At 39.3% G+C, this 57,671-nt stretch carries 56 protein-coding genes, 3 tRNA genes and 2 pseudogenes (1 of these 61 running past the window's edge); 25 read left to right on the forward strand and 36 right to left on the reverse strand.

The window, feature by feature from the left end:
- From A3G3_RS0111655 to A3G3_RS0111675, 5 genes and pseudogenes are all read left to right on the forward strand, one after another.
- On the forward strand, positions 1-267 hold a 267-nt coding region (locus tag A3G3_RS0111655; protein WP_019519561.1), incomplete at its 5' end, for an integrase core domain-containing protein.
- An 18-nt stretch (positions 268-285) separates the two neighbouring features.
- Entirely contained in the window at positions 286-447 is a 162-nt protein-coding gene (locus A3G3_RS0111660; RefSeq protein WP_019520702.1) for a type II toxin-antitoxin system RelE/ParE family toxin, read from the forward strand.
- On the forward strand, positions 440-724 hold the full coding sequence (locus A3G3_RS0111665; protein ID WP_019520703.1) for an addiction module antidote protein: 285 nt from the start codon (positions 440-442) through the stop codon (positions 722-724). Before A3G3_RS0111660 ends, A3G3_RS0111665 begins: the two co-directional genes overlap by 8 nt.
- A gap of 140 nt (positions 725-864) precedes the next feature.
- Positions 865-1,164 (forward strand): annotated as a pseudogene (locus tag A3G3_RS13775) (type II toxin-antitoxin system RelE/ParE family toxin); the annotation flags it as partial.
- Positions 1,161-1,460 (forward strand): helix-turn-helix domain-containing protein, encoded by a 300-nt coding sequence (locus A3G3_RS0111675; protein ID WP_019520705.1) that lies wholly within the window; start codon positions 1,161-1,163, stop codon positions 1,458-1,460. The pseudogene A3G3_RS13775 and the gene A3G3_RS0111675, both read left to right, overlap by 4 nt.
- 443 nt (positions 1,461-1,903) lie before the next feature.
- Here the strand turns inward: A3G3_RS0111675 and A3G3_RS0111680 are convergent.
- From A3G3_RS0111680 to A3G3_RS0111690, 3 genes are all read right to left on the reverse strand, one after another.
- Positions 1,904-1,980 (reverse strand) — tRNA-Asp (locus A3G3_RS0111680).
- A gap of 29 nt (positions 1,981-2,009) precedes the next feature.
- Positions 2,010-2,085 (reverse strand) — tRNA-Val (locus A3G3_RS0111685).
- A 129-nt stretch (positions 2,086-2,214) separates the two neighbouring features.
- Positions 2,215-2,697 carry a glutathione peroxidase gene (locus A3G3_RS0111690; protein ID WP_026213026.1) on the reverse strand — a complete coding sequence of 161 codons (483 nt, stop codon included), beginning with the start codon at positions 2,695-2,697 and terminating at the stop codon, positions 2,215-2,217.
- 195 nt (positions 2,698-2,892) lie between these two features.
- On the opposite strand from A3G3_RS0111690, the gene A3G3_RS0111695 reads away from it, so the two are divergent.
- Positions 2,893-4,323: a hypothetical protein gene (locus A3G3_RS0111695; protein WP_019520707.1), complete on the forward strand. Its 1,431-nt coding sequence runs from the start codon at positions 2,893-2,895 to the stop codon at positions 4,321-4,323.
- A 364-nt stretch (positions 4,324-4,687) separates the two neighbouring features.
- On the forward strand, positions 4,688-6,280 hold the full coding sequence (locus A3G3_RS0111700) for an aminotransferase class I/II-fold pyridoxal phosphate-dependent enzyme (protein ID WP_019520708.1): 1,593 nt from the start codon (positions 4,688-4,690) through the stop codon (positions 6,278-6,280).
- Between the two features lie 70 nt (positions 6,281-6,350).
- Here A3G3_RS0111700 and truB read toward each other — a convergent pair whose 3' ends face one another.
- Entirely contained in the window at positions 6,351-7,298 is a 948-nt protein-coding gene (gene truB / locus A3G3_RS0111705) for a tRNA pseudouridine(55) synthase TruB (protein ID WP_019520709.1), read from the reverse strand.
- Positions 7,299-7,685: 387 nt separating this feature from the next.
- On the opposite strand from truB, the gene A3G3_RS0111710 reads away from it, so the two are divergent.
- The 3 genes and pseudogenes from A3G3_RS0111710 (at position 7,686) to A3G3_RS13780 (ending at position 11,137) form a co-directional block, all read left to right on the forward strand.
- The gene (locus tag A3G3_RS0111710) at positions 7,686-9,182 is read left to right on the forward strand and encodes a SulP family inorganic anion transporter (RefSeq protein WP_026213030.1); all 1,497 of its coding nucleotides are present in this window, start codon (positions 7,686-7,688) and stop codon (positions 9,180-9,182) included.
- Positions 9,183-9,521: 339 nt separating this feature from the next.
- Positions 9,522-10,106, forward strand: a complete 585-nt coding sequence (gene rclC, locus A3G3_RS0111720) for a reactive chlorine resistance membrane protein RclC (RefSeq protein ID WP_019520713.1) — start codon at positions 9,522-9,524, stop codon at positions 10,104-10,106.
- 378 nt (positions 10,107-10,484) lie between these two features.
- A pseudogene (locus tag A3G3_RS13780) lies at positions 10,485-11,137 on the forward strand (IS1595 family transposase).
- A 43-nt stretch (positions 11,138-11,180) separates the two neighbouring features.
- On the opposite strand, the gene A3G3_RS0111730 reads toward A3G3_RS13780, so the two are convergent.
- A complete protein-coding gene (locus A3G3_RS0111730) occupies positions 11,181-12,041 on the reverse strand; it encodes a LysR family transcriptional regulator (RefSeq protein WP_019520714.1) in 861 nt (286 codons plus the stop codon).
- Between the two features lie 11 nt (positions 12,042-12,052).
- A complete protein-coding gene (locus tag A3G3_RS0111735; protein ID WP_019520715.1) occupies positions 12,053-16,198 on the reverse strand; it encodes an NACHT domain-containing protein in 4,146 nt (1,381 codons plus the stop codon).
- A gap of 181 nt (positions 16,199-16,379) precedes the next feature.
- Here A3G3_RS0111735 and A3G3_RS0111740 point away from each other — a divergent pair, with 181 nt between their 5' ends.
- Positions 16,380-17,336, forward strand: coding sequence for an NAD(P)H-dependent flavin oxidoreductase (locus tag A3G3_RS0111740; RefSeq protein ID WP_019520716.1), 957 nt, complete (start codon positions 16,380-16,382; stop codon positions 17,334-17,336).
- 87 nt (positions 17,337-17,423) lie between these two features.
- On the opposite strand, the gene A3G3_RS0111745 is transcribed toward A3G3_RS0111740, so the two are convergent.
- The 12 genes from A3G3_RS0111745 to A3G3_RS0111805 all read right to left on the reverse strand — a co-directional run bounded on the left by A3G3_RS0111745 (position 17,424) and on the right by A3G3_RS0111805 (position 29,186).
- A complete protein-coding gene (locus A3G3_RS0111745) occupies positions 17,424-17,978 on the reverse strand; it encodes a YagU family protein (protein ID WP_019520717.1) in 555 nt (184 codons plus the stop codon).
- Between the two features lie 394 nt (positions 17,979-18,372).
- Positions 18,373-18,765, reverse strand: coding sequence for a ribosome-binding factor A (locus tag A3G3_RS0111750; RefSeq protein ID WP_019520718.1), 393 nt, complete (start codon positions 18,763-18,765; stop codon positions 18,373-18,375).
- Positions 18,766-18,833: 68 nt separating this feature from the next.
- Positions 18,834-21,617 carry a translation initiation factor IF-2 gene (gene infB, locus A3G3_RS0111755; protein WP_019520719.1) on the reverse strand — a complete coding sequence of 928 codons (2,784 nt, stop codon included), beginning with the start codon at positions 21,615-21,617 and terminating at the stop codon, positions 18,834-18,836.
- Between the two features lie 14 nt (positions 21,618-21,631).
- Positions 21,632-23,116, reverse strand: a complete 1,485-nt coding sequence (gene nusA / locus A3G3_RS0111760; protein WP_019520720.1) for a transcription termination factor NusA — start codon at positions 23,114-23,116, stop codon at positions 21,632-21,634.
- Between the two features lie 77 nt (positions 23,117-23,193).
- On the reverse strand, positions 23,194-23,694 hold the full coding sequence (rimP, locus tag A3G3_RS0111765; RefSeq protein WP_019520721.1) for a ribosome maturation factor RimP: 501 nt from the start codon (positions 23,692-23,694) through the stop codon (positions 23,194-23,196).
- A gap of 122 nt (positions 23,695-23,816) precedes the next feature.
- Positions 23,817-23,893: transfer RNA gene (locus A3G3_RS0111770), tRNA-Met, on the reverse strand.
- 120 nt (positions 23,894-24,013) lie between these two features.
- Positions 24,014-25,066 carry a beta-N-acetylhexosaminidase gene (nagZ, locus tag A3G3_RS0111775; protein ID WP_019520722.1) on the reverse strand — a complete coding sequence of 351 codons (1,053 nt, stop codon included), beginning with the start codon at positions 25,064-25,066 and terminating at the stop codon, positions 24,014-24,016.
- A 133-nt stretch (positions 25,067-25,199) separates the two neighbouring features.
- Entirely contained in the window at positions 25,200-26,033 is an 834-nt protein-coding gene (gene queF, locus A3G3_RS0111780) for an NADPH-dependent 7-cyano-7-deazaguanine reductase QueF (protein WP_019520723.1), read from the reverse strand.
- 75 nt (positions 26,034-26,108) lie between these two features.
- Positions 26,109-26,264: a DMT family transporter gene (locus A3G3_RS14945; RefSeq protein WP_394261930.1), complete on the reverse strand. Its 156-nt coding sequence runs from the start codon at positions 26,262-26,264 to the stop codon at positions 26,109-26,111.
- Positions 26,265-26,355: 91 nt separating this feature from the next.
- Positions 26,356-27,885 (reverse strand): fumarate hydratase, encoded by a 1,530-nt coding sequence (locus tag A3G3_RS0111790; RefSeq protein WP_019520725.1) that lies wholly within the window; start codon positions 27,883-27,885, stop codon positions 26,356-26,358.
- A gap of 153 nt (positions 27,886-28,038) precedes the next feature.
- Positions 28,039-28,803: a rhomboid family intramembrane serine protease gene (locus A3G3_RS0111800; protein WP_019520727.1), complete on the reverse strand. Its 765-nt coding sequence runs from the start codon at positions 28,801-28,803 to the stop codon at positions 28,039-28,041.
- 44 nt (positions 28,804-28,847) lie between these two features.
- A complete protein-coding gene (locus A3G3_RS0111805; protein ID WP_019520728.1) occupies positions 28,848-29,186 on the reverse strand; it encodes a zinc ribbon domain-containing protein YjdM in 339 nt (112 codons plus the stop codon).
- 136 nt (positions 29,187-29,322) lie between these two features.
- Here A3G3_RS0111805 and ygfZ point away from each other — a divergent pair, with 136 nt between their 5' ends.
- Together ygfZ and A3G3_RS0111815 are read left to right on the forward strand one after the other, a co-directional pair.
- Positions 29,323-30,024, forward strand: a complete 702-nt coding sequence (gene ygfZ, locus A3G3_RS0111810; protein ID WP_019520729.1) for a CAF17-like 4Fe-4S cluster assembly/insertion protein YgfZ — start codon at positions 29,323-29,325, stop codon at positions 30,022-30,024.
- An 83-nt stretch (positions 30,025-30,107) separates the two neighbouring features.
- On the forward strand, positions 30,108-31,742 hold the full coding sequence (locus tag A3G3_RS0111815) for a CTP synthase (protein WP_019520730.1): 1,635 nt from the start codon (positions 30,108-30,110) through the stop codon (positions 31,740-31,742).
- Between the two features lie 67 nt (positions 31,743-31,809).
- Here A3G3_RS0111815 and A3G3_RS14565 read toward each other — a convergent pair whose 3' ends face one another.
- A complete protein-coding gene (locus tag A3G3_RS14565; RefSeq protein WP_156802170.1) occupies positions 31,810-31,971 on the reverse strand; it encodes a hypothetical protein in 162 nt (53 codons plus the stop codon).
- Between the two features lie 207 nt (positions 31,972-32,178).
- On the opposite strand from A3G3_RS14565, the gene rpe reads away from it, so the two are divergent.
- The 9 genes from rpe (at position 32,179) to dtd (ending at position 37,225) form a co-directional block, all read left to right on the forward strand.
- A complete protein-coding gene (gene rpe / locus A3G3_RS0111825; RefSeq protein WP_019520731.1) occupies positions 32,179-32,904 on the forward strand; it encodes a ribulose-phosphate 3-epimerase in 726 nt (241 codons plus the stop codon).
- Positions 32,904-33,239, forward strand: a complete 336-nt coding sequence (locus A3G3_RS0111830; protein ID WP_019520732.1) for a hypothetical protein — start codon at positions 32,904-32,906, stop codon at positions 33,237-33,239. The genes rpe and A3G3_RS0111830 overlap by 1 nt, the downstream gene beginning before the upstream one ends.
- Position 33,240: 1 nt before the next feature.
- Positions 33,241-33,549, forward strand: coding sequence for a hypothetical protein (locus A3G3_RS0111835; RefSeq protein ID WP_019520733.1), 309 nt, complete (start codon positions 33,241-33,243; stop codon positions 33,547-33,549).
- A 155-nt stretch (positions 33,550-33,704) separates the two neighbouring features.
- Entirely contained in the window at positions 33,705-34,316 is a 612-nt protein-coding gene (locus tag A3G3_RS0111840) for a hypothetical protein (RefSeq protein ID WP_228702733.1), read from the forward strand.
- A 71-nt stretch (positions 34,317-34,387) separates the two neighbouring features.
- Positions 34,388-35,194 (forward strand): RnfABCDGE type electron transport complex subunit B, encoded by an 807-nt coding sequence (locus A3G3_RS0111845; RefSeq protein WP_019520735.1) that lies wholly within the window; start codon positions 34,388-34,390, stop codon positions 35,192-35,194.
- Between the two features lie 70 nt (positions 35,195-35,264).
- Positions 35,265-35,909, forward strand: a complete 645-nt coding sequence (gene nth / locus A3G3_RS0111850; protein WP_026213032.1) for an endonuclease III — start codon at positions 35,265-35,267, stop codon at positions 35,907-35,909.
- 85 nt (positions 35,910-35,994) lie between these two features.
- Positions 35,995-36,255: an FAD assembly factor SdhE gene (locus A3G3_RS0111855; protein WP_019520737.1), complete on the forward strand. Its 261-nt coding sequence runs from the start codon at positions 35,995-35,997 to the stop codon at positions 36,253-36,255.
- Between the two features lie 20 nt (positions 36,256-36,275).
- A complete protein-coding gene (locus tag A3G3_RS0111860) occupies positions 36,276-36,758 on the forward strand; it encodes a protein YgfX (RefSeq protein WP_019520738.1) in 483 nt (160 codons plus the stop codon).
- A 29-nt stretch (positions 36,759-36,787) separates the two neighbouring features.
- Positions 36,788-37,225, forward strand: coding sequence for a D-aminoacyl-tRNA deacylase (gene dtd / locus A3G3_RS0111865; RefSeq protein ID WP_019520739.1), 438 nt, complete (start codon positions 36,788-36,790; stop codon positions 37,223-37,225).
- On the opposite strand, the gene A3G3_RS0111870 is transcribed toward dtd, so the two are convergent.
- The 4 genes from A3G3_RS0111870 to tsaB are packed head-to-tail and all read right to left on the reverse strand — an operon-like array spanning position 37,220 to position 39,769.
- A complete protein-coding gene (locus A3G3_RS0111870) occupies positions 37,220-37,465 on the reverse strand; it encodes a hypothetical protein (protein WP_019520740.1) in 246 nt (81 codons plus the stop codon). The genes dtd and A3G3_RS0111870 overlap by 6 nt on opposite strands.
- On the reverse strand, positions 37,450-38,268 hold the full coding sequence (locus A3G3_RS13785; protein ID WP_019520741.1) for a class I SAM-dependent methyltransferase: 819 nt from the start codon (positions 38,266-38,268) through the stop codon (positions 37,450-37,452). Before A3G3_RS13785 ends, A3G3_RS0111870 begins: the two co-directional genes overlap by 16 nt.
- A gap of 2 nt (positions 38,269-38,270) precedes the next feature.
- Positions 38,271-39,110: an undecaprenyl-diphosphate phosphatase gene (locus A3G3_RS0111880; RefSeq protein ID WP_019520742.1), complete on the reverse strand. Its 840-nt coding sequence runs from the start codon at positions 39,108-39,110 to the stop codon at positions 38,271-38,273.
- The gene (gene tsaB, locus A3G3_RS0111885; protein ID WP_019520743.1) at positions 39,110-39,769 is read right to left on the reverse strand and encodes a tRNA (adenosine(37)-N6)-threonylcarbamoyltransferase complex dimerization subunit type 1 TsaB; all 660 of its coding nucleotides are present in this window, start codon (positions 39,767-39,769) and stop codon (positions 39,110-39,112) included. The genes A3G3_RS0111880 and tsaB overlap by 1 nt, the downstream gene beginning before the upstream one ends.
- Positions 39,770-40,224: 455 nt before the next feature.
- Between tsaB and A3G3_RS0111895 the strand changes: the two genes are divergently transcribed.
- Entirely contained in the window at positions 40,225-41,037 is an 813-nt protein-coding gene (locus A3G3_RS0111895) for an oxygen-binding di-iron domain-containing protein (RefSeq protein ID WP_019520746.1), read from the forward strand.
- 3 nt (positions 41,038-41,040) lie between these two features.
- Positions 41,041-41,958, forward strand: coding sequence for a 4-hydroxybenzoate octaprenyltransferase (ubiA, locus tag A3G3_RS0111900; protein WP_019520747.1), 918 nt, complete (start codon positions 41,041-41,043; stop codon positions 41,956-41,958).
- A gap of 102 nt (positions 41,959-42,060) precedes the next feature.
- On the opposite strand, the gene A3G3_RS0111905 is transcribed toward ubiA, so the two are convergent.
- The 13 genes from A3G3_RS0111905 to A3G3_RS0111970 form a co-directional block, all read right to left on the reverse strand.
- Positions 42,061-42,822 (reverse strand): ABC transporter ATP-binding protein, encoded by a 762-nt coding sequence (locus A3G3_RS0111905; RefSeq protein WP_019520748.1) that lies wholly within the window; start codon positions 42,820-42,822, stop codon positions 42,061-42,063.
- Positions 42,815-43,777, reverse strand: a complete 963-nt coding sequence (locus tag A3G3_RS0111910) for a FecCD family ABC transporter permease (RefSeq protein WP_019520749.1) — start codon at positions 43,775-43,777, stop codon at positions 42,815-42,817. Before A3G3_RS0111910 ends, A3G3_RS0111905 begins: the two co-directional genes overlap by 8 nt.
- Before the next feature lie 9 nt (positions 43,778-43,786).
- Complete coding sequence (locus A3G3_RS0111915; RefSeq protein WP_019520750.1) at positions 43,787-44,593, reverse strand: heme/hemin ABC transporter substrate-binding protein; 807 nt, start codon at positions 44,591-44,593, stop codon at positions 43,787-43,789.
- 112 nt (positions 44,594-44,705) lie between these two features.
- Positions 44,706-45,842 (reverse strand): hemin-degrading factor, encoded by a 1,137-nt coding sequence (locus tag A3G3_RS0111920; protein WP_019520751.1) that lies wholly within the window; start codon positions 45,840-45,842, stop codon positions 44,706-44,708.
- Between the two features lie 59 nt (positions 45,843-45,901).
- Positions 45,902-48,157 (reverse strand): TonB-dependent receptor domain-containing protein, encoded by a 2,256-nt coding sequence (locus A3G3_RS0111925; RefSeq protein WP_019520752.1) that lies wholly within the window; start codon positions 48,155-48,157, stop codon positions 45,902-45,904.
- Positions 48,158-48,181: 24 nt separating this feature from the next.
- Positions 48,182-50,299 carry a prolyl oligopeptidase family serine peptidase gene (locus A3G3_RS0111930; RefSeq protein ID WP_019520753.1) on the reverse strand — a complete coding sequence of 706 codons (2,118 nt, stop codon included), beginning with the start codon at positions 50,297-50,299 and terminating at the stop codon, positions 48,182-48,184.
- Between the two features lie 13 nt (positions 50,300-50,312).
- A complete protein-coding gene (locus A3G3_RS0111935) occupies positions 50,313-51,224 on the reverse strand; it encodes a ChaN family lipoprotein (protein WP_019520754.1) in 912 nt (303 codons plus the stop codon).
- Positions 51,225-51,370: 146 nt separating this feature from the next.
- Entirely contained in the window at positions 51,371-51,892 is a 522-nt protein-coding gene (locus tag A3G3_RS0111940) for an Lcl C-terminal domain-containing protein (protein ID WP_019520755.1), read from the reverse strand.
- Positions 51,893-51,910: 18 nt separating this feature from the next.
- Positions 51,911-52,729 carry an Lcl C-terminal domain-containing protein gene (locus A3G3_RS0111945; RefSeq protein ID WP_019520756.1) on the reverse strand — a complete coding sequence of 273 codons (819 nt, stop codon included), beginning with the start codon at positions 52,727-52,729 and terminating at the stop codon, positions 51,911-51,913.
- Positions 52,730-52,901: 172 nt separating this feature from the next.
- A complete protein-coding gene (locus tag A3G3_RS0111950; protein WP_026213034.1) occupies positions 52,902-55,169 on the reverse strand; it encodes a heavy metal translocating P-type ATPase in 2,268 nt (755 codons plus the stop codon).
- A 189-nt stretch (positions 55,170-55,358) separates the two neighbouring features.
- A complete protein-coding gene (locus A3G3_RS0111960; RefSeq protein ID WP_019520759.1) occupies positions 55,359-55,571 on the reverse strand; it encodes a heavy-metal-associated domain-containing protein in 213 nt (70 codons plus the stop codon).
- A 45-nt stretch (positions 55,572-55,616) separates the two neighbouring features.
- Positions 55,617-56,084 carry a DUF441 domain-containing protein gene (locus tag A3G3_RS0111965; protein ID WP_019520760.1) on the reverse strand — a complete coding sequence of 156 codons (468 nt, stop codon included), beginning with the start codon at positions 56,082-56,084 and terminating at the stop codon, positions 55,617-55,619.
- 195 nt (positions 56,085-56,279) lie between these two features.
- Positions 56,280-56,579, reverse strand: a complete 300-nt coding sequence (locus A3G3_RS0111970; protein WP_019520761.1) for a hypothetical protein — start codon at positions 56,577-56,579, stop codon at positions 56,280-56,282.
- A 332-nt stretch (positions 56,580-56,911) separates the two neighbouring features.
- On the opposite strand from A3G3_RS0111970, the gene A3G3_RS0111975 reads away from it, so the two are divergent.
- Positions 56,912-57,671: the 5' end (the start) of a potassium/proton antiporter gene (locus tag A3G3_RS0111975; protein WP_019520763.1), read on the forward strand. The gene runs 983 nt beyond the window's last position; only the first 760 of its 1,743 coding nucleotides appear in the window; its start codon is at positions 56,912-56,914; its stop codon lies off the right edge, out of view.

A 57,671-nucleotide genomic window follows, 5' to 3' on the forward strand; every position in this document is an offset into this window, starting at 1 on the left:
CTTGCCCAGTGTAAAGGCATGAAGCATAGTATGAGCAGACGTGGTAATTGTTGGGATAATGCTCCAACCGAGCGGTTCTTTAGGAGCTTTAAAACAGAATGGATGCCCAAGAAAGGCTATGACGATTTATCTCAAGCAAGAGTCGATGTAGCGAGTTATATTTTAGGTTATTACTGTCAAGTTAGACCACATAGCTTTAATGATTATTTAACACCTGTTGAGAAAGAAAATCAGTTTTTTAACCAAAATCTCTTAAAAGCTGTCTAATTAAACTTGACCACTACAATGCGTATATTTAAGGGTAACGGCTATCGTGTATATTACGCACAACAAGGCGAAAAAATCTATTTGTTATTGCTAGGCGGTAGCAAAGACAAACAACAAACCGACATTAACAAAGCAACAGCCATGTGGCAAGCTATCCAACAGGAGTTACAAAATGAATAATACCATTAGCCGTTTTGATGTTGCAGACTATTTAACAGATGAAACACTTATTAACGCTTATTTAAATGAAATTCTAGCAGACGGCACGCCAAACGAGTTTATCCAAGCCCTTAATGACGTGGCAAGAGCTAGGGGTATGCATAATCTAGCAAAAGATACAGGCATTAAGCGAGAGAGCCTGTATAAAAGCCTAACATCTGAAAAACCACGATTTGACACGATTTTTAGAATTATACAAGGCATGGGGCTACAGCTTAGTTTAAGCCAAAAAATGTAGGGTTATTTTGCAAAAATGCCATATCTGATAATGATAAAGTGTGAAAACGTGAAAATAACCTTTACAAAGCTAGTAATAACAAGGGTTTTCACCATTTTCACGTTTTCTAGATAAATATATTTAAAAAGTGAAATACCCTAGATGATGATACTTTTGATGACGTGGAAGCCGTGCTTGAGTTGTTAAAAGAATATGGCTATAACCTTAACCGCCCCTATGCTGATACAATCAAGGGCAGTAAATTAACCAATTTAAAAGAGTTGAGAATACAAAGTAATGGTAAGCCGTTAAGGGCGTTTTTTGTATTTGACCCATTACGGCAAGCAGTTGTATTGTGTGGCGGTGATAAAACAGGGGATAAACGCTTTTATAAAAAGATGATACCGCTAGCACAAAGCATTTACCAAAGCTATTTAGACCAGTTGGAGTTAAGCAAATGAGTTTTATAAGTCATGATGAATTTATAGCACGTTTACCAAAAGAGCGACAAGAACGCATACAAGCAAAAGCCGAACAGCTAAAACAAGCCTATGAGTTATCACAACTTAGACAAACCGCCAAGCTATCACAATCAGAATTAGCGGTAAAAATGGGCGTATCACAAGCCAACATTAGCAAGATAGAAAACGGCAAAGATGTGCATATATCCACGTTAAAACGCTATATTAAGGCGTTGGGCGGTGATTTGCGTATTAACGCCATTATGCCAACAGGTGAGCAGGTAGCGATTGTATAGCACCAAATAAAGGTTATCAGATGATAGCCTTTTTTATTGTTTGGCGGTATTTGCAAAACAAACCCCATACAAAGAAAAAATCAAGCGGTTTTTCAAAGTTATAAAAAAGTATTTTCACAGGATAAAAAACAGACACGCCCGCCCACTAAAAGAGATATCTTTTTATCCCCAAAATAGCCCAAATTTGAAGTGACTTTGAAAATTGTTGGTATATTTGTTGGTATAAAAATTTTTATTTTTTTAAAATATTATATAAATCAATGATTTATATTATGAGTATGGTTTACGCCGTTCCGACCATACTGTTGTTTAAGGGTGTTCGTTATTGTTTGATAAATTATGACATTTTTACGTTATCTTGCCAAAAATCGACCTAAACGATGAACGAAAAAAACTCAAATCAGGGGAGATTTGAGCTAAAAACTAAAAATACGTTTTAAATATGGCGCAGCGGACGGGACTCGAACCCGCGACCCCCGGCGTGACAGGCCGGTATTCTAACCAACTGAACTACCACTGCAAGTAGTTTTGTGACGCCCACTCAGATAGTGGTGGGTCGTGACGGATTCGAACCGCCGACATTCTGCGTGTAAGGCAGACGCTCTACCAACTGAGCTAACGACCCATTGTCGTTGTGTGGTGCGTATTATATAGATTTTTTAGACAAGGTCAAGCATTATTTTTTGTTTTTTTGACAAATTTTATAAAATTTTTAAAAAATTGGTAAAAATCAAATAATTACGATCTGAAGTTTTTACAAATATTTTTCAATTTCGCTTGCCAAAGCTTCTGGTTTGGTGGTCGGTGCGTAACGATTTGCCACGTCGCCATTCCGATCGATTAAAAATTTGGTAAAATTCCACTTAATATTGTCAGTCAAAATGCCTTTGCCGTGGATTTGCGATTTTAAAAACTGATAAACAGGGTGTGTCTGCTCGCCATTCACGTCAATTTTTGCCATTATCGGAAAACCCACGCCATAATTTATCTGACAAAACTCGCCAATTTTGTCATTTTCATCGGGTTCTTGTTGTCCAAACTGGTTGCACGGAAAGCCGATAATCACCAAACCTTTGTCTTGGTATTTTTCAAAAAGTGTTTGTAAGCCTTGATATTGTGGGGTAAAACCGCATCTGCTCGCAGTATTGACAATCAAAACTACTTTGCCCGCCAATTGTGAAAATTCAAAATTTTGACCTGTTAAGTCGGTTGCTGATAATTGGTAAAAATTTGACATAACGCCTCGCTGTTTTTTTATTAAAAAATGTTTATCAATTTTAACACAAAAAGCTTTCACTTATGACCACAAAATGTTAAAATTAGAAGCTAAAATTTTTCCTTATCAATTTTTTACTACAATTATCCATAGATAGATTTAGTTCACTAGCTATGATTGTTTTTAAACCATATTTAATCTTGGAATACCTTGACTATGCGATATCAAAAATACTTTACTAAAGTTCTCACGACACTTACCTTGGGTGTCTTAGCCACTGCTACTCAGGCAGCCCCCCTTCCTTTTTTTGCAGGTTTAGGTACAACTGGTGGAGCAACCAGTCACGGAGACACGCTATCTTCTGATACCTCACCCTTACGTGGTCCTGCCTTTACATCAAAAGCACCACAACTTATTTCCTTATCAGCAGCCTGTCCTAATTTAATGGTCTTATCTGATGGTAAAGTAGCCGCATTATGTGTGGATTACTTAACACGACAACCAAAGCTGACATTATTTAGCCGTGATGGTAAACAATTATCACAGATTATGTTGAGTTCTGCTAGTCTATTAGGAAGTGTATATGCTTATGCCAATGAAAAAGATGAAATTGTTTATGTTGATGCTTTCCATAATTTAAAAACGGTCAGTATTTTGAATCAAAATGGTAAGTGGACATTGCATAATTCTCTAGTACCAATTGCCCAACTTGCACGCACCATCACTGCCCATTGTAATTATAAGCAACATTGTGATAGCGTGGTTGCAATTAATCCTGGTAGTAGTACCAATGATATCTGGTTTGCAACTCAGCACGGCGTTGTGGGTGTGGTTGATAGAGTTACAAAACGTGTCATTTCAAAGAAGTTAAACAAAGGGGAAAGTATTGCTAACTCTTTTTCTACAGCTTTAAACAACCGTGCTTCTGTGGTTACCACGCATGCAACTTATTTATTAGCTAAGGAAAACAACCAAATTGTTGTAAAATGGCGACAAGCCTATGATCGTGGTATTGCTCGTAAACCAGGGCAGTTAAGTTGGGGTTCGGGTGCAACACCGACATTTTTTGGCACAAATGCAAACAACGATGAATATATCACGATAACTGATAATGCTCAACGCATGAATTTGTTAGTTTATCGCACGCACGATGGTAAACAAATCTGTAAAGTCCCTTTGTTTAACAATAATAATTCAGGAACCGAAGACTCGTCAATTGCCTATGGTAGAGGAATTGTGACTACATCAACTTATGGTTACCCTTATCCAAAATACCCAGATGGGGCTGGAAAATCTATTCCAAAAAAAGCAGCCTTTATCGGTGGTATGACCCGTGTTGACGTTAGAGCGGATGGCATGGGATGTGAAACCAAATGGACAAGCCCAATACGTTCATCAGCCTTACCAAAATTATCGATTCCTGACAACCTGATTTACACTATTGAACGCACAGGTCCTAGCAAAGATGCCACTGCCTTGGATACCTATAACTTTGTTACTATGAATTGGGATACAGGATTAGTAAAATCTAGAAAATTTTGGAGTTTTGGTGCATTATCTAATCCATTACAAACTGCAGGTAATTTTGGTTTAGATAATAGTTACTGGCAAGGGACGATGAACGGTATTATTCGTATCAAACCATAATTTAGCCCTCTCAAACAAAGCCCTTGATTGACAAAGCTCAAACAAGGGCTTTCTTATATCCATTTAATGTAAGAATTTCTTGCGTTTTTAAAGTAATTGGTGTAATTTATACACTAATATAATGATTTAACCAACCTAGTAACATTTGTTTTGACAGAATAACTTAAAACATGTATTCATTAACATCTTGTTTATGATAAAAAGTGAAAGACATTACCTGTTTTCTCAAAAAAGACACCCATTAACAGTTATTTTCTCAAGTAAGTTTTTATACAATTGCAGACTTTTATTATCGTTTTATAGTAACTTTTGATTGTGTAAGATTGTGAATACAAGTTCTTAAATACAAAGGCTTAATGGATTTATGACAACAATTATTTTTGAAAACTCACTCAATGACCACAATGCTGACAAGCTCTCACAAGGCAAACGTCTAACCACGTTACGCAAAGCCAAGGGACTAACCACCGCCGAACTTGCACGGCTGATGACGGAAGCGGGGGCCAAAATCAGCCGTGCAGGGATTTCTAACTGGGAAAATGGCAAAAATGGTATTGTATCTAGCAAGCTGCCTGTGTTGGCAACGATTTTAGATTGTAGCGAAAGTTATTTGTTATCAGGCACGACTAAAAATGACTTTGGAAAAATAACACAAGAGCCTGTTGTTAAGCCAAGTTCTGAACATCATTTAACGCATTTTAGTCAAAATATTGAAGGTAGGCTTATGAAAACCTTAAAAAAATCATCAAAATTACAAAACGTTTGTTACGATATTCGTGGTCCTTTACTACAAAAAGCACAAGTAATGGAGGCACAAGGGCATAAAATTATCAAGCTAAATATTGGCAACCCTGCTCCCTTTAACCTTGATGCACCGCAAGAAATTCTGTCAGATGTTGCGGTTAATTTACCAAATGCCACAGGTTATTCTGATTCTAAGGGGATTTTTTCTGCTCGTAAGGCGATTTTGCAATATTATCAAGGCAAAGGCTTGCTCGATGCAGTGGATGTCAATGATGTGTATGTAGGCAATGGCGTATCTGAGCTGATTGTGATGACCATGCAAGCCTTGCTCGATGACGGTGATGAAATACTAATTCCGATGCCTGATTATCCTTTGTGGACGGCATCCGCGAATTTGGCGGGCGGTCGTGCGGTGCATTATTTGTGCAATGAAGATGATAATTGGCAACCTGATATTGCCGATATTGAAAGCAAAATCACAGAACGGACCAAAGGCATCGTGGTGATTAATCCCAATAATCCGACAGGGGCGTTGTATGCTACCGAAAATTTGCAAAAAATCGTGGCGTTAGCAGAAAAATACAATCTTGTGTTGATGGCGGATGAAATTTATGACCGTGTGTTGTATGATAATGCTGTTCATATACCGCTTTGTACATTGGCAAAAAATTGTTTGGTTTTAAGCTATAATGGCTTGTCAAAATCGCACCGTATCGCAGGATTTCGCTCAGGTTGGCTGATGATTTCTGGCAAAAAAGACCACGCCAGTGACTTTATTGAAGGCTTAACCATGCTTGCTAGTATGCGATTATGTGCCAACGTCCCTGCCCAACACGCCATTCAGACCGCCATGGGGGGCTACCAAAGTATGCAAGCCTTGACGGCACCAACAGGGCGGTTGTATAAACAGCGTGAAATTGCGATTAGCCGTCTTAATGCGATTAAAGGCATCAGTTGCACTATGCCACAGGGGGCGTTTTACTGTTTTCCCAAAATTGACCGCACGGTATATCCGATTGAAGACGATATGCAATTTTTAATGCAATTATTGGAAGAAGAAAAGGTGCTTATGGTACAAGGCACAGGCTTTAACTGGCACGAACCTGACCATTTTCGAGTGGTATTTTTGCCCAATGAAGTGGATTTAAACGAAGCCATGGATAGATTAGAACGTTTTTTTGCCAAAAAACGTCAAGAATTTGGCACAAACTGATTTTAAAAATCCAACAAAAAAGCCGTTTGATACGATTAAACGGCTTTTTATTTGCTAAAAATTTTCTTAATCACTGATGAATATTTACCAATTTTATCGGCTGTAAGCGTCCATTACTTTCCAACTTTGCCACGCCCAAAAATTCGTGATTGTGATTAAACAGGCGAATTTCTTGCACGTTTTCTGTTAAGCTATTTTCTATTAAAAGGCTTTGTTCGCTTGCCAAAGTTTTGACATTTAGGCGTTGCCCTTGTAAAATCCTAAAACTTTGCTCATTGTCTAACACAAGTTTTGGCAAAAACTTGACACATTCATCAGCAGGTTTTAACATCGCCAAACGCTTATCAAAATCCAACTTTTCAAAATCAGCAAGCGTGATAGCATTGGCAATGTCAAAATCACCTGTTTTAATACGGCGTAAAGCTATCAAATGCCCTACTGTACCCAATGCAACGGCAATATCTTCGCCAAGCACACGCACATAAGTCCCTTTAGAACAAGTAACAATTAATTTTAAAAAATACTTATCAATTAAGGATAACTCTAAGGCAAAAATCTCGATTTCACGCGCCTGCCTTTCTATCTCAATACCTTCACGAGCCAGTTCATACAGCTTTTTGCCGTCTTTTTTTAAGGCAGAATACATGGGCGGAATTTGAGCAATTTTTCCCAAAAATTGTTGGGTAACTTTTATCAAATCATCAGATGTTATGGCTAAAATTTCTTTGGTTTCAATGATTTGTCCCTCTGCATCGCCCGTGTCGGTTTTTTGCCCAAGCCTAACAATGGCCTCATACGATTTGTTAGCATCTAGTTGATAATGGCTAAATTTTGTCGCATCGCCCAAACAAATCGGCAAAAGCCCTGTCGCCATAGGGTCTAGCGTGCCTGTATGCCCTGCTTTTTTGCTGTCGTGATTGGGCGATTTGAGTAAATATTTTACTTTTGACACCACTTGTTGCGATGTCATGCCTTGTGGTTTGTCAATGAGTAATACGCCTGAAATGATTTTTTTCATGATTGATGATTTTTTATTGGTTATGTGATTGGGGTAAAAACAAAAATATGCGTGTGTTTTTAAACATTTGCACAAAATATCAAGGATTATTCACTAAAACGCCCAATATCCGATGATGTTATACTTTCTTTGACATTGCCGTTATCATCAGTAAATGCCGTTGGGTGAACTTGACTCTTAAGTTGGGTATAAGCCAATCGTTTGTGTTGCCAAAAACTGTTGCAATATTTTATTTTGTGTTCATTATAATACAGAATTTACCGTAAAACATCGCTTCAATGAAAATTTGGCAGGTGTTTTTAAATTAAACTCTAGACTGTGTTATAATTACTGTTTTTTTGGACAATTTGGGACATTATTTTGACGGCTTTATTTTCTGCTTTTTCTATAAGAAATTTCTCGCAAAACTGGCTTGCCAATCCTAGAGCAGATATTTTATCAGGGCTTGCGGTAGCGTTGGCGTTGATTCCAGAAGCCATTGCGTTTTCTATCATTGCAGGGGTTTCGCCACAGGTGGGCTTGTATGCGTCTTTTTGCATTGCCATTGTGATTGCCTTTTTTGGCGGTCGCCCTGCGATGATTAGTGCCGCTACAGGGGCAATGGCGTTGGTGCTGGCAAGTCTGGTTAAAAATCACGGTGTGGACTATATGCTTGCCACTACACTTTTAACAGGCATGATTCAGATTGTGGCAGGCTGGCTGAAAATGGGCAGTTTGATGCGGTTTATCTCGCAGGCGGTGATGATTGGTTTTATCAATGCTTTAGCGATTTTGATTTTTTTGGCACAACTGCCTGAACTCAACCCCAATTTAGCAGGCGTGTCTTGGCAAACTTATGCCCTAACCACTTTGGGGCTTTTGGTGGTGTATGGCTTTGGTTATTTGCCCAAAATTGGCAAAGTCATACCATCGCCTTTGGCAACGGTGGTGCTGGTTACTTTGGTGGCGGTAGGGCTTGGCTTTGATGTTCGCACGGTGGGCGATATGGGGCAGTTGCCTGACAGTTTGCCTGCGTTTTTGTTGCCTGATGTACCGTTTAATTTGGAAACTTTGTGGATTATTTTGCCTTATTCGTTTAGCCTTGCGGCGGTCGGCTTGCTTGAATCGTTATTGACCGCCAATTTGCTTGATGAAATGACCGAAAGCGACAGTAACAAAAACCAAGAATGCCAAGGGCAAGGCATCGCCAACATTGTCAGCGGTCTGTTTGGCGGTATGGCAGGTTGTGCGATGATTGGTCAGTCGGTGATTAACATCAAATCAGGCGGTCGCACACGGCTTTCTACGCTAGTGGCAGGGGTATTTTTGTTGATTTTGGTGGTGTTTTTGGGTGATTGGATTAAAATTATTCCAATGCCTGCACTAGTTGCCGTGATGATTATGGTGGCTCTTAGCACCTTTAAATGGCAATCCATCAAAGAGCTAAAAACGCACCCTTTGGGCTTTAATGTGGTGATGATAACCACCGTTGCCATTGTGGTGTACAGCCATAATTTGGCGTTGGGCGTGTTTTTTGGGGTGCTGTTATCGGCGTTGTTTTTTGCCAATAAAATTGGGCGTTATATGAAGGTGCTACATTTGCCGACCGCAGACGAGAGCGATTTGGCGTATGGGGTAACAGGGCAGGTGTTTTTTGCGTCCACCGATGAGTTTATCGCCAGTTTTGATTTTGACAAAAAAGCCGTCAAAACGGTGAGTATTGATGTCAGCCACGCCCATTTTTGGGACATTTCGGCGGTCAGTGCTTTGGATAAAGTGGTGGCACGCTACAAAAAACAGGGGGCAAGCGTGCAAGTTTTTGGCTTAAACGAAGCCAGCAAAACGCTGGTGGATAATTTTGGCGTGCACGACAAAACAGACGGCAATGTTATTTTTAGGTATTAATTGTAATAAGACCCAAGCTATGCCTTTACACAAGATTTCTGTCTTTTGTCTGCTTGATTGGCGTGCTGTGCAAGTGCCTGCCATGTTGTCTTTGGTGTGGTTTATTAATTGATAATCTTCAAAGTGATTGCTTTTGATGATGATTATCAAAACAATATGTATTAAACTATCTATTTCTTATAAAAAATTATAATAAGTTAATATTTGTATTGAATGCAGCATTAAAAAGATATACAATGAAACCAAGCCAAGTATGGCATGCCATAATTCTTAGCGGTGGTTATACATCTGGTATAGACATAAAGGGATTGTATGTGGACGCTAAGTATGGAGAATGTTATGAGTTTATACGATGCCTATCAAAGTTTTGTTGAAAAAGTAGCCCGCTCTGAAAACATCGGTGTGCATCTGTGCCGTATTTCTATTGCCATTGTGTTTTTATGGATTGGATGGCTAAAATTTATTCCCTATGAAGCTGACAGTATTGTACCATTTGTTGCTAATAGCCCCTTTATGAGTTGGCTTTATAATGACCCTGCTAATTATTTGCAGCACATGAATGGTGAGGGTGTGCTAAATGAGGCTAACCGTGCTTGGCACGAAATGAACAACACCTATGGCTATTCTAATGGGCTTGGTGTGGTGGAGATTACTTTTGCACTTCTTTTATTATCGCATTATATCTCGCCTAAGGTTGGCTTGGTTGGTGCAACACTGTGCTTCTTAACGCCATTTGTAACTTATACTTTTTTAATTTTTACGCCAGAAACTTGGGTACACGGAGCAGATGCCCATACAGGCTTTCCTTATTTATCAGGGGCTGGGCGATTGGTTTTAAAAGATGCCATGATGACAGCAGCAGGTTTTGTGGCGATGGTTGATTCTGCCAAAGCAATTTTACGCAACCAAAACAACTCTGTTTAAAAAAGCCTATCAAACCAAAACCCCAATTTTGTTAATTGGGGTTTTTGTTATAACTGTTTAAGAACCTAGGGTATATCAAAATTTGGTATTTGTGATTAAAAACTAGAAAAATCGCAGTTTTTTAAGAAAAAAACGCAGGTTGTGAGTTTTCTACCAAGCAAGTTTTTGACGAGTAAAGCAAGATTTAGCCATTTTTGGCAAAAAAAGCTATCACTTTGATTAAATATTCTAAAAAATATTAAAGCTTAATTAATTATAAATAGGTTTTTGTAACACAAAATCTTGTAGTAGGTTAGCTTTTGTAATCCACCAAAAATCAAATGATAATTTAAATTTTTTGGGGCTGTAGTAGATTACACAATGTGATATACTACAAGAATAAAGATAATTCGTTGTAAATTAACCAAAAAACAGCAACTAAAACTACTTGAATTCTTTGTAGCACAAGTTACCGCTAGAACAGCTTTGTGATTTATTAAGTGTTCAGTATAATTCATCTGCTCTATTCTACCATAAAATCTTAACTTTTATAGAATATCATCTTAATCAAGATGCCAAGGAACGCTTTGATGGTAAGATTGAACTTGATGAAAGCTATTTCGGTGGTGTCCGAAAGGGTAAGCGTGGGCGTGGAGCTGGTGGCAAAACAGCTGTGTTTGGTCTTTTAAAACGCAATGGTAACGTTTATACTGTTGCTGTTAAAGACACCAAAACAAACACGCTAATACCTATCATAGCCAGTAAAATAAAGCCTGACAGCGTTGTCTATACAGACAGTTATCGAAGTTATAATGCACTTGATGTGAGTGATTTTAAGCATTTTAGGATTAATCACTCTAAAGAATTTGCTCAAAATCATAACCACGGGGTGGCATTGAAAACTGCTGGTCGCAAGCCAAGCGTGTTTTAAGAAAATATAATGGTATTGACAAGAAAAACTTTTATCTTTTTATCAAAGAATGCGAGTTTCGTTTTAATGACGGCTCGCCTGTAATCAGCTTAAAATATTGAAAAAATGGTGTGGGATTTAGGGCTTATCTACTACAGCCCCTTAATAAAAAAGTTTGACACGCCCTAACCATTCTCCCAAACAAATTCAACAAACTTTCTGACTATCGCAGACGGATAACGCTGTGAAGCATAGAGCATAAACAAATCATAATTGGGCTTGGCAAGTTCTGGCAAAATTTCCACCAAACGCTTTTTGGCTATCCATTCATCAGCGGTAACAGCAGACATTTGTCCGATATATAGCCCCTGCACAATCATATATTCCACCGCATAGCTGTCATTGCTGGCAAATGCTATCGGCAAGGCGATTTTCTCTTTATTCATGTGAATGACAATTTCGTTTTCGCCATTTTTTGCCCAACTGGCAATCGGATAATTTGCCAAATCGGATACGGTTTTTGGTGTGCCAAGCCGTGCCAATAACTCGGAGTGAGCCACCCATTTTGTGCCAAGCGTGGCGACTTTTTTGGCGATAAAATGCTCGCCGTGAAGCTCGCCAATCCTAAACGCCACATCAATGCTGTCGGTACTCAAATCCAAAATGCGTTCAGTCATCGTGGCGTGAATTTGCACATTGGGGAATTTTTGCCCAAATTCGCTAACCCACGCCAGCACAGGCTCGCATTTGGGCGGAGCAGAAATCCGCAAAATGCCTTTTAAATTTTGCTCATCATCAAACAAAACCTGCTTGGCATTCAACAAATTATCAATGGAAAAATGCACTTCATCATAGAGTTTTTGCCCTGCCATTGTCGGTTTAACGCCTGATTTTTGGCGGTCAAAGAGTTGAATTTGTAAGTGTTTTTCCAGCTCGGCAATTTGACGGCTGATGGTGGCAATCGGCACAGAGAGTCGCTCAGAGGCTTTGGAGAGACTGCCGTGCTGGATAACGGCAACAAAAAGGCGGAGGGTGTTGAGGTTCATTGTTTTTCCCCCTAATGTTCGATTTCTTGAATAAAATGTTTAATACTGCCTTGGACTTGTTGGTTTTTACCATATAGATAATAAATTCCTGAAATTTTTTGGAAAAATTTACTTTCTTTATAAGCGTGTTTTTCACCCAATACAGTCCAAACCAACTTTAACTTATGTTCTTTTAAAAAATCCAAAAATTTGTCTTTTTTAACCAGTAAGCCATTTTGAAATTTTTCATTTATCTCTGGATTAAAGCAAACCAAATTATTTTGTAAATCAACCCAATAACCATCTTTAATCGCATTTTTCATTTTCATTCCGTGATAAAGCATAGGAATTGGTGCATAAAATGAAATGCCGTCATTGCCATAAGTAGATTCCCAAGTGTGAGAATCGACACTAGACATTACCTTAAATGAAGGCGATTCATTTTCCCTATGTCGATAAATTTCTTGCCACTCATTTAATGTATTTTCGGCAAAAAATTGATGAATATTCATTCCATAGTGTTCATTACCTTCTGGCATCCATCTCCCCATAAAATCTTGTTGTGCCAACCAATTTTTTGCTTTTGAAAATTGAGATTCTTTAACTAAATAACTTCTAATTTGTAACCACATTTGCCTATCATAAGTTTCTTTTTGTCCAAATTTTGCCAATTCACGAAAATCATCGTGTCTTTCTAGAACAAGCCACTGTTCATCATTAATCGTTACTTCCAAAAGATTACCAACATCAGGAAAATCATTTGTTTTTACCCAATCATCAATTAATTCATCATTTTGAATGGTAAAATAGTGTTTTGTTTTACATTGTTTTTGATTTATGTATTGAAAAAATACATCTGTTTTAGTTGGCGGTACAATTTTAATTTGGGTTTTGGGTAGATAAAAGTTGTCCAAATTAGTAATATATTCAAGCCCTATTTCATCGGCATAGCGATTAGAAAAAGCAGGAAAATTATCCATCACTCTTGCTAAAATTTCATATAAAGCCAGCCATTGATATTTTTTGCCAATTCGCTCAATTTTGCTGGCATCATCTCTTCGCCAATATCTTGAACGAGTTTCTTTATCAAATTTAAGGTGCTTCTTGTCATCATAGCCAAATTGCTCAAAAATCATTTGGCAAGCATAATTACTTAATAAATCAACATTGATGAGATTGCCAAATTTATAACTCTCCCAATTTCGGAATTTGGCTTCAAAAGTATATCTGCCAAAGTCGCCATATCCGCCACCACGACCATATTCAGTTGTCATTGAATGGATAATTATTTTTTGCCCATTAGAATGATATTTTTTATCAATCTCTTCATTGGTTGGTAAGTTTTGGGGAAATGAACTTCTATAAGGTGGCGTAATTCTTTCTTTGATTATCTCAATATCATCTGATGAATACTCATCTTTTTGCAAAGAATATTCAATAATATGGCGAGTATAATCACGAACCAAAACGTTGGGATAAATTTCTTCTTTTTCAGGTTGATTAAATATTTGATTATCTATTTCTAATGCAAGTGCTTTTAAGCCAGATAAATTTTCAGAATAAGCAACAGCTCCGTGAATGGCAGATAAAATACCTTCCATAACATAAGGGTCATTAACCTCTATAAATTCCTTAAATAACGCCAATGCAATTTCCAATCTATTCCATAATAAATGAGCCAGTGCATTAATATAGCCATTTCTACTTCGTTTATCGGTAGAAGTAAATAGCCAACTAACAGCAATTGCACCCAATAATAGTGCTTCAGGTTCAATATTTTCTTGACCACTTGATTTCTGACACCAAGTTAATAGTCGTTCAATTGCTGGGCATTGGTAAGACTCCAAAGCAATAAAAGTCGTCCAAACTGCATCTCTATCCGCCAAAGAAAAAGAATAAAGTTTGTTATGCAAATACTTTATATTTAATGGGTGGTTAATTTCGGTAGCCAGTTGATATAAAATATTAATCCAAGTTGCTTGATTAAAATATGAACTGTTTTTGAAAAATTGCCATAGTTTTTGCATATTGATTTTTTCAGGTTGCCTCCAAAAGAGATTTTCTACAATAATCTCAAACCAAGACCATTCCTTTGAATAATCAATCACTTCAAATACTTCAAAATCAAATCGTTCTGGCAACAATACACTTAATGCCTCCCATACGCCCTTATCATAGCCAACTCTACTATATAGCTTTTTTCCTTGTTCAGTGCCTAACCATTGAACAAAATCGTCTTGATTGTGAATATTTTTTAATATTAAATTGGCTTTTTGATAATCCCCAATTCGTTCATAATTAAAATAGATATACTCTTCATCTCTGTTATAGTAAGCATTTTTACTAATAACATTTTTTTTGATTAAATAATCAAGGAATTTTTTGGCATCAGATTCAGAAACATCTTCTATTAATTCATCACGAACTTTTCTCTTGGCTGTCATATAATCCAAACTATATTTATCTTCTTCCAATTGTAATTTTGTAATGACATTAATTGCTCTTTGAACCAGATGAGAGCCAATATCCTGTTCAATTTGTTCGCAAATGCGTTTTTCAACACCATCTAAATAAGATTTTACAATGTGATTAAATCCCTTATGACCTTTTGGAACACAGGTTTCCCCTTGATATTTTAAAGATTCACAAAATAATTTTAAATATAATGGGTTGGAAAATTCTGGATTAAGCAAAGGAATGCTTGGTAATTGCAAACCATAATAAGGAAAAAATATTTGAATGGCTTCAAATTCATTATCCATAAATCCAGTATGATTTACATAACATAATTTATCTTTATTTTTTGCATTTAATTTTTCCAAAATGATTTCTTGATAGCTATTTCGCACACTAAGAACAAGCCCAATATTTGGATATTGACTTACCAACTCAATCAATCCATTAAGTTGGTTATTCCATAAGGATTTTCCTTCACCTTCATTTAATGCATCTATGGCTAAAATAACTCGCTCTTTTTGCATTTCTCCTATGCTATCCAATGCGGACAAAAATACTTCGGGTGTGATATTAAGGTTTAGTTGTTTGGATAAGATTTGATTCCAAACATTCGATTTTTCTGTAAAATCTTGACCCAATAACAATAAAGCATATTTTCCATAAGATTTTCTTTTTTGGACAAAATCGCCTAATAAATGCGATTTTCCACTACCAGCCAAACCCGTTAAAACAAGCACTTTGCCATTAAATAGCGATAATTCAGATGATTCTAATAACTCAATAATGTTTTCTAAACCATTAATTAACTTTCTAAAATGATAGTAGTCATTATTATTGGGTTTTTCGTTATTTAGATTGTTTTTTGAAAAATCTTGAAGGTATTCTATGAGTGTATTAATTTTTTTAGTTATTAGATGAATATCAATTGTTGTTTCTAAGTTGTTTATATTTAATAAATTAAGTTTATTAATTAAAAGTTCATATACAGATTCAAAATGATTTTTCAACGCTTCATAATCATAAAGAGATTCGTATTGTGATGTGATTTCTATTAATAATTTATGAAATTTATCACTCAGATGTTTTTTGAAAATTTTGGTTCTTGCCAAGCTCTCTAATTGCATTGCAATAGGTAAATCAACATTAATTTCAGGTGTATAACGCACGCCAAGATTATTAATGGCTTGTTGATTGTATTGTTTAAACCATTTGTCAGATAATTCGCTTTCGTTAAACCAAAAGAATTTTTTGCCTGCATTTTCAGGTTTTGATAATAAGTCAGATAATTCAAAACTTCCCCAAAATTCAAATTCTATTTCACTACCTTGTGATTGAGCAAAGTCTTTCCATCTTTGGGTATGCTCCTCCCATTTGGTAAGAAATGATTTCTTTCCAGATACATTGGCATTTGCTCTATCGGTTGCCACACAAACATAGTATTTGGTTAGTTTAGGATAGTTTTTTAAAGATTCTTTAAAGGAATCTTCAATTTGTTGCCATTGTGATGAAGAAAATGAGCTTAAAAAATATTTGGCTTGCCAACCGTATACGGAACCATCTGGCAATTCACACATTGCTTCAATCCCACCATCAGGTGCAGAAATTCGAGTAAATTTTCCTTGAGATTTAAATTCTTGGCGTGCCAATTGGCATACTAGCTCTTCAAAAGCACCATTTTGAGAACCTTGTAAGGGCTTGATGTTTTCCCATCTAATAGACATTTTCTTTTACCATAATTAAATATTCAATTTTGTTGATATGAGGATTGGCGTGTGTATTTCAAGTATTTTAGTGTTGATAATTTTCCAAATCCAAAAACCATCTTCCCATTTTCACTCATTCCTTCCCAAATCCAAAACTGTTAAAATACGCTTAATTTTTTCATTCAAACAGGAAAATCCAATGAACCGCATTACCCAAATCTTAAACATCAAACACCCCATTGTCCAAGCCCCAATGAGCTGGCTGACAGATGCACATTTGGTGGCAAGCGTGGCAGACGCAGGCGGACTGGGCTTTTTAGCCCCACATGCAGGGCAGACGACCAACCCAAGCTCCAATCAAGAAGTTTTGGAGCGTATGCGTAACGAAATCCGTAAGGTCAAAGCCTTGACCGACAAGCCCTTTGGCGTGCCGTTTATGCTGTCTTATGATTTGTCGCTCATTCCCTTGATGGTGGATTTGCTGATTGACGAGAGCGTGCCTGTGGTGCTAGACAACGGCTGGCTTGACCCTGCTATTTACGCCAAACTCAAAACTGCGGGCATCAAAATCATCTGCCGTCTACCCAATCCCAATTTGACCGATGCCCTAAAAGCCCAAAAACTTGGGGCGGATATTTTGGTTTTGACAGGCTTTGACGAAGGCGGGACTTTGCCGATGAAAGAAGTGGGCAGTTTTAGCGTTTTGGCGGAGTTTGTTGGCAAGGTGGATTTGCCCATAATGCTTGCAGGGGGCATTGGCGACAAAAAAGCGGTGCAGGCTGCCAAAGCGTTGGGAGCGGAGGGCGTGTGGGTTGGCACAGCGTTTATCGCCACAACCGAGTGCCGAAGCCATCAAAAGGTTAAAGAATGGATAGTGAATGCAACCGCTAATGATTTGTTATTGTTTCGCACCGAGCCGTATTATTACCGCTCATTGCCAACCACACTTGCCCAAAAATGCTTTGAAATGAGTGAAAATGGGGCAACCCGCTCTGAAATCGCCACCGTTATGAACGCAGGCACGGGAATGCGTTTGGGTATGCTAGAAGGCGATTTTGATAATGGCTATGTGTCGGTGGGTACAGGCATATCACAAATTGACAAAATCAAAAGCGTAAAAGAATTGATTGATGAGTTAGCAAGCGGTTTTAATTAATTAATCATCAAAAACAATATTTTTAACTATTTAAAACACAGCGTTTAAAAAAGCACCGCTTGGGTGCTTTTTGATATTTTTTATGGCTTATTTTGACGACCACCATTTACCATAAATGGGTTTGCCAAAATGTGCCAACACAGCAATCATACAAATCTCAATGGACACCGCCCAGTAAATATGCCCCACAATTTCACTTAAATTTTCAGCAAAGTTAAGATTCCACAGCCAACCAACTTTGCCATCGGCATAGACAGGATTGCGAAAACCAAATGCAGGAATGACAAAGCCGTGAAAAATAACACTAATCAAAATACCATACAAAGCACCATACCAAAGACGAGTTTTTGACCAATACATTGACCCCAAAACATACACGAACGCAAAGGCAAAACTAAATAGCCAATGATATAAAGTTACCGCCCCCAAAATATCATTGCCTTGATAAACATAGTCCAATGAATGCTGATTAAATCCTAGCGGACCAAGCCAAGCATCAATATGAGCACCAGGGGGCGAGATTTCGCCTTTGACACGAGGTGGCATATTGACCTCCGAACCCCATTTAACCAACGAGCTGATAAACCCCCCAACTAAGGTCGTCCAAACGATGATTTGTTTGTCAGATTTACTAAACGCCATTATATTTTTCCTATCATAAATAATATTGTCAGCTAATTATATCCCAAATAGACAAAAATTGTAATGATTTATGCTAAAATAGCCCATTTTGACCATCAATCTCAAATACACCTCAATGACTTTATTGAACAACACCTTATTTGGCAAAACTTTATTGTCCGCTTTTTCGCCCACGCATTTTCATCAAAATTAGCTTTGGTCTCTGTTTAAGTTAAAAATGTTTGAAAATCCGTCCATTTAAAATTACCCGCCTTATAAAATAATTCGGGTGCGTAGGCTTTGATTACATCTAATCATTAGTTCACATTGTATACCAAAAATTTTGTAAAACAAGATAATCATAGCGTTTAAAAATCACCCCAAAATAGCGATAACTTTTAGGGCAGGGTTTGATTTAGACAACTTGATTATCATCATCTTCGGTTTTTTGCACCGCTTTTGAGATTAAATTTAACATATAATTGGTATTGGCGGTTACTTCATCGTAATGAAAACGCAAGCGTGGCGTAGTGCGAGTGCGTAAAATATGGCTTAATTCGGTACGCAAAAAACCTGATGCTTTGTTTAATACTTGCAGACTCTCTTCATGAAAGTCTTTTGCCATGGCATCATCACGCTCGGTTTCCATAACAGTAACATAAATGTCCGCATAGCCCAAATCTGGACTGATTTTGACATTTGAAATGGTTACCAATCCTGTTAAACGTGGGTCATTGATTTCATCACGGATTAATACGGCAAGTTCACGTTGGATTTGGTCAGCTAGACGTTGTAAACGTTGGTTCATTTTTTTATCCTTATTTTTGACAAAAAAGGTCTAATTATCCATTAGACCTTTTTTTAGTTTTTATAAAATTACAATGTGCGTTTGACTTCTTGAATTTCAAACACTTCAATTTTATCGCCTGCTTTGACTTCGTAGCCTTTTACCGCAAGACCACATTCCATGCCTGCTCGCACTTCGGTGACATCGTCTTTAAAACGGCGTAATGATTGTAATTGACCTGTAAAAATCACTTGGTCATCACGCAATACTCGGATTGGCTTGTTACGAATAATCGTGCCTTCTTGTACCATACAGCCAGCGGCATAACCAAAACGGCTAGAGTGGAATACTTCACGCACTTCAGCAATACCCAAGATTTTTTCACGGTGTTCTGGCGATAATAAGCCACTCATCGCCGATTTGACATCGTCAATCAAGCCATAAATCACACTATAATAACGGATATCTAACCCTGCTTCGTCTGCTTTACGGCGAGCAGTGCTATCAGCACGTACGTTAAAGCCTAACAGTACCGCTTCACTAGATTCTGCCAATACCACGTCTGATTCAGAGATTGGACCGACGCCTGATGAGATGACTCTGACTTTCACTTCATCGGTTGATAATTCATCTAAGGCCGATAACAAGGCTTCTAGCGATCCACGCACATCGGTTTTTAAGATTAAATTCACCGTTGGCAATTTGGCATCATTCATTTGGTCAAACAAGTTTTCAAGGCGAGATTTGGCTTGGCGTTCAAGCACTCGCTCACGCTCACGTACCATGCGGTATTCAGCGACTTCACGGGCTTTTTTCTCATCATCAACCACCATGAACTCACTACCTGCCATCGGTGTATCAGGCAAGCCTAAAATCTCAACAGGGATTGATGGACCTGCCGACGTGATTTTTTTGCCGTTTTCATCGGTCATCGCACGCACACGACCATAGTATTCGCCTGCTAATACCAAATCGCCCTGTTTTAGCGTGCCTTGTTTCACAAGCAAGCTGGTAACCGCACCACGTCCTTTTTCTAGGCGAGATTCAATCACTACCCCTTGTGCTGCACCGTCAGTCGCTACTTCTAGCTCCATAACTTCTGCTTGTAGGTGAATGACTTCTAGCAATTCATCAATACCTTGCCCTGTCAAAGCCGAAACTTTGACAACAGGCGTATCACCGCCCCACTCTTCTGGCACAACTTCTTTGGTGGTCAAATCGTTTAACACACGGTCAGGGTCTGCGGTGTCTTTGTCCATTTTGTTAATGGCAACGATAATGGGTGTACCTGCCGCACGAGCATGGTCAATCGCTTCAGCGGTTTGTGGCATCATGCCGTCATCAGCTGCGACCACAAGTACGACAATATCTGTCGCTTTTGCCCCACGAGAACGCATAGCAGTAAAGGCAGCATGACCAGGCGTGTCAAGGAAGGTAATCACGCCTTGCTCTGTGGTGACATGGTAGGCACCGATATGCTGGGTAATACCACCTGCTTCGCCTGATGCGACTTTGGTTGAACGGATTTTGTCCAGTAAAGAGGTTTTACCATGGTCCACGTGTCCCATAATGGTAACCACAGGCGGACGGGCTTGTACGTTACTGCTCTTTTCACCAACCGCTTCACGCAGTGAGTCTTCTACTTGGGTTGAGCTAACCAACACAGGGTTATGCCCCATTTCTTCAACCAATAACGCAGCAGTTTCTTGGTCAATGCTTTCCGTTTCACGCACTAACTCGCCCATTTTCATGAGCATTTTAACCACTTCACGGGCTTTAACCGCCATTTTTTGGGCTAAATCAGAAACGACAATTGTTTCGCCAATTTCAACGTTATGGACGATTTTTTCCACTGGTTTTTCAAACTTGTGTTTATTGGCATGAGATGATTTTAAGCCACGAGCCCGATTTTTGACTTCTTGTTCGTGGTCATCATCACGGCGACGACGGCGGTTTTTATTGGCGGATGTGGTTGAGCCACGTTTGATTTCACGGCGTTCTTTTTCAAACGAATCTTCTAATGCTTGACCGACCAAGCCTTCCGCCAATGGCTCACCTGCATCACGACGCACAACGGTAGTGGTTTCGCCGTCTTTGTCATCTGATGAGTATTTGCTTGCCATTTCACGCATTTTTTCTAAGGTGCGTTGTTGGGCTTCTTCCGCCTGTTTACGGCGGTTTTCTGCTTCAATTTGACGCAAGCGTTCTTCTTCGACTTCACGGGCTTTACGTTGCTCGCTGTTTTCTTTTTTAACAGGGGCCTTTTTGTCAATTTTTGCCGATTTTTTATCCGCTTTGATTTCGGTTTTTGCCGTTGTTTTGTTGGCGGTTTCATCGGTTTTGGCGACTTTTTTTACCACCACGCTGGTTGCGTTGGTGCTGTGGTTATCTTTTTTGCCACTACCAAGATTGGCACGCATCGCTGCCAAAGTTGCTTGTTGGCGAGCTTCAGCTTCTTGTTTTGCCTTTTGTTTTTCCGCTTGTTGTTTGTCGGCTTGCTCTTTGGCAAGACGGGCTTTTTCTTGCTCTTGTTTTAACGCTTGTTCACGTTGGGCAAGTTCTTCAGCGATTTTGTTGGCATTTGGTTTTTCAAATACCTTTTTTTTACGCACTTCTACGTTAATATTTTTGGCTTTGCCCGATGTACCCGTTACTTTTGCGGTCTGGGTGGTTTTGCTTTTTAGGCTAATGCGAGATTTTTGCACTTCTCCGTGGCTTTGTTTTAAAAAACCAACGAGTTGTTGCTGTTCAGTCTCGGTGACGATGTCATTGTCGCCACGTGCATTTAGCCCTGCATCAACCAGTTGTTTTTTAATCGTGTCAACGGTTGTTTGGGTCATTTCTGCAAGTTGTTTGACGGTTTTATCTGCCATTCGTTCACCTTTTTTTATTCGTTAAACCATGATTCACGGGCCTTCATAATGAGTTGACCTGCGGTTTTTTCGTCCAAGCCTTCAATGTCTTTAATGTCAAAAATGGCTTGCTCGGCTAAGTCGTCAAGCGTGATAATATCACGTTCGGCAAGCTTGTACGCCCATGCTTGGGTCATGCCTTCTAGTGCCAATAGTTCAGGGCTTGGTTCTTTCATATTTTGTTGTTTGACCAATTCATCGGCAATCACCGCTTCTTTGGCACGTTCTTGGATAGCGTCAATCGCATCATCGTCTAAACCGTCAATATCATAGAAGGTTTCGGCAGGCACGTACGCCACTTCTTCAAGACTGGTAAAACCAACGTCCACAAGGGCTTGAGCCAAATCTTCGTCCACTTCCAAACGGCTATAGAATAAATCTTTATAAACTTTGGTTTCAGACTCTTGGCGAGCGTTGTACTCATCTTCTAGCATCATATTTAGACGATAACCTGTCAAATCTGATGCCAAACGGACGTTTTGTCCTGCTGAGCCAATCGCTCGTGCCAACTGGTCATTGGCAACAAAGATAATGTCTGCAGTTTTGGTATCTTCATCAAGGATAATTCTATCCACATCAGCAGGCTCTAAGGCACTGATGATATATTGTACAGGGTCGTCTGACCACACCACCACATCAATGCGTTCGCCTTCCAACTCTTGTTGTACCGCTTGGATACGAGTGCCACGCATACCGATACACGCCCCAACAGGGTCAATGCGGTGGTCGTTGGTTTTCACCGAAATTTTTGCACGTATCCCTGGTTGACGAGCCACATCCCGAATTTCAATGATTTGCTCGGCAATTTCTGGAATTTCTTTTTGCATTAACGCGATTAACATTTGTGGTGATGTACGAGATAGCACTAACTGTGAACCACGATTATCACGGTTCACTTGTTCCAAAATCGCATTGACACGAGCTTTAACACGCAACTGCTCTCTTGGCAACATTTTATCACGTGGCAAATGGGCTTCTACATTATCACCCAAATCAATGATATAACCATCACGAGCAACTTTTTTCACTTCGCCTGTAATCATCTCACCAAGGCGATGTTCAAACGCATCAGCAACCAATGAACGCTCCGCTTCACGGATTTTTTGGATAATCACTTGTTTGGCTTGTGTCGCAGCGATACGCCCAAATTCAATGGACTCAATTTGTTCTTCTTTGACATCGCCAATTTGCCACTCAGTTTCGTCCAAATCACTAATCGCAAGCTGACACGCAGGCATTTCGTGATCTTCATCCGCCACCACCGTCCAATAACGATAGGTGTCATAATCCCCTGTTTTACGGTCAATATGCACACGAATAGCAACTTCTGGCTGTTCGCTATACACTTTTTTCTTGGTAGAAACCACCAACGCTTGTTCAATCGCCTGAAAAATATCTTCGGCGTTCAAACCCTTTTCATTACTGACGGTTTCTACAACGGTTAAAATTTCTTTATTCATAACACTTAAACACCTAAATCGTTACCCTACAATAGGCAAGCATAAAATTTAAAAATAAGTTAAAAAGTAGTTAAAAGCTAGTTAAACTGATAAACCAAATTTGCCTTATCAATATTGTCAAACAAAATATCAAACTCAAGATTATCTTTGGTACGCACACGAATACCATTATCAATTAGCTCGTGTAACTCACCTTCAACCTTACGGCGTTTGGCACTGCCTTCACCAATCGGCTGAATCAAACGCAAATTGACCACTTCGTCCACATACATCGCTAACTGCTCAGGGCTGAACAAAGAACGGTCAAGCCCCGGAGATGACACTTCTAGCATATATTCGCCCGCAATCGGGTCATGCACGTCTAACACCCCACTGACTTGGTGAGTAACACTCGCACAATCTTCAATGGTGACTTGTCTGCCTGCTTCACGGTCTTCGGGCAAGGCTTCAATATAAATACGAAGCAACGATTTACGCCCTTGTGGTACAAACTCAATCCCCCACAAGCTAACATCACAAGCCGTTACCGCAGGCTCAATGATTTGGGTCAATTCAGCAACTTTGGTTGATAGTTTCATAATTTCCTTGATAACATTCTTGTAAATTCAATAGATACAAAAAAACCCACAAACTAACTTGGTGGGTTTAAATCAAAAATAGGCTGATTTAATCTAACTACTTAACAGTAGTTAAGAAAAATTGGTAGCGGGGGCTGGATTTGAACCAACGACCTTCGGGTTATGAGCCCGACGAGCTACCAGACTGCTCCACCCCGCAACAACTTAGGTGTGCTATTCTATACAAAACCGACAACCTTGTCAACCCTTATTTGCAAAAAAAATTAAAACTTACCCAGTTTACCAAATTTTTAGCAATATTTTCAATGTTTTAAAAAAATCATTCAACAAAAAATTGGGCTTGAATTTTTTCAACGCTCACTTGCCAATCTGTTAAATTTTCACAAGTGCTGGTTAAACAAGTTTGCCAAGTTGGTAATTTGCCACGCATTTTTGCCAAGCGTTCGCCACTTTCGGTTTGCACCAATTCAGAATTTTTCTGCAAATGGTTTAACGCAAGTAACGCCGACTCTCTATCATTACACACCAAGCCCATGTCACACCCTGCATTTAAGGCAAATTCAATGCGTTTATCAGCATCGCCTGCCATGTGAGCGGCCTTCATGGACAAATCATCGGAAAATAACACGCCATTAAAACCCAACTTTTGCCGAATAATATCTTGTAACCAAACTTTAGAAAAACCTGCAGGCTTATCATCAACTTTGCTAAAAATCACATGGGCGGGCATCAACGCGTCAAGCAATGAAAAATTATTGATAAAAGGTTGCATATCAAATTTAAAAATCTCGTCAAATTCCCGTTCATCAACCGCATCAGCAACGTGTGAATCAGGGGCAACCGAGCCATGCCCCGGAAAATGTTTACCAGTGGTCGCCATACCTGCTGATTTCATACCACGCATAAATTGGGCAGAAAGTGGTGTAATGGCAGTTGGATTTTGGTGAAACGCCCTATCGCCAATCACTTGGCTTACGCCATTGACATCAAGCACAGGGGCAAAGCTAAAATCAATGCCAACTGCTAACACTTCGCTTGCCATTAAATAACCACAAGAAAACGCCAATTCTAACGCCAAAATCGGCTCTTTTTCAAAGAGTTCGCCCAATCTTCCCATCGCAGGCAAAGGCGAAAAACCTTGACGCAAACGAGCCACTCGCCCGCCTTCTTGGTCTACGGCAATTAAAATATTGGGATTAACCGCTCGAATGCTGTCGGTGAGTTCTCGCACTTGGGTTGGATTTGCTACATTACGAGCAAATAAAATCACGCCACCGACTTGAGCTTGTTGTAAAATTTGTTCATCATCATGGGTCAATTCTGTGCCTGCAACATCTAACATTAATTGACCGATTGTTTGCTTGTTTGACATAATTTTCTCAATAAATTATTGACATAGATTTAATTACTTTGGCTTAAATTCGTGTTTTAAACGATTTAATGCCATAATCGTATATTTATTTTTGCATCAAGAAAAACTAATTTTTTCATAAATTATCCTAAAATCATTGACGTACTAGACGACTAAATTTTGGCATTAAACTTTCATCACTCACACGCACAGGGTTAATGTCAATGCCACCACGCCGAGTGTACCACGCTCGTACCATAAGGCTTTTTGGCTGATAAGTGGTTGTTAAATCACTAAAAATCTGCTCAACACATTGCTCATGAAAGCCATTATGTTGTCTAAAGCTTAAAATATATTGTAATAAATCTGCTTTGTCAGCTGTTAAACCATCCATCAAAACCTCCACCGTTCCCCAATCTGGCTGATTGGTAACAGGACAATTTGACCGTAATAAATGGCTGTGAAAATGTTGTAAAGCATATTCATCTTTGGCAATACTTAATAACTCTGGACTCACATCATCGGTTAAAGTAACCTTTTTATCCAAATCGTCAAAAATATTATCCAAACATTCGCCCATTGCTTTATCAATCTTTAACGTGTCATCATCAAGCGAAAAAATCTGTAATTGAACTGTCGTTTTTAAGCAATTTGACAAATCATTTTCAACCGTTTTTTGAACATTAGTTACACTGGCAAATATGGTAAAATTTAAACTATTTAAATACAGCTTTAATGATTTTGATTCAATGATAAATTCCGAAGTCGCAGGCACGATTAAACGAGCAGTCGCCACTTGGGAAATGCCTTGTGGATTAAGCCATGATAATTCAAAAATTTGCCAATAATCTACACCAATAAAATCTTTTAACGCCAATTTTTCTCGCCCTAGCGAACGAGCGATTGGAAATAAAATATCAGGGGCATAGGTCTTTGGATAATGGGTGCTTTGCCCTAAAATACCATGCATTTGATTAACTGTTGTCATTTTTTACCACTTTTATCCAGATTGAAAGGCGTTACTATAAAGGCTTAGCTACAATTTTGCAACATGCGTTTTTAGCTATATCCTGTTGTGTTTGAAAAAATATTCATGATAACCACGACCAACACAGTTAAACTCATACCAATAATTAATTGCAGGTGTGTTAAAATGATTGCCAAACATAACATAACCGACCAAAGCTGTCATCACAATGCCAACACCGCTCCAAATCACATAGGCAATGCCCAAAAAAATGGTTTTTATTAATTTTGCTAAAAAAAACTGCCAAGAGTTTTGACAGTTTTTAATTCATGAACAGTTACAATTAAGGCACAAAACGCACAGGCTGTGCAATCACGTCTTTGGCACGTTCAGCCACTTTGTCAAAGCGGTGAATACTGTTACCTTGATTATCAACCGCAACGGTGACTGGCATATCTTCAATGTCAAACTCATAAATCGCTTCCATGCCAAGCTCTGGAAATGCCAAAGTTTTTGATGCTTTAATCGCTTTTGATACAAGGTAGGCCGCTCCACCAACGGCAATCAGATAAATCGCCCCATGTTTGGCAATCACCTCACAAGTGGCTGGGCTACGTTCCGATTTGCCAATCATTCCGATTAAACCTTGTTGCAAAATTTTGTCGGTAAATTTGTCCATACGGGTAGAGGTGGTAGGACCAGCAGGACCCACTACTTCATCGCCCACCGCATCAACTGGTCCAACATAGTAAATAAAGCGATTTTTTAATTCAACCGGTAATTGCTCGCCTTTGTCTAACATATCAACCATGCGTTTATGAGCAGCATCACGTCCTGTTAGGATTTTTCCGCTTAATAGTAAGGTATCACCGATTTTAAACTGGCTTAATTTTTCTTTGGTTAACTCATTGACATTGACACGGATAACATCGTTTGAGCCAAACTCTACTTCTGGCCAGTCTGACAATGGTGGTACAGGCATGTCCGCTTCACCACTGCCGTCTAGGGTAAAATGCACATGGCGAGTGGCGGCACAGTTTGGAATCATGGCAACCGCTTTACTGGCGGCGTGGGTTGGAAAGTCTAGCACTTTGACATCAAGCACAGTGGTTAAACCACCCAGACCCTGAGCCCCAACGCCAAGTTCGTTTACTTTTTCATACATATTTAAACGCAGACGTTCAACGCTGTTTAGCTCTGCCCCGCTGTCGGCTTTGGCTTGTAGTTCGTGAATGTCAATGTGCTCCATAAGCGAGCGTTTGGCGAGCATCATGGCTTTTTCTGGCGTACCGCCCACGCCAATGCCCAAAATCCCGGGTGGACACCAGCCCGCCCCCATTTGTGGTATGGTTTTTAAAATCCATTCTTCAATAGAATCTGACGGATTTAACATGGCAAATTTGGCTTTATTCTCAGAGCCACCGCCTTTTGCTGCACAAATAACGTCCAGTTTATCACCTGCTACCACATTCATATGCACCACGGCAGGGGTGTTGTCTTTGGTGTTTTGGCGTTTGCCAATTGGGTCAAGCAAAATGGACGCACGTAATGGATTATCAGGATTCGTATAAGCACGGCGAACGCCTTCGTTTACCATATCTTCTACGCTCATGTCGCTATCCCATTGCACATTCATACCAATATCTAAAAACACCACCGCACTGCCTGTATCTTGGCATAGTGGACGATGACCCATCGCCGACATACGGCTATTGACAAGAATTTGCCCCATCGCATTTTTGGCAGATGGATTGGTTTCTTTTTGCCATGCGTCATATACCGCATCTACAAAGTCTTTTGGGTGGTAATAACTGATAAATTGAAAGGCATTGGCGATTGAGCTGATAAAGTCTTCTTTTTTGATGACTGTCATTTGGCTAGTCCTTTTAAAAATGGAAAGTGAAAAATACAACGTTAAAACTGCAGTTTAATTTTACCGCAAAAATCAATGTTTCGCCATTGATTTTACAAAATCAAAAATTTGATTGTTTTTTTAACAAGTTTTTGCAAAAATTTTCAAAATAATTTAAAGTAACGCCATAATATTTTGATGTAATTGCCAATAAATCATGCCAAAAACAACCGCAATCACCGCCACTGCACTGAGCATTAACGACGAAAATTTGACAAAATTGAGCGAATTTTTGTGCGATTTGACATTAAGCACATACACCAAACCCAACACCGCTCCTGTCAACGCCCCACCGATATGCCCTGCATTATCAATACCTGACACCAAAAAGCCATAGCCCAAATTTATCGCCATGACTAACAATAATGAGCGAAAATTTAAGCCAATCTGATTGATCTCAGTGCGTAATAAAGCAGTCATTAACAATGCCGAACCAATACCCATGATACCGCCTGATGCCCCTGCACTCACCCCGATTTTACCACCGCCTAGTATCGCTTGTAAAGCCAAAAAATTGTTGAGTAAATTACCGCCGATACCTGATAACACAAACAAAATTAACAGGTTAACAGAGCCAATCATGCGTTCCGCCACCTGTCCAAAATAATATAACGCATACATATTAAACATCAAATGCAATAAACCAACGTGCAACACCAAGCTCGTAACCAGGCGAAACGGCTCATCGCCAAGACTTAAGGGCATGGCGTTTGCCCCCCAATGGAGCAGGTCTTTGGTGCTTGGGTTACTTGCGTCCACACCTGTGGCAATTTGGATTAAAAACAGCACAACGCACAGCATGATTAACAAAATGGTGCTAGGATAATGGCGTAGCCCAATGGCAAGTGGCGAATTTTTTGGTAAAAAATCAGCAGACATAGCGTAAAATTTCTAATGTTTTGTCATTTTAATTTATTTCATTCTTAGGCTTTTTTTACCACGCTGGACTTTAATTTCATCGCCCCAAAGCCATCAATTTTACAATCAATATCATGGTCGTCTGGGGCATCATAAATTAAGCGAATGGATTTGACTTTTGTGCCAACTTTAATCGGCGTAGATGAGCCTTTTACCTTTAAATCTTTTATCACCGTAACGCTATCGCCGTCCGCCAATACATTGCCGACAGCATCTTTAATCACAGCAACTACTTCGCTACTTTCGCCGTCTTGCCACTCATGGCTACACATGGGGCAAATCAGCAAATCGCCATCTTGGTAAGTATATTCTTCACTACATTTTGGGCAAGCTGGTAAAGACATAAATTTTCCTAAAGTTTGGTTAAAAAAAATTAGATAAACAATCATATATTGTAACCGATTTTGCTAAAAACTTGTAATTTTTTGCAAAAAACCCCAAAATAAACCCTAATTTTTTGCAAATATTCAAGGAAAAATTATGCCAAATTTTGTACAATTTTTACTCACAGGCAACGCCAAAAGTACGGATAAACTTGCCGATACTGCCAAATTTTTGCAAGGTCAATTAACCGCCAATGTTGCCAAAATCACTGATACTTTTTTGCCAACTGCCATTTGCAATTTAAAAGGGCGAGTGCAATTTGGGCTTTGGCTAAAACAATGTGAAAACGGCTATCATATCGTATTAAGCAGTGATTTGGCGGAAGATTTTGCCAATCATGTCAAAAAATATGGGGCATTTTCTAAGGTGGAGTTGGCGGAAAAATACGAAATTTTCCCAACTGTTGTGGACAATTTTCCCACTTTTTCAACCGATATTGCTGATAAAAACGTGGAAGATTGGCAAAAAATCAGTATTGAGCAAGGCAATTATTGGCTCAGCAAAGACAGTAGCGAACTGTTCCAACCGCAGGAATTACGCCTACATCAGCGTGGTGGCGTGGATTATGATAAGGGTTGTTATTTGGGGCAGGAGATTGTCGCACGTTTGTGGTTTAAAGCCAGTCCAAAGGCGTGGCTACATCGTGTCAGTTTGTCAAATAAATTGAATGAAAAAGTGCAAATTATCAATCAATTTAACAATCAAGCCTTAGTTGTGGCTCGTCCTAATGATTTAACAAGCATTGAAATTTTGCCACTACCCGAAAATTTACAACGCTCTGTGGCTCGTGAAGTTTAATTTGTGAAAATCTTGCAGAAATTTTTTGCTAAATTGCCAATTTTTTAGTAAAATTCTGTTTTACCTAACAGCGAATTTAATTTATGACAAAATTTATCTTTGTAACAGGCGGTGTTGTTTCTTCTTTGGGAAAGGGCATCACTGCAGCATCCGTGGCATCTACCCTTGAAGCTCGTGGTTTAAAAGTAACCATGACCAAACTTGACCCCTATATTAACCTTGACCCTGGCACGATGAGTCCATTTCAACATGGCGAGGTATTTGTAACCGAAGACGGGGCAGAAACTGACCTTGACTTAGGCTACTATGAGCGGTTTTTAAGCCGTAGCAAAATGAGCAAAGCAAACAACTTTACCAGTGGTCGCATTTATCAAACTGTCCTTGAAAAAGAACGCCGTGGCGACTATCTTGGGGCGACTGTACAGGTTATTCCGCATATCACCGATGAAATCAAACACCGCATTCTACAAAGTGGCGAAGGATATGATATCGCCATGATTGAGATTGGCGGAACGGTGGGTGATATTGAAAGTTTGCCGTTTATGGAAGCAGTGCGTCAGTTACAAGTAGAACTTGGGCGAAATCGTGCCATGCTCATGCACTTAACGCTTGTGCCATATATTTCTAGTGCTGGTGAAAGCAAAACCAAACCAACCCAACACTCCGTTAAAGAATTACGCTCTATTGGGCTACAGCCTGATGTGTTGATTTGCCGTAGTGAACAGCCGATTAGCGAAGACAATCGCCGAAAAATCGCCCTGTTTACCAATGTGGAAGAGCGTGCAGTTATCCTTTGTCCTGATGCAAAAACCATTTACCAAATTCCACGCATTTTGCATGAGCAACAGCTTGATGAGTTAATTTGTGAGCGTTTTGGCATTCAAGCACCGCCAGCCGATTTATCTGACTGGGACAAGGTTACTGGCTCTTTATTGAGCAATCAAGAAAATGTAACGGTGGCAGTGGTTGGTAAATATGTGGAATTGCCTGATGCGTATAAATCTATCAATGAGGCCCTGCTTGCTTCAGGCATTCAAAATGATGTCAAAGTTAGCATTCATTACATCGATGCTGAAAAACTAGAAACTGATGATAAACTTTTTCATGAGCTAAAACAAGCCGATGCTATTTTAGTACCAGGTGGTTTTGGTGAGCGTGGTACACTTGGTAAAATGAAAGCCATTACTTATGCTCGTGAAAACAATGTGCCATTTTTGGGGATTTGCTTGGGTATGCAGTTAGCGGTGATTGAGTTTGCCCGCAAGGTATTGGGATTAGAAGCCAATTCTACCGAATTTGACAAAAAAACCAAAGCACCACTTATCGGCTTGATTACCGAATGGTTTGATGAAAAAGGCGAATTACAAGTGCGTAGCGACACGTCAGATTTGGGCGGAACAATGCGTCTGGGGGCTCAACAAGCACAATTGGTAGAAGATAGCAAACTTCGTCAAATCTATGGCTCACCTATGATTACTGAACGTCATCGCCATCGCTATGAAATGAACGGTCGTTATATTAACGATTTAGAGCAAAAAGGCATGAAAATCTCTGGCTATTCTGCCAAACAACATTTGGTAGAAGCGGTGGAAATCCCTACGCATGACTGGTTTGTGGCGGTTCAATACCACCCAGAGTTTACCAGTTCACCAAGAGATGGGCATCCGTTATTTAATAGTTTTGTTCAAGCGAGTAAACACTATAAAAATAAGCGTTAAAGCGTTGATAACTTTAGCAAAAACCACCATTCTGGTGGTTTTTTGTTAGGGTAAGTGTTAATTATCATTATGCTTCATCAATGATTTTATGTTGTTCGCTTAATTTTCTTTGTTCCATTGCATCATAAAACAAACAATAACCGACCATTCTTAATTTAATTTTGTAGCGGTTTTGACTGCTTGATAAGTTAGCCGATGGCACGTGGGGATTTTCAAGACGTTCTGCCAATTTTTTGACAAATTGGGCTTTAATATTGGGTGCAGGTTTTCACCATTCTTTTTAGGCTTTTGGGGTTTATGGCAAAATTCTCAACTCAAAACGCATCGCTCAACAACGTATCTAAATCCACGGTAATAGGTTAAAATTACAAAATTTTATGCTTTTTTTGCCAAATTTTGCTAAAATACCCCAAATTTTTAGCAAAAAAGTAAGCTTATGAACCCCAACACCGATTTTACCAATCCAAATAATCCAACGCCTTATCTTATCGCTCCCTCTATTTTGTCTGCTGATTTTGCCCGCCTTGGCGAAGAAGTGGAAAAAGTGCTACAGGCAGGGGCGGATGTCATTCATTTTGACGTGATGGACAACCACTATGTGCCAAATTTGACCTTTGGTAGCATGATTTGCCAAGCCTTGCGGGATTATGGCATTACCGCCAAAATTGACGTGCATTTAATGGTGTCGCCTGTGGATAGTATGATAGGGCAGTTTTTGAACGCAGGGGCGAGCGTGATTACTTTTCACCCAGAAGCCAGTCAGCATATTGACCGTTCTTTGCAGTTGATTAAAAATGGCGGTGCCGAGTGTGGTTTGGTGTTTAACCCTGCCACGCCGTTGCATTATTTAGATTATGTTATGGATAAAGTTGACCAAATTTTGTTGATGAGTGTTAATCCTGGGTTTGGCGGTCAAGCCTTTATTGACAATACGCTTGGCAAAATCCAAGAGGTGCGTCAACGCATCGTGGCATCAGGGCGCCATATTCGCCTAGAAGTGGACGGCGGTATCAAGGCGAGCAATATCCGAGCAGTTGCCGAAGCAGGGGCGGATATGTTCGTGGCGGGGTCGGCGATTTTTAATCAAGCGGATTATAAAGTGGCGATTGACGAAATGCGTGCCGAACTTGCTAAAGTCGGTACATTGGATGAAAAAAACTAATGGCGAATTCAATTAACCCAACGATTTCACTCGTTCCCAAAGGCTTAACCATTGGGCTTGCGGTGTTTGCTTTTCTGCTTGGGATTACAGGTTTTGTGGTAAAAATCGTGTTATTTGGCGAAAATTTTCAGCAAATTTTGCCGAGTTTTGTGCGTATGGTGGCGATTTTTTGGTTATTAATTCCTTGTGGCTTTATGCTTGGGGCAAGGCTAATTAACCGATTTTCCCCACTACAAGCCGAACAAAAACAACCCATTCAACCACGCAATGCGTTGACATTAGGGTTGTTATTTAGCTGTGTTGCGATGCTTTGGCTGATGGCAGGAAACTCATAAAATGTTAAAATTGAATAAAGATGATTTAAACATTTATCCCAAAGATTTGCCAAAAAAGCTAATCCATAGCTTAATTATCGCTTGTTTGGTGCTTGGTTTGGCAGGGTTACGAGCGGGACGCAACTGGCAAGGAATGCTTGCGGTGTTGGAAAACTGGGCATTTATGCTGTTATGGATACCGACTGCGGTAACACTATGTGCCATACCGTTCAAACTGCGTGATGATAGTTTTGAGTTAAAATTGGCATATTATCTTGGAATGTTTGTCGCTTTTATCTTTATTATCAATAAATTACGCTATTTTCGTTAATAAACCTTGTAAATATTCAAAAACACCTTATCAATTTTGATAAGTTTTGCAATTTTTTAAAAGGAACAACGTTGGTTAAATTATTGATAATCTTGGTAATTTTTGTCATAAGTTTATGGTTTATCAAAAAACTTATCAGCTTTTGCTGGCAAAAAATGCACGATATCGCAGGTATTGAAGTTGGTACGTCTCGCCACAGTTTGCCACCGCAAATCAGCTATACGCCAAGCACCGCTATTCCTAACAGTATTGGTAACAACCTAGATTATCAGCTGATGTCAAGCAATGTTTTGCAAAATAGCAAAAAAAATCTGCTAAAAACCAAACACGGTAAAATGTCGCCGATGCCGTTATTTCAAGATTTAAGCCTTGAACAAATTAATCGAATGCCCACTGAAGCAGTGGTGGTGCTTGACCGTATTCACCATAAATTAGAGCGATATTTGGATTGGCAACAAGCTCAACAATCACAACCACAATCTACTCAAGCAACCGCCGTGCCATTGAGCGAAAGGCGTTTTGTGCTAGATAAATTAATCAGCCAAACCATTCCTGAAGCGGTTAATCAATACGACCAGCTGGCTCGATTTAATCCGCATCAACTTTCACAAAAAATCCATGACAATATGACGGCAGGCGATATGTTAATTGCGGTTTTGCTCGGCGTGGACAAACAAACAGATGAGTTATTACATGAATTAAATCAACAAGTTAGCAGTCAGTTAGCCACAACTTATCATTATGTAAAATCTCGCACTGAGCAATAAACGGTTGTCAATTTTTCGCAAAAAGCATGTAAATTGTGCTAAAATAATGATTTTTTAGCCGTTGAAACTGTATGTCAATTCGCCAATTTTCTGATTTACCAAGTTTATTTAATCATTTAAATATCAATGCGTTAAGCGATAACGACCAATCGCTGATTTATCAGATTAACCAACTGTTACCACAAACTCAATGCGGACTTTGCGGTCATGCTGACGGCTGTCTGCCCTACGCCACCGCCATTATCAAAGACGGTGAAGCCCATAATAAATGCGTGCCAAGCGGACAAACCATTGCCGACAAAATCGCCAACTTACTCGGACGTGAACGCCTGCCTGCCGAGCCTTCCAAATGGCAGACTGACCCTAATACCGCTCGCCCTATGGAAGTGCGAGCCGTCATCCGTGAAGATGACTGCATCGGCTGTACCAAGTGCATTCCTGCCTGCCCTGTGGATGCGATTATCGGCAGTGGCAAACAAATGCACACCATTTTTACCGACCTTTGCACAGGTTGCGAGCTGTGTCTGCCACCGTGCCCAGTAGACTGCATTGAGCTTGTGCCATACCCAAGAGCCATTAGCGACAGTGAACGCCAAGCGGAGCAATTCGACTTGCAACAACGTTATTACGCACATCTAAAGCGGATTGAACGCCAAGTGAATGATAAATCCAATGCCAAACCTGTGGTAAGTATGATTCAGACAAAATTAAATGATATTTCAGTTAATATTGATAAAAATCAAGCAAAAATTACCATTGAAACGGCAAAATTACGCACACAAATTAAAAAATTGGAAAAACAATTAAGCGTCAAGTTTGATAAAAATAAGCAACATCAATTAGATAAATTATTACAACAATTAGCAGAATTAGGATAAAAAAATGGCTTTAACCGTTAAAACCAAAACCCCCTTACCAAAAACATCAGCCACGCCACCATCACGGCGAATGTCAAAACAAAACGTCCAGCTTTTTTTTGAAAAACTCGCCCAAAACATTGAGCGTCCAGAAACCGAACTGGAATACAACAACAACTTTGAACTGCTCATCGCCGTCATGCTCTCCGCCCAAGCCACTGACGTCAGCGTCAACCTCGCCACACGCAAGCTATTCCCAGTCGCCAATACCCCGCAAGCGATTTTAGACTTAGGCGAAGACGGCTTAAAACACTACATCAAAACCATTGGACTGTTTAACAGCAAAGCCAAAAATGTGATAAAAACCTGCCAAGACTTGTTAGAAAAATTTAAGGGTGAAGTGCCTGACAACCGTGCTGATTTGGAAAGTCTGGCGGGGGTCGGTCGCAAAACCGCCAATGTCGTGCTGAATACCGCCTTTGGACAGCCGACCATGGCGGTGGATACCCATATTTTTCGGGTTGGCAATCGCACAGGACTTGCGACAGGCAAAACCGTGTTGGCGGTAGAAAAAGCCTTGTTACAACGTATTCCTAAGGCATATTTACTGGACGCCCATCATTATTTGATTTTGCATGGGCGTTATACTTGCAAGGCTCGTTCGCCTGAATGTGGCAAATGCCCTGTGTTTACCGAATGTATGTTTAAAGACAAGTCGGTTTTTGTTGAAAAATGACCGCATAAATTTGTTATAATAGTTTTTAATAGAACCACTATTTTATCAAAATTTTAAAATTTTTTTAAATAAAAACGAGAAAGTCATGACAGAACCCACCTTAGAACAACGTAAAATTATCTACCGTGCTAGACGTGGTCTCAAAGAATTGGACTATTATTTTGACCCCTATGTGCGTGAGCATTACCTGACCGCCAGCGAGCAGGAACAGGCAACTTTTGCCAGTTTAATACAAGAAGAAGACCCTGATTTGTTAGATTGGTTTTTGTTTAACCAACCGCCAAAAGCCGAATATGCCGAGCTGATTGGCAAATTAAAACAGCTCAAAAACGACAACCTTGCCTAAATTTTTTATCAATATTCAACATGAACAATCAAGGTTTTATTCAGATTGATAGCGAACTTTTACCGAGTTTTTACCGTAAAATTGTATTAATAAGTGGAATGCTGACGCTATTAATGATTATTTGCCTATTACCGTTAACGTGGGCGTATCGTGGTATTTTGGTAGTGCTGTTGCTCGTGTGTTCGTGGTTTTACCAAATTAACCAACATCATTTGGTAAATATCAGCAGTTTAAGGCTAAAAAATTTGCAAGACTTTGAAAAATATGACTTTTTAGAATGGCATTTACAGTTATTTCAGGGTTATTTTGTCGTGCCATACGGACACCAAAGCGATATTTACCAAGCCAAATTACAACAAATTCATGACATGGGTCAGGTTTTATGGTTGCAATTTTGCGTGTTTGAGCCGTTTAGCAAAACGTTATCGGTACAAATTTGGCAAGACCAAATGGATAGCGACACATGGCGACAGTTAAAAATTTTGGCAAATCACGAAAAATAAAAAGCCAATGAAATCAATAGGGTATTATTATGAAAGCAGTTATTCAACGTGTCAAATTTGCCAATGTGGTGGTAAACGATGTTACAGTCGGTGAAATTTCACAGGGAATTTTGGTGTATCTGGGGCTTGGTGAAAATGATGATTTAACCATTGGTAAAAAGATGATTGACAAAATCTTAACTTACCGCATTTTTGAAGACGAAAACGGTAAAATGGGTAAAAATGTGAGTGATGTGGGTGGTGGGATATTACTGGTGTCGCAGTTTACCTTGCTTGCCAATACCAAAAACGGTCGCCGACCAGATTTTAGCCCTGCCATGTCGCCAGAGTTTGCTAAACCCTTGTTTGATGACATCGTCAACTATGCCAAACAGCAACATCACACGGTTGCCACAGGTGAATTTGGGGCAGATATGCAAGTGAGTAGTTGTAATGATGGACCCATTAATTTTATTTTTGAGTTATGATTTATTTGCCAATTCATACACCTTTATGGCATGAGCAAGTGATAACTCTGGATAATGTTGTCTTAGATTTTTAATGACTTCTACTTTTGGTTGGTGTAACAAAGGCTTGATAAAGGCAATATAGTCATCTTTTAATACGTCCATAAGCCTATTTTCTAATTGTTTCACACGCTTAGCATTCAGCCATTCTTTGATTAACAACACACAAATCAAGAAAACAATTATCACATCAGCTGGCATTTTTTCACTCCCAATAAACGATATTCATCAAATCTTATAACATCGTTTGCTATGCTTTGAATAGGATTTATATTGGCAAAATTAGGGGCATTGATGGGGCGTTTTATTATCAGTTTATCACAATTTTTAATAGCCGTATTAAATAATTCTATCTCATCGTTAATATTAGGTAGATTAACAAAAGAATGTAACACCTGCATATTTTTATTAACTGCACCTTTATAACTGTCATTTGGAAACATGGGGTCAAGATAAATTAAATCCACTTTGTTTAAATGCTTTAAAATCTCGCCACTATCGCCAAATTTGATGTCAATTCGGCTCATGAGTTTTTGCCAATTTTTATGTTGGCTCATTTTGTGTTGTTCGGTTTTTAACAGCAAAAATAAAATCGGATTTTTTTCAATGAATGTAGCCGTTGCCCCTGTACTTGCCAAAATCAGTCCGTCAATACCAAAGCCTGCCGTAGCATCAATGACACTCATCTCACGATTTAGTTTAGCAATTTTTAACAATAATTCGCTATTTTTGCCAGCTTTGACAATGCGAGATTGGTAACTTTGCCAATCACAAGAGATTTTTAAAATCTCTTTATTTGCGACTTTGGCTAAAGTCAGTTGTCCTTTTTGATTAAAAAACAAAAATGGGACATTGGGGTGTAATGTGGATAATAGTTTTAAGTTTTTATTATCAAAATTTTCAGTGAAAATAACAGATATTTCAATCGGTAATTGATGATCATAAATGATTTGTTGAACATTTTGGCTATCAAAGCCGTTGGATAATAGCAAACAAACTTTCACAATTAACCTTCAATATGATAACCAAAGCCAAAATAAGCAATCAGCACCACCAAACCTGTGGCAATGCGTAACCACGCAAACACGGTAAAGTCTTTTTTACTCACCCACGCCACCATAAGGCGGATACATAACAGTGCGACAATGAACGATACAAGCGTCCCTACGCCCAAAATCACCCAGTCTTCACCAGTTTGTAGCACATCTTTATTTTTTAGCAAATCTAATAAGCCTGCACCGACAATCACAGGAATACCCAGAAAAAAGGAAAATTCTGTTGATGCACGACGAGAAACACCGAGCCATAACGCCCCGATAATGGTCGCACCACTGCGAGATGTACCGGGGATTAATGCTAAACATTGACAGAAACCGATTTTAAGAGCGGTTTTAAAATCAATGTTTTCCGCTTCGTCTGCGATGATGGTTTGTGGGCGTTTTTCCACATAAAAAATCAGCAATGCTCCAACGATGAGCATGGTGGCAACCACGAGTGGGTGAAATGCCTGTTTGACAAAATCGGCAATGGTAAAGCCCAAAACCATAACAGGAATGGTTGCAATGATTAAAGAGATACCAAGCTGACGGGGATTTTTTAGACCCGTCGCTTTGCCAGTCAATAAACCCATAAGAGCGCTCCAAAGCCTGCCCCAATAGTCATAAATCACTGCCAAAATCGCCCCAAGCTGGATAAAAACGATAAATAAATCTCGTTTTTCAGGTGTCCAAAAATTCATAATATCGGCGGATAAAATTAAGTAGCCTGTACTGGAAATCGGCAAAAATTCGGCAATACCTTCCACAATGCCCATGATGACTGCTTTGATAAATAATAAAACTTCCATTATTTTTTCCCCTGTTCCGCCAACGTTTTCCACGCATTATGACGTAAATAGACTGGCAGAGCATTTTCGGCAGTGACCGACTTGCCATTATTTAGTAATTCTAAACCCAATAAACCAATCGTTGTAGCGGTTGGTTGTAGATTTTCTAAACAAAGTTGTGCATTTGCGGTTAATAAAGTCGCACCATTGCCGACTAAAGGTAAATTTTTATCGGTTTTTTCGCCATAACTTAACAATTTTTCGGTATTGATAAGTTGCATGATATTGTCTTTTTCACAAAACTCACCGAAATAAACTTCGTCCATACGAGCGTCAAGCACCGCATAAACATGGCTTAAACCTTCATGAATAAAGGCTTGTTGAGCCAATGCCTGCAAACTAGACACAGGCAGACACGGCAAATCATGAGCAAATGCCAAGGCTTGAGCCACAGCGGTGTTAATGCGTATGCCACTAAATGCCCCCGGCCCCCGATTAAAGGCGATTGCGGTTAAATCACTAATTTTTTTATCATGTTTACTTAACAGAGTGTTTATCATGGGGAGAATTTTTTGGGTTTGTAGGCGGTTGCCTGTTTCGGTCATTTCATCTAGAAGTGAATCTTTGTCCAGTAGTGCAATGGAACATTGGTCAAAAACGGTGTCAAGGGCTAAAATCATGCAAATTTCTCAAAAAAAGTCAGTTTTATCAATTTTCAATCATATTATTTTAATGATTGACAAATCAAAAACGCATATCATACCACCAATTTTAGGGTGGTGTTAGTGCTGTACCAAATTTTTTTACAAGCTAAAAAATTGTTAGTTAAGGCATTAAACAAAAATAAATAGGGTTTTTATTTCACCATGAGTCTGTCAAATGGTAGGAAAACCGTCATGTTTCAACAAGCTCACCACGAACGGTCTAAAATTTTCCAATTAATTATTGATAAAATATGACCCAAGTTTTGCTTTGTTTGATTAAACCGGTTAATTCCACAAAAAAAATGTGGATTTATATTAAAATTGCGTATTTTTTACATTTTTATATTTGCGTTGTGTGGTATAATGGTCGCCATATCAGTAAACTTGGGCTGTGTTACTGATAGTTTGTTTTTTATGAAAGGAGATTTTGTATGGCTGGTAAAACAATTTTTGACAATGGGGTACACAAAGTTATCGTGTTTAGCGATTTGGTGCAAGGCGACGGTATTCAGTCCAATCAGTTTTTGGTGCTAAATACCGATAATGGCGAAACCAATGGGGCGGTGATTGACCCTGGTGGGGATTTGACCTATACGCCTTTGACCTTAGCGTTACTCAAGCATACCGATATTCGCCATGTGCGTTATGTGATTGGTTCACATCAAGATCCTGACATTATCGCCTCGTTGCCACGTTGGTTGTTACATACCGAAGCAACGATGGTAATCTCTAAGTTGTGGGAGCGTTTTTTGCCACATCTAAATTCAGCATTTACCACAGGGAGATTACAGTCGGGCTATATGCAACGGATGATTGCGTTGCCTGATGAAGGGGCTGTGTTACAGTTGGGCGAAAGTTATTTGTATGCGTTGCCTGCTCATTTTTTACATTCTGAAGGTAATTTTCAGTTTTACGACCCGATTAGCAAAATCTTGTTTTCAGGCGATATGGGTGCATCATTGGTAGGCGACCCTGATGAAGCGGTGAACGATTTTGACGCTCATATTCCCACCATGAAAGGCTTTCATCAGCGTTATATGGTGTCCAATAAAGTAACGGCGTTTTGGGCAAAGGCAGTGCGTGAGCTTGATGTTCATATGATTGTTCCGCAACATGGCAAGGCGTTTGTTGGTAAAGAAATGGTCAATCAATTTTTGGATTGGATTGAACAATTGCCTTGTGGGGTGGATTTGTTTACCCAAGATAATTACAATTATAAAGGTTTAATTGATAGCGTAAAATAACCCATGTCGGCAACGTTATTTAATCCATTTCGCAAAGAAAAATGGCTCGCCTATGTACATTTGACCCGTTTTGACCGTCCTGTTGGCATTGAACTTGTGCTGTGGTCAACGCTATGGGCGGTATTTTTAGCAGGGCTTGACCTTGGTAGGTTACCGCCTTGGCACGTTGTGCTGATTTTTTCGCTTGGGGCGACACTTATGCGTGGGGCGGGCTGTGCCATTAATGATTTTGCCGACCGCAAAGTGGATGGTCATGTCACTCGTACCAAACATCGCCCTTTGGCTGATGGGCGTTTGACCGCTAAAGAAGCGGTTTGGGCGTTTTTGGTTTTGTCATGGATTAGCGGTGCATTGCTGATTTTTTTGCCTATTCAGGTGTTTTATTGGTCATTTGGTGCGGTGGCGTTGGCGTTTATTTATCCGTTTATGAAACGTTTTACCCATTTACCACAATTTTTTTTGGCGATGGCATTTGGTTGGGCAATTCCGATGGCGTATGTGGCGGTGTCCGCCGAAATCTTGGAAAAAGGTTCAACCAATATTTGGTGTTGGCTGTTATTTGTCGGCTATATGGCGTGGACGGTGGCGTATGATACCCAGTATGCGATGGCTGACCGAGAAGATGATATCAAAATTGGGGTAAAATCCACGGCTATTTTATTTGGGAACTATGATGTGTTCATCATTAGCTTGTTGCAAGCGGTGTTTTTGGCGTGTTTGGCAGGCGTTTTTTGGCATTATTTTGGTTTGTTAAGTATTATTAGTTTATTGCCGTTGATTTTGATGTTTGTTTATCAAAACAAACTTTGTAGAACTTATCTACCGACCAACTGCACAAAAGCATTTTTGCACAATGTATGGGTTGGGCGGTATGTGTTCGTGGTGATTGTAATTTTAGTGTGGTTAAAATTCAAGTTTTAACTTTAATTTATTATTATCAAGTTAAACAAATGTTAAATTAAATTAAATAAATCAAATTAAGTAAATGCAACAATCAGTGTACAACTAATAATATGGCTATCATCAAAAAAACAGACACCCCCATTCCGTTATATGCCGATAAATTTTGGTCTGATACATTTTTTGTAAATTATCGTCAGTCATTACGCTGTTTGGCTCACCTTGTGCCAATACTTTGCCTTGATGTAAAGCAATGACATGGTCGGCATATTGATAAGCATGGCTTAAATTATGCAGTACAACAAGCACACTTTTTTGTTTTGCTTTGACCAAATCTTGCAAATAGGCAAATAACAAGCGTTCATGTTTGATATCTAAATGGTTAGTCGGTTCATCAAATAATAAAATTTCGGTATTTTGCATTAATGCTCGGACAATGGCAAGGCGTTGTTTTTCACCACCTGATAGACTTTGGATACGTTTGCTTGCCAACGCTTCTAGCTCAAAGTGTTGTAAAAACTGCATGGCTTTTTCAACATCACAGCGATTGTGAGTTTGATACCATAACAGTTTTGGCGTAGTGCCAAGCAGGGCATAGTCTAATACGGTTAAAGGTAGGCTAAACTGCTCATGTTGCCCTACCCATGCGATTTTGCCATGCTTTATACTTTGTAAAATGGGTTGATTTTGACAAAAAATCTCACCCACAATTTGACAATTTTGTACCTTACCTAACAAACTGTGAAGTAAGGTGCTTTTTCCTGCACCATTTGCACCGATTAAGGCGATAAATTGTTGGGCTGGCAGAGTAAGATTGTCAATATTTAATAAATTTTTTTTGGCGGTTTTTACGCTTAAGTCTTTGATGGTAAATAAATTATCCACGATTGCCAGCCTTAATAAATAACCAAATAAAAAAAGGTCCACCAAGCAACGCAAGCACAATGCCAACAGGCACGTCAATCGGATAGGCGATATAGCGAGCGGTTGTGTCAATGACTAACATCGCCACCGCCCCAAGCCAACCTGATAAAAACATCAGTTTGCCACGTCCACCACCCACCGTTACCGCCAAAATATTGGGTATCATCATGCCAATAAAGCCAATTACACCTGCTAGTGATACTGCTGAGCCTGTCAAAAGTGCAGATGCGATAATCGCCCATGTGCGAGTTTTACCAACCGAAATGCCCATAGATATGGCAGTCGTTTCTCCAAGCATTAAAATATCTAGCTTTCGCCCCAGTGGTAACAAGATTAACAAACCCACCGCAATACAAACTAGCACATAGTGAAACGGCACAAAACCTGCTTCCGCCATACTGCCAGATAACCAGTTGGTTGCACTTCGTAATACCATGTCATCAGACATAAACAAAATTAAACTGACCAATGCCCCACAAAATGCACTAATCACAAACCCCAAAATCAATAAACCCATTTGACCGCCACCAAGCAGACGATGACACGCCAAAATTAGCAAACACACCAGTAATGCCCCTGTAAAACTTGCCAAGGGTACACCAAAACCTGTAATACCAAAGGCAAGTACTGCCACTACACCAAGTGATGCACCGCCAGATGTACCGATAAGGCTGGGGTCGGCTAACGGGTTTTCAAATAAGGCTTGTAATGCCGAACCACTAACTGATAATGCTAAACCCACCAATAATGCGGTTAGCACTCGTGGATATCGGATTTGCCAAGTAATTTCGTCCAGTTGGGTAGGATTTTGCCATTCACCAAAACCCACACTTAAACCTGCATACACGCTGATGAAAGTTAAAATCACTGCAACGATAAGATAAAAAATGGTTTTTTTGTTTAAAAAAGCAGTCATAATAAGGTATTATTTTGCCAATGCGTGTAATTTGTTTAACACTTGCGGACTATCAAGCCCAAAACGCAAAAAGTCGTTGGCTTGCCAATAATACACTTTGCCAGTTTTTACCGCAGGGCTGTTAGCGACTTCTGGGCGTTTTTTAAACTGTTCCACCGTGCCAAGTGTGGCTTGATTATGCGAAGCAATGATAATCACATCGGGCCGACTGGCAAGCCAACCTTCACGAGATAGTGGTTTTAAGCCATCTATTGTTACCGCATTTATCCCACCTGCTAGGCGGATTAACTCATCGCCCACCGTGCCACGTCCTGCCACAATACGACCGTCATAGCTAAATAAATAGCGTTTTTTGGTGCTAGGTTTTGCATTCATACCTTGTTGCCATTGGCTTGCCAGTTGGTTAGCTTGGGCTTGTTTGCCAAGCAATCCGCCAACGCTTTTAATGGCATTGGCATAACCTGCCACATTTTCGGCAGGCATGACGTTTACAGTTTTGATTTTTAAACTGCTTAAACGCTGATAAATGCTTGTAGGTTGCACCATATAGCTACCCATTACCAAATCAGGCTTTAACGCCACAATCGGCTCAACGGTCAAATTACGATGAATGCCGATATCGCTAGCTTTTACCAAACTTGGGTGTTTATAAGCAGTATCTTTGCCAACGATTTTTGCCCCACCGCCAAGCGATAGCACAATATCGCCCACATCACCACTCATCACCACAATACGTTCATACGCAAAACTTGCCACCGAACAAGACAGGGCAAGGCTAAAAACTGCCAATTTTTGACAAGATTTTAATAAACTCATTTAATTTCCTTTTTTGGTGTGTTTTGTAGGCTGGGTTTTAACCCAACTTAATATTTTTTTAAACATTAAATTTTGGTGGTTTAAGCTGAGATAAATTTCAGCCTATAACATTCTACGATACAATTTTAAACTCATCTGCCAAACTTTGAGCCAATACCTGCCATTTTAGGTCTTGGGCTTGTCCTTCGTGGCGTTCACCAAAAATTGCCAAAATACTGTTGCCTTTTTTATCAAAACCTTCAAATGCCGATGTAAAACCATCATTATGCGGACGTTTAACAAACCAAACTTGCGATAATGCCTTGTCTTTTAGGTGCATGGTAAAACCTGTTTGTTTTTTATCCATGATGTTAATCCAATCGCCCATACGTTTGACATGGTGTAACGCACCACCAAAAATCTGCACAAGCCCAGTATTACCCACAAAAATCATGCTATTGATCTGCTCGCTTGCCAACTTTTCTAACAAGGCTTCAATCACTTCAGGACGCACTGCTGTTGTCATGTTATCAGGGGCTTGCACATAGCCACTGGCACGGTCTAGCTCATATTTGCCAAGAATACTATGAAATTGATGCACATCAGTCATATTCAGCCAATCTTTGCCAAAATTTTGTTTAGCTTCAGCGTTTAATGGGTGAAAAATCCATTCATCTTGCGGTAAAATGGATAAAATTTCAATCTCACTTGGGGCAGTTTTGGCGTATTTGTCGGTCAAATTTTGCCAAATCGTCAATGTTTCATCATCAAACTTGGTCAAAAATGCCTTGTTAATGGCGTGTCCATTTTGGTCAAAAAACGCAATACAATAACTCGGATTTTTCTTATCAGGATTAATAATAGCTAACATATGTTTGAATTTTTGCATAAAAATCCGCAAATCCAAGCCGTCTCCTTCACCCAACGCCAAGCCCATAGTCTTACCGATTTCTAAATTGCGATACACGCCTTGTTTTTCATGCACACAAAACTCATTACGCACAATACTTTCCATCACGCCTAAGGTATGTAATTCAAGCAACATCTCACGGCAATTTTCACCCAAATAACGACTGTGTGGCGAAGACAGCAATAACTCAAACTCACTCACACCCAATGAAATCGCCCCTTCGGTCGGAAATAACATTGGCGTTTCGGCTTTTTTGGCTTGATAAGCTTGCCAAAGCGTGTCATTTTTTTCAGTCGTATTTAAAGTAATGGATTGTTCAGTTTGTTCATAATTGGATAATAAATATTTATCAGTTTTCATAAAATGTCTCTCATTGCGTATCAAAAATATATGATAATAAAAATACAAATAATTATCAATTAAAATCTAAAATCTGCTCCAACGGTAACTGTGCGTCCACGGGCATAATTGGTAAAACTGGTGCTACCGTCATCATTAAATTGGGCGTAATTGTTATTTTGTGAATTGGACGGGTGAATGTACAATTTGTCAAACGCATTTTCCACGCCAAAGCGGAACGTGGCGTGTTTGTTCAATTCATAACGGGCAAATAAATCAGTAATAATTGGATTGTTTGGCATTTGTTGCAAGCGTTCACCACCTTCAAAATCCAAATAATCGGGGCGTACACGCACATTTTTACCATAAGATTTTAGCGTTGCCCCAACTTGCAACTTTTCATCAAACAAGCGAGAACCTAGCTCTAATGTCCAATATTTTTCTGGCAATTTGTCCATTGCTCCACCTGTAAAACCAAAATCATGATGTCCAGAGTTGATATTAACAGGTTGGTCGGACGTTTCGTTGGTGTAAGAAAGATTGGCAAAATATTTGCCTGTATCATAATTTGCCTGCACTTCGTAGCCTTTTGATGTTACTTTATTGGCAGAATTGACCGAAATCTGAGCATGAAAATCACCTGATGTATCAGGGTCGTTGATATTGGGTGTTAAAGAGCCATCCGATTTTTTTAGAAAAAATGATTGCGAATGGATATAATCTTTGATTTTTGTATTAAAGTACAAGGCTTTAAAACCCAATGTATCATTTTTGCCAAACACGCCATGTTTAAAGGTATTAAAACCAATTTCATAAGTATCCGCAACTTCTGGGCGTAAAAATGGGTTCATTGAGCCGCCGCCTTCATTGTTAAAAAATACTTCTTGAATATTTGGCATTCGGCTGGTACGAGCATAACTGGCAAAAGGGGTAAAAGCGTCATTGATTTTGGCGGAAAACTGGATTTTGCCGTTGGTGTTAAGATGTGTTTTGTCAATGACTGCTTCACCTTTGGGAAAACAAGGCACATCAGCATCGCAAGCAGGTTTGAAACCTGAAAAATCGGTTTTGACTCGGCTTAAGCTTAAATCCACATCATAAATGCCTTTGCTAAAGGTATTGTTTAGATAAATACTACCAATTTTTTGTTTGCCACTAGGCGAAAAGGTGGTATAGTTAAAATTATCTTTATCAACCGCTTGAGCCTTTCTTGTATAATCATTGCGTTGAAACGACAAACCATATTGGCTACGAACTTGCGTATTTGCCAAATGAAAAATACTGGTATTGCTTAAATCAAAATAATTGGCACGGTTTTTTGTACTTGCGTTTTCAAACAAAAAATATTTGGCATCTTTGTTAAAAACTTGAGAATTGTTACTGGTATTTGCCAAAAATTTGGTATTTACCAAATCCGAATTAGGCTGATAGCGATATTCAAAACCATACGAATCGTTGGCAAGTTCTCGTCCACCGATATTGGTGTTATACTGTCTGCCTGATAATAAAAAATGATGTTCTGGCGTGTCGTATTCTAACTTTGCTAAATAGGAACGTGGTTTTTGAATGCGTGCCGGGTTGTAGACATTGCTACTGGCGAGTTGGTTGTCGCCACGTTTATAATCACTGTTTTTGTTCGCACCGCTAAAAGCAATCATCGCCCCAAATTTTCCTGCTTTGTCAAACTGATGCCGACCAGCCACCGCAACCATACCATTATGCCCAAGCTTGTTGTTACCATAAGTGTATTTTGTGCGTACGCCAACGTTTTTATCATCAAGCAACACATCATCAACGCCAATGGTGCGAAAATTGGCACTGCCTACCAACGCATTGACACCATGACTACCGCCTTGACCGCCACGATTGACATCAACCCCCACCAAAAAATTGCTATCTACACTCGCCCCAAAACTACTGGTTGTTGGTGCGTTTGCTTGGTTGTCGTGAAAACCTCCGCCTTCACTGGTTGCGGTAACGCCAAAATTGGTCTGTGGGACACCATCAATCATGGTATTAACTCGCCCAAGCCCAGTCATACCACGCACATTGACTTTGAGCGTGCCTTGTCTATCGTCCATAAAAGTAAACGAACCTGGTAATGCACGCACCACGCTGTCAAGACCGCCTGATGTTCGGCTGATTTTTTCTTCATCTGCTTGTGACACTGCCCCTGCGGTGGTAAAAGTTTTATTATTGGTTGCGATGATTGTGATTTCTTTAAGCGTTGCTTCAGGTGTTTTTTCATTACTATCATCAACAACACTATCATCAGCAAAGGTTTGCATACTTGCCAAAATCGTTAAACAAAGCAAGGTTTTTTCAAATTTTATCATGTTTCTACCCTAAAAAAATTTTACTTATTTATCTTTTAATAAAAAACTATAAGCCAAAGCATTATTCTTGATACGGCTAAACTGTCCAAATGCCCCACCGTGACCGCCTTCTAAATGGGTATAAAGCACAATGGGATTATCATTATTTAGCTGATTATCACGCAGTTTTGCAACAAATTTTAACGCATGGCGAGCATCTGTTCGCACATCATTTAGATTGGCAATCAGCAAAAATTTTGGATAATGTTGTGGTGTGATAATTTCATAAGGGCTGATTTTTTTCAGATTAGCAAATTCTTTGGCAATGTGTGGATTGCCCCATTCATCAAACTCTGCCTTTGCCGACTGGCTATCATCGCCCAATGCCGACAACAAATCCACAAAAGGCACTTGCAAAACACAGCCCTGATACAGCGTTGGATTTTTGATACACGCATTGGCAACTAACCAACCGCCTGCACTCTCCCCCATGGCAAAGGTTTTTTGTTTATTGCCAAAACCAAGATTTTGTAAAGCTTTGGTTACACTAACAAAATCATTGATACTATTGATTTTATTCAGATTTTTTCCGCCTGTATGCCAACGTTCACCCAGTTCACCACCGCCACGCACATGAATAATCGCATAGACAAAACCTTTATCCAGTAAGCTAAAATAGCTACTGCCATAAGTCATATCCATGCTCTGACCGTAAGAGCCATAGCCATATACCAATAACGGACTTTTGCCTTTTTGCCAAAGTGATGCTTTATAAACCAAACTAACAGGAATTTTTGAGCCATCTAAAGACTTGATAAATAAGCGTTTTACTTGATAATCCGCTTGTTTTTCAGGCATTTTTAACCAACGATTATTTGCCAAATCATAAGATAATAGAGTTTTTGCTGTGGTTGGCGATGTATAAGCTATGTTTAAAATATCATTATTTATAGTTAAATGATTGTCAAAACCGCTAGCAGACAACCACATCATATAGGCATCATCAAAAAACTTTACCGCTTGCAATGGCTTTTGGCTACTTTGATAATAAATTTGGCTTAAGCCCTGTTTTCGTACCTTTAGAATTTGCCAATCACCTTGTAATAAAAAACTCTCAAATGTTTCATCCGCTTTTGGCGTAAAAATCTTTTGCCAATGGTTATTTTGTAGATTTTTTAAACTATTTGCTTGATAAAGTGCAAAATTTTTATGCTGATGATTGCTACGAATGACAAATTTATTATCAATGTGGTCAAGATAATATTCTTGTTTAGTTTTTAACGCTTTGACCAAAATGGGCTGTGGATTTTCTGCAGTTTTATCAATTAAATAAATCTCGCTACTATCTAAATTGTTGATTGTCATGATAATATATTTATCTGAACTGCTATTTGTCAAACCAATATAAAAGCCTTGTTTTACCTTATCAAAAATCAGCTTATCGCTATCTTTGCCAATTTCGTGTAAATAGATTTTGTCAGCATTGCCATTTTGATTGTGAATATAAATTAAACGATTATCATCAAGCCAAACAAAATCACCATTTGTATTATCAATTTTTGCTAAACTTTTTTGATTGCTTAAATCTTGAATATCAATGCGAAAATTTTCTTCACCTGTGGGGTCTGAAGCAATGGCAAACATGGTTTTGGCAGGGTTAAAGCTTGGATTGGTCGTGGTGGTTTTTGGTGTATTTATGGCTTGCCAATCATTGTCTGTTTTGTAAAAATATTGGTAAGCATGGCTGTTTTTATCGTAACTTTTTTTGAAAAACACACCATTTTCTTGCCAAATCTGCGGTTCTGTGCGAGTTTGCGAGCGTTGTAACATCTCATTTTCTAAGCGTTCTTGCAAACTTTTATCTATTTGACCAAGTGCATAGCGGTTTTCATCATTGACTGTTGTTAAAAATAGTTTTTCATTTTCTTTATCAGACAAGTACGCATAATTATCCAAAACACCGTCTTCACGCAACAATGGATATTTTGGCAAAATTGGCACAATATTGTCAGCCATTTCTGCAGGTGCTTGCGATTTATGTGGATTGTCAGCACGGGTTTGGCTTGGCTCATCGGTTTTTTTGGCATAATCAGGATAAGCATGGCTAATAGTAATTATTAGTAAAATACTAGAAAAAAGCGTGGTTTTGACAAATGTTTTCATCAGTTTTTCTCAACTATTTTTTATTTTTTTCAGCAATTATCCAAGCAAAATCAGCTTTTGCGGTGTCAATTTCGCCAAGTTCTGCAGTATTGGATAACATCATGACTACCGCAGTTTTGCTGGATTTTTTGGGGTCGTTATCGGCTAAATCTTGTGTTAAATCTTGTAAATGTATCGGCACGCCAATATTTTTTTGGGCGTGATAGTTGCCTGCTAAAAGCAGAGTGGGTTTTGGGGCGGATAGCATTTTTTCTGCCATGCGTCTATCCCGAAATTGCTGAATTTCTACCATATTATTCACCAATCGTTGGTCGCTTTCGTCCAACTCATCGGCTTTCATGTCATGATTTTTGATAATGGTGTTAAAAATATGTTGTTTTATCAATGGTTTAGTTGATTGATAGCCTTTAACCGGCTCTGCACCTTGCATTAAAATTTTGACTTCTGTTTTGGTGAGATTGGTAGCGATGAGCGGATAATTGTACAAAAATGGGTGTTTGACAATGTCGCCATACAGTTGCCAATCCCAAGACTTTTGCCAGTTTAATAATGTTGCCAATTTGTTAAGGTTTTTTGGGGGATTTTGTTGGGTTTGATTAACAAAATCTTGTTGCTCTACGGTGAGCATTTCCAACAAAAGACTGCCTTGTGGGCGAATTTTTTGTAGATTGTCTAAAAGCTGTATTGCTAAAATATGCTGATTGACACGGTCATGATATTCACCCAAAATCACATTGTCATATTCAGCCAGTTGTTTGACAAAGTCGTGAAAACTGATAGTTTGTTGTGTTTGTAAGTTAATAATTTGATTAGAAATAATAGGCGTTTGTTGATAATCATTAGCTATATTTGTGGCAAATAAGGTGGGTGAAAACCCAAAAAATACTGCAAAAACAAAAGGTTGTAGACAACGAGATAATGACATAATTTATACTCAATCAAGATTTTTAATTGTTAGAACTTTATTGGCTAAATTGTGTGTGGCTAAAGTTCGTTTATCAGTTTTTGTAGAAAAATTAAAACTGTAAAGCTGGGAAAAATCCCAGCCTACAGTTAGGTAAAATTAACAGATTATTTAGCAGAACGTACGGCTCTGGCAACACCTGTACTTGCCTTGCCGACTGGTTGAATGGCGATATTATAAAAATTTATTGAAAAAACGGTATTATCACCAATTTTTGGTGTTGAGCTAAAATAGGTTGTATTATCTTCATCATAACCTTTAAAAATTTTTTGATTTAGGGCAGGGTAAGCACATTTATATTCAATGATACTTTGCAATTCTTTAATATTCGGTAGTCGGTTCCCATTGCTCAGTTTGTTGGTTTCACTAAGGGCGGTTTGCCACGTTAATATTTTGGACGTGCCTTTGCAATTTTGGGCATTTTTATCCCATGTTTGTCCAATATTACAACGTTGCCAAATTAAATTTGTCTTTGTGTCTTTTACCTCAGCACCATCACCCAGTATTTCAAATCGGCTAGTTGGCGTAGTCTCTGGACTTTTTGCACCACACATTTGTTCATCATCAGCAAAACTGGTTAATGGCAATATGCTTAATACGCCTATTGTTAATATTTTTATCATATTCATCGTAGTTATCCTATATAATTAATTGCTTGAGCGAACTGCACGAATAGATTGGGGGCGGTCTTTTCTTTGAGCAAAGTGGAAGACTTCACCAAAATCTACTGTATACATATAGTCAATTACATCTTCATCAGTATTTTCATAAGGGTTACCTGCTAAGGTAGAAGACCAATAATATTTTTTATCGGTTGTGGTGTGTTTAAAGGCATCATTTAATGCAGGTAATTTGCTAAAGTCCATAATGCTATAAAGCTCATAGGTCTCAGGCAATCGCCAATCGCTATAACCACAGTATTTTTGTTCGTTTAAGCTGTCAATAAATGCTTTGGTATCGCATTTTTCGTTTAAGCCACACTTACCGCCATTTTGCTTACCTGCGACACCGCCATTGGTTTTTTCGTCATCGCTATACCATGTGTAAGTGTGTTTGACATCATGAATACTGTTATCATTAGTTTTTTGTTCCCAAATCAGCCCAGTCGCCAAATCCTGCACACACTCGCCACCGTTTTGGTTGAGTAGTTTGTAGTTCATCGCTGTGCCTGCTTTGACTTCGCCGTCTTGTTGTAAGCCTTTAAAATCTTCTGACAATTTATCACAAGGCAAATCATTTAATAAATCATTGCCACATTTTGTCATGCCTGTTGCTGTTAAAAGGGTAGATTTTTGAGGCGTGGCGATAGCGGGTGGTACAGGTGTAGTTGGTGTTACTGGTGTGGTTGGTGCTACAGGTGTTACATCATTGGCAGAGTGAGAAGAGCCACCGCCACCACAAGCTGAAAGTAGCAAAATACTAACTGTCATGACAGAAAGTTTGCTTGTAAAAGGTATTTTAGGCATGGTAAATGTTTCCTGTTTTATGGATTTATAAAGATTATAAACGAATTGAAATAAAAATGTCAATAATAATGATAATAATTATCATTATTATTTAAATACAATGAATCTTATTTTTTTATTTGAATGATATAATATTTGACTATAAATTAGTATTTACTTAACAAAACTGTTGCTATCGCACTTTAAAGCGTGTCAACCGCAAGGCATTCAGCAATACCGAAATAGAGCTAAGTGCCATCATCATCGCTGAAATCATCGGATTCAACACACCAAACATCGCCAACGGAATACCCAAACAATTATAAATAAACGCAAAAAATAAATTTTGTTTAATATTGCGGAGCGTGGCTTTGGCGATTTTTACCGCATAATTCACATGAATTAAGGACGACCCAACAAGACGAGCCGATGCACTGTGTTTGGCGATATCCGTGCCTTGCTCCACCGCAAAACTGGCAGTTGCTGTTGCCATCGCAGGAGCATCATTGACGCCATCACCAACCATCGCTACGCTCGCCCCTTTCTTTTGTAAGTCCATGATATTACTGGCTTTATCACGGGGTGATAGTTCGCCATAGGCGTCATCAGCATGAACGGCATGGGCAACATAATCCACCACCGATTGCTTATCACCACTCATAATAATAATTTTTAAGCCGTCTTGTTGCAATCTACGTAAGGTTTCGCTACTGTCGTTTTTTAGACTGTCGGCAAGCGCAAACGCCGACAGTGGCACGCCATCAATGCTCACGCCAACTTGGCTAGCGATATGCCAAACGCTGTGTGTATCTACCAACAGTTCTGTTGGCAATGCCATATGAGTAAATTCAAACGAGCCGACTTTTACCACGCTGTCAGTTTCACCGTCCAGACTTAACACCGCTTGAATGCCCTGCCCTGCAACGGTTTTTACGGATTTAACTGGCAAAAATTGTAAGGTTTTGCCTTTGGTTTGTGCCAATTTTTCGGCAACTGCAACCAAAGTCGTCGCTAAAGGGTGGTTAGCGTGGCGTTCCACACTTGCCACAAGGGTCAATACGTCTTCAAACTTTAAGCCATTATCTACCATATAATGAGCGACCATCTTCGGCTTGCCTTCGGTAAGTGTGCCTGTTTTGTCCAATACCACCGTATCAATTTTCCCTGCATTTTCTAGGGCTTTGGCATCTTTAAACCAAACACCATGCCGTGCCGACACGCCCATCCCTGCCATAATCGCTGACGGCGTGGCAAGACCCAACGCACACGGACAAGCAATCACCAACACCGAAACCGCCCGCATTAAAGCAATATTAAACGTTTCACCATAAACCGTTGTCGAGTTAATGCCAAATTGTTGCACCAACTCAAAACCACCAAAATACCAAAAATTGCCCACAAAAGTCGCCATCGCAAGGCTTACCACCACAGGCACAAACACACCTGCCACCTTATCGGCAATCCGTGCGATATCCGCCTTACTGCCTTGAGCGTCGTTCAACGCTTGTATCATATCGCCAAGCCGTGTCTGCTCACCTGTCGCTGTAACACGGTATTCAAAACTGCCGTCCTGCACCATCGCCCCTGCCAGCACTCGGCTATCACTGCGTTTGGTAATCGGCACACTTTCACCTGTCAAATGGCTCTCATCACACCAACCTGAACCCTGCACCACCACGCCGTCGGTGGCAATCCGTGTTCCTGCCGTCGCCAACACCACATCATTCACTTGCACATCGCTTAACGCTTTATCTTGCCAATCACCGTTGCTATTTTTGGCGGTTACCGTGGTTGGAGTCAAATTTAACAACAAATTTAAACTGTTTAAACTGTGTTTTTTGGTACGATGCTCCAAATATTTACCAAGTTTTACCAATGCAATCACCGACACGCCAGCTTCAAAATACACATTGTGCGGTTGCCCAAGATAGTACCAAACATAAGTTGAATAAAGCCAAATAGTAACTGTGCCAAGCACCACCAGCACATCCATATTTGCCAAACCCCCACGAATACTCGCCCATGCACTTTTGTAAAAAGGTAACGCAAACGCAAACTGCACCAAAGTCGCCAAGCCAAACTGCACCCACACAGACGGCATCAAATCATGCCGACCAACGAGCATTCCGCCCATACCCACCAAAAATGGTAGAAAACACAACCACGTTCCCCACAGTTGCCATTGTCGTAGCGGACTTTGGTGTCGGACTTCTTCATTGTTCACGCCAAGGGTCGCATGATAGCCTGTTTTTTCTACCCAATCGCTGATTTGTTGCGGATTGGTCTGATTTTCATCATATTTTACCAACGCCGTTTCATTCGCAAAATTTACTTCTGCTTGGATAATCGCAGATTTTTTGTTCAACACTTTTTCGATACGAGTAGCACAGGCTTGGCAACTCATGCCGTCAATACTTAGGCTGACGGACTGGATATTTGGAGAAATGGCAGTTTGGCTCATGATGTTATTCGTTTTTGTCAAATCAAATAAAGTAGAAAAAATAATATTTGTATTAAAAAAATTAGAAAAAATAACAAAATTGCTAAAATTTTTATCAGTTTAAAAATGTTGCTAAATTATAACAAAAAAGTAAAAAAATACTCACCAAAAATTTAGTGGGTAGTTATCCAAATTCAACATGGCAACTGATTAAATAATATCATAACCTGCGTCTTCTACCACTTCTTTTAACACATCTGCACTGGTTAATTCGTTGTCAAAAGTAATCGTTACATTAGCATTGTCAAGACTAGCTTTACAATTAACCACACCATTTACAGCGGTGACTGCTTTGTTAACGCTATTCACACAACCAATACAAGTCATACCGTCAATGCCAAAAGTTAAAGTTTGTACGCTCATGTTTTGCTCCACTTTTCAAAAAAATTATTAAAAAATAACCAATAACTATTTAGAACCATTATATAATAATGACAAAATTCCTGCCGCTATCAACGGTCCAACAGGCACACCTCGCAAAAAGGTCACGCCAAGCACTGTGCCAATTAACAAGCCCGCCACCACATTTGGCTCAACACTCATGAGCTTTACCCCACGCCCACCGAGCCATGCGACAAATACACCAACCAAAACCGCTAACAACGATTGCCAATTGGCGAAAGATTTCAACAAGTTATCTGAACCGATTTTACCTGATGCAATCGGAGCTAACACGCCAATGGTTAACATCAAAATGCCAAAATTCAAGCCATATTTTTCCAAATTGACCAACAAAGGTTGGCTCATCGGTAAGACACTCAAAATAATCAACACCGCCGTGGCAATAATAATGGTATTATTTTGGCTAATGACACCACAGCTTAATAAAATTAACAACATGATTAAGCTAGAATTAATATTAAAATTGGTCAACATGATAGATTATCGATTTAAATGGCGGGTTAATTTGGGATTTTTATCAGGTTATTAAAACATAAAATATAAAAAAAAGCCAACACAAGATTGGCTTTTATGAAAATAAACCCGTTGCAACTGAGCTTATCTAAGGTGTTCTGTGCTAAGGTAGCCGTTTCTGTTAGGGTCCCACAGGTTTAGCATAAACGGAAAATTTTAACGTACGATATCTACTGAGCCATCACTCAAAACTTCCACGTTATCTAAGACTTTGACGTCGCCACGCACGCCTTCCGTGAGCTGTTCGGCGGTGCTGTCGCTGATACGAACGGCGGTTTCATCAACGATTTCTTCATCTGCAAGGGTTTGTTGTTTTACTACCGCTTGGGCTTCGTTATCAAAAATATCGGGTGTTTCTACCGCACTTGGGCGATTAGCAGTCATGCCGTCGCCTGCTTGGTGAGTTACGCTGTCTTCTACGACCACGGTTTCAGTTGGTTGGTTAACGGTTGCCATGTTATTTTCCTTAATTTATCTGTCTTAACAATAATTACAAATAATTTTGTTAATTTGAATTAACTTAGTTAATTTAGCTTATCATAACAAAATTTTACTGAGATTGTGTAGTTTTTCACGCTTAAACAGTTAAGATGCGTAAGTTTTGTAAATTTTTTTAAAAAAGCTAACTTTAACCATGCTAAAAAAATACGTTATCTCGATGTTTAAAATTTTGCTTAAAAACATGAATTTATCTTTGCCTTTTTAGTCAATGTGTTTTACACTTGATATTTATTGATTTGTTATTATTGGTTAATGTTTTTAAGCGATTTTTTAAGATACTTTTTATTATGGAACTGATTAACATTTTTTTCCTATTTTGTGCGTTACTACTGTTTTTTAGCGTACTGGCTAGCTCCATTTCTGCACGCATTGGTATGCCTTTATTGTTGGGATTTTTGTTAATTGGCATATCGGTTGGCGAAGACGGTATTTTAGGCTTAGAATTTTCGTCATTTCATTTGGCAAATATTATTGCTCAGTTGGCATTGGCGTTGATTTTATTGGACGGCGGACTACGCACGTCTATTTCTACTTTCCGTGTTGCCTTAAAGCCTGCTTCCGTCATGGCGACTTGGGGCGTGTTGGTGACGGTTTTTTGTTTGGGGCTGTTTGTTACTTGGCTTTTAGATGTGGATTGGCGATTGGGAATGCTAATGGCCGCCATTGTCGGCTCAACGGACGCAGGGGCGGTTTTTTCACTCCTTCGTAATGGCGGTATCAGCCTAAATGAACGGGTGCAGTCCACGCTAGAAATTGAGTCTGGGGCAAATGATCCTATGGCGATTTTATTGGTTACGGCATTTATTGCGTTAAACCTTGAACCTGAAAATCAGACTGTTTTATCTTTTATATGGCTTTTGGTTAAACAGTTGGGATTGGGATTAATTCTTGGTTATGTCGGCGGGCAAGTTTTGACCAAAATGCTTGGCAAAGTGCAGTTAGCCGATGCGATGTATGCGTTACTTATCATGTCTGGCGGTTTGGCATTGTTTGCCTTTACCAATATTATGGGCGGTAGTGGATTTTTGGCGGTGTATTTGGCAGGGA

Source organism: Moraxella boevrei DSM 14165 (genome assembly GCF_000379845.1).
Lineage (GTDB): Bacteria > Pseudomonadota > Gammaproteobacteria > Pseudomonadales > Moraxellaceae > Faucicola > Faucicola boevrei.

Coding starts and splice junctions, on each gene's coding strand:
- queF (WP_019520723.1), bottom strand. CDS start 26,033: ATGACAACAGTTAATCAAATGCATGGTATTTTAGGGCAAAGCACCCAT.
- A3G3_RS0111695 (WP_019520707.1), top strand. CDS start 2,893: ATGCGATATCAAAAATACTTTACTAAAGTTCTCACGACACTTACCTTG.
- tsaB (WP_019520743.1), bottom strand. CDS start 39,769: ATGATTTTAGCCCTTGACACCGTTTTTGACCAATGTTCCATTGCACTA.
- A3G3_RS0111835 (WP_019520733.1), top strand. CDS start 33,241: ATGTTAAAATTGAATAAAGATGATTTAAACATTTATCCCAAAGATTTG.
- nth (WP_026213032.1), top strand. CDS start 35,265: ATGTCAAAACAAAACGTCCAGCTTTTTTTTGAAAAACTCGCCCAAAAC.
- dtd (WP_019520739.1), top strand. CDS start 36,788: ATGAAAGCAGTTATTCAACGTGTCAAATTTGCCAATGTGGTGGTAAAC.
- nusA (WP_019520720.1), bottom strand. CDS start 23,116: ATGAATAAAGAAATTTTAACCGTTGTAGAAACCGTCAGTAATGAAAAG.
- ygfZ (WP_019520729.1), top strand. CDS start 29,323: ATGCCAAATTTTGTACAATTTTTACTCACAGGCAACGCCAAAAGTACG.
- A3G3_RS0111750 (WP_019520718.1), bottom strand. CDS start 18,765: ATGAACCAACGTTTACAACGTCTAGCTGACCAAATCCAACGTGAACTT.
- A3G3_RS0111675 (WP_019520705.1), top strand. CDS start 1,161: ATGAGTTTTATAAGTCATGATGAATTTATAGCACGTTTACCAAAAGAG.
- A3G3_RS0111870 (WP_019520740.1), bottom strand. CDS start 37,465: ATGCCAGCTGATGTGATAATTGTTTTCTTGATTTGTGTGTTGTTAATC.
- rpe (WP_019520731.1), top strand. CDS start 32,179: ATGAACCCCAACACCGATTTTACCAATCCAAATAATCCAACGCCTTAT.
- A3G3_RS0111790 (WP_019520725.1), bottom strand. CDS start 27,885: ATGACAGTCATCAAAAAAGAAGACTTTATCAGCTCAATCGCCAATGCC.
- A3G3_RS0111970 (WP_019520761.1), bottom strand. CDS start 56,579: ATGGCAACCGTTAACCAACCAACTGAAACCGTGGTCGTAGAAGACAGC.
- rimP (WP_019520721.1), bottom strand. CDS start 23,694: ATGAAACTATCAACCAAAGTTGCTGAATTGACCCAAATCATTGAGCCT.
- rclC (WP_019520713.1), top strand. CDS start 9,522: ATGAGTTTATACGATGCCTATCAAAGTTTTGTTGAAAAAGTAGCCCGC.
- A3G3_RS0111940 (WP_019520755.1), bottom strand. CDS start 51,892: ATGAATATGATAAAAATATTAACAATAGGCGTATTAAGCATATTGCCA.
- A3G3_RS0111740 (WP_019520716.1), top strand. CDS start 16,380: ATGAACCGCATTACCCAAATCTTAAACATCAAACACCCCATTGTCCAA.
- A3G3_RS0111925 (WP_019520752.1), bottom strand. CDS start 48,157: ATGATAAAATTTGAAAAAACCTTGCTTTGTTTAACGATTTTGGCAAGT.
- A3G3_RS0111840 (WP_228702733.1), top strand. CDS start 33,705: ATGCACGATATCGCAGGTATTGAAGTTGGTACGTCTCGCCACAGTTTG.
- nagZ (WP_019520722.1), bottom strand. CDS start 25,066: ATGTCAAACAAGCAAACAATCGGTCAATTAATGTTAGATGTTGCAGGC.
- A3G3_RS0111945 (WP_019520756.1), bottom strand. CDS start 52,729: ATGCCTAAAATACCTTTTACAAGCAAACTTTCTGTCATGACAGTTAGT.
- A3G3_RS0111845 (WP_019520735.1), top strand. CDS start 34,388: ATGTCAATTCGCCAATTTTCTGATTTACCAAGTTTATTTAATCATTTA.
- A3G3_RS0111815 (WP_019520730.1), top strand. CDS start 30,108: ATGACAAAATTTATCTTTGTAACAGGCGGTGTTGTTTCTTCTTTGGGA.
- A3G3_RS0111860 (WP_019520738.1), top strand. CDS start 36,276: ATGAACAATCAAGGTTTTATTCAGATTGATAGCGAACTTTTACCGAGT.
- A3G3_RS0111920 (WP_019520751.1), bottom strand. CDS start 45,842: ATGAAAACTGATAAATATTTATTATCCAATTATGAACAAACTGAACAA.
- A3G3_RS0111915 (WP_019520750.1), bottom strand. CDS start 44,593: ATGAGTTTATTAAAATCTTGTCAAAAATTGGCAGTTTTTAGCCTTGCC.
- A3G3_RS0111665 (WP_019520703.1), top strand. CDS start 440: ATGAATAATACCATTAGCCGTTTTGATGTTGCAGACTATTTAACAGAT.
- ubiA (WP_019520747.1), top strand. CDS start 41,041: ATGTCGGCAACGTTATTTAATCCATTTCGCAAAGAAAAATGGCTCGCC.
- truB (WP_019520709.1), bottom strand. CDS start 7,298: ATGAAAAAAATCATTTCAGGCGTATTACTCATTGACAAACCACAAGGC.
- A3G3_RS0111895 (WP_019520746.1), top strand. CDS start 40,225: ATGGCTGGTAAAACAATTTTTGACAATGGGGTACACAAAGTTATCGTG.
- A3G3_RS0111965 (WP_019520760.1), bottom strand. CDS start 56,084: ATGTTGACCAATTTTAATATTAATTCTAGCTTAATCATGTTGTTAATT.
- A3G3_RS0111830 (WP_019520732.1), top strand. CDS start 32,904: ATGGCGAATTCAATTAACCCAACGATTTCACTCGTTCCCAAAGGCTTA.
- A3G3_RS0111855 (WP_019520737.1), top strand. CDS start 35,995: ATGACAGAACCCACCTTAGAACAACGTAAAATTATCTACCGTGCTAGA.
- A3G3_RS0111935 (WP_019520754.1), bottom strand. CDS start 51,224: ATGTCATTATCTCGTTGTCTACAACCTTTTGTTTTTGCAGTATTTTTT.
- A3G3_RS0111910 (WP_019520749.1), bottom strand. CDS start 43,777: ATGACTGCTTTTTTAAACAAAAAAACCATTTTTTATCTTATCGTTGCA.
- A3G3_RS0111805 (WP_019520728.1), bottom strand. CDS start 29,186: ATGTCTTTACCAGCTTGCCCAAAATGTAGTGAAGAATATACTTACCAA.
- A3G3_RS0111700 (WP_019520708.1), top strand. CDS start 4,688: ATGACAACAATTATTTTTGAAAACTCACTCAATGACCACAATGCTGAC.
- A3G3_RS0111880 (WP_019520742.1), bottom strand. CDS start 39,110: ATGGAAGTTTTATTATTTATCAAAGCAGTCATCATGGGCATTGTGGAA.
- A3G3_RS0111745 (WP_019520717.1), bottom strand. CDS start 17,978: ATGGCGTTTAGTAAATCTGACAAACAAATCATCGTTTGGACGACCTTA.
- A3G3_RS0111950 (WP_026213034.1), bottom strand. CDS start 55,169: ATGAGCCAAACTGCCATTTCTCCAAATATCCAGTCCGTCAGCCTAAGT.
- A3G3_RS0111930 (WP_019520753.1), bottom strand. CDS start 50,299: ATGAAAACATTTGTCAAAACCACGCTTTTTTCTAGTATTTTACTAATA.
- A3G3_RS0111735 (WP_019520715.1), bottom strand. CDS start 16,198: ATGTCTATTAGATGGGAAAACATCAAGCCCTTACAAGGTTCTCAAAAT.
- A3G3_RS0111960 (WP_019520759.1), bottom strand. CDS start 55,571: ATGAGCGTACAAACTTTAACTTTTGGCATTGACGGTATGACTTGTATT.
- A3G3_RS0111800 (WP_019520727.1), bottom strand. CDS start 28,803: ATGTCTGCTGATTTTTTACCAAAAAATTCGCCACTTGCCATTGGGCTA.
- A3G3_RS0111730 (WP_019520714.1), bottom strand. CDS start 12,041: ATGAACCTCAACACCCTCCGCCTTTTTGTTGCCGTTATCCAGCACGGC.
- A3G3_RS0111690 (WP_026213026.1), bottom strand. CDS start 2,697: ATGTCAAATTTTTACCAATTATCAGCAACCGACTTAACAGGTCAAAAT.
- A3G3_RS0111660 (WP_019520702.1), top strand. CDS start 286: ATGCGTATATTTAAGGGTAACGGCTATCGTGTATATTACGCACAACAA.
- infB (WP_019520719.1), bottom strand. CDS start 21,617: ATGGCAGATAAAACCGTCAAACAACTTGCAGAAATGACCCAAACAACC.